Origin of the sequence: Streptomyces sp. NPDC002602, assembly GCF_042889445.1 — a bacterium.
GTDB lineage: Bacteria > Actinomycetota > Actinomycetes > Streptomycetales > Streptomycetaceae > Streptomyces.
In genome coordinates this window covers 580086-637756 of the sequence record NZ_JBIAQX010000002.1, presented here as the reverse complement: position 1 = coordinate 637756, position 57671 = coordinate 580086, and the positions used below count along the sequence as shown (strand labels likewise).

The 57671-nt window shown below is 72.6% G+C and carries 43 protein-coding genes (1 of these 43 only partly in view); 18 read left to right on the top strand and 25 right to left on the bottom strand.

Features of this window, described 5'->3' with window-relative positions; all coding sequences use genetic code 11:
- The 11 genes from ACFYW3_RS08235 to ACFYW3_RS08185 all read right to left on the bottom strand — a co-directional run.
- A protein-coding gene (locus ACFYW3_RS08235; RefSeq protein ID WP_389385868.1) for a tetratricopeptide repeat protein crosses the window boundary here: on the bottom strand, positions 1–2215 show its 5' portion. The gene continues 584 nt to the left of window position 1, outside the view; 2215 of the gene's 2799 nt are visible here — the first part of the coding sequence; its start codon is at positions 2213–2215; its stop codon lies beyond the left edge, outside the window.
- Complete coding sequence (locus ACFYW3_RS08230) at positions 2212–3573, bottom strand: hypothetical protein (protein WP_389385978.1); 1362 nt, start codon at positions 3571–3573, stop codon at positions 2212–2214. Before ACFYW3_RS08230 ends, ACFYW3_RS08235 begins: the two co-directional genes overlap by 4 nt.
- A gap of 26 nt (positions 3574–3599) precedes the next feature.
- Positions 3600–4535: a glutamate ABC transporter substrate-binding protein gene (locus ACFYW3_RS08225; RefSeq protein ID WP_351757862.1), complete on the bottom strand. Its 936-nt coding sequence runs from the start codon at positions 4533–4535 to the stop codon at positions 3600–3602.
- A gap of 155 nt (positions 4536–4690) precedes the next feature.
- Entirely contained in the window at positions 4691–6097 is a 1407-nt protein-coding gene (locus tag ACFYW3_RS08220; protein WP_389385867.1) for a hypothetical protein, read from the bottom strand.
- Between the two features lie 240 nt (positions 6098–6337).
- On the bottom strand, positions 6338–7348 hold the full coding sequence (locus ACFYW3_RS08215) for a BadF/BadG/BcrA/BcrD ATPase family protein (RefSeq protein WP_351763390.1): 1011 nt from the start codon (positions 7346–7348) through the stop codon (positions 6338–6340).
- Entirely contained in the window at positions 7339–8604 is a 1266-nt protein-coding gene (locus ACFYW3_RS08210; RefSeq protein ID WP_389385866.1) for a 6-phospho-beta-glucosidase, read from the bottom strand. Before ACFYW3_RS08210 ends, ACFYW3_RS08215 begins: the two co-directional genes overlap by 10 nt.
- 5 nt (positions 8605–8609) lie before the next feature.
- The gene (locus ACFYW3_RS08205) at positions 8610–9464 is read right to left on the bottom strand and encodes a carbohydrate ABC transporter permease (RefSeq protein WP_389385865.1); all 855 of its coding nucleotides are present in this window, start codon (positions 9462–9464) and stop codon (positions 8610–8612) included.
- Between the two features lies 1 nt (position 9465).
- The gene (locus tag ACFYW3_RS08200; RefSeq protein WP_351763386.1) at positions 9466–10407 is read right to left on the bottom strand and encodes a sugar ABC transporter permease; all 942 of its coding nucleotides are present in this window, start codon (positions 10405–10407) and stop codon (positions 9466–9468) included.
- Positions 10404–11747: an ABC transporter substrate-binding protein gene (locus ACFYW3_RS08195; RefSeq protein WP_389385864.1), complete on the bottom strand. Its 1344-nt coding sequence runs from the start codon at positions 11745–11747 to the stop codon at positions 10404–10406. The genes ACFYW3_RS08200 and ACFYW3_RS08195 overlap by 4 nt, the downstream gene beginning before the upstream one ends.
- 70 nt (positions 11748–11817) lie before the next feature.
- The gene (locus tag ACFYW3_RS08190) at positions 11818–13035 is read right to left on the bottom strand and encodes an ROK family protein (protein WP_389385862.1); all 1218 of its coding nucleotides are present in this window, start codon (positions 13033–13035) and stop codon (positions 11818–11820) included.
- A 123-nt stretch (positions 13036–13158) separates the two neighbouring features.
- A complete protein-coding gene (locus tag ACFYW3_RS08185) occupies positions 13159–14226 on the bottom strand; it encodes a mechanosensitive ion channel family protein (RefSeq protein ID WP_351763382.1) in 1068 nt (355 codons plus the stop codon).
- A gap of 260 nt (positions 14227–14486) precedes the next feature.
- On the opposite strand from ACFYW3_RS08185, the gene ACFYW3_RS08180 reads away from it, so the two are divergent.
- A complete protein-coding gene (locus ACFYW3_RS08180; RefSeq protein WP_267799393.1) occupies positions 14487–15041 on the top strand; it encodes an HNH endonuclease in 555 nt (184 codons plus the stop codon).
- Positions 15042–15497: 456 nt separating this feature from the next.
- Here the strand turns inward: ACFYW3_RS08180 and ACFYW3_RS08175 are convergent, their stop codons facing one another.
- Complete coding sequence (locus ACFYW3_RS08175; protein WP_389385861.1) at positions 15498–18524, bottom strand: beta-N-acetylglucosaminidase domain-containing protein; 3027 nt, start codon at positions 18522–18524, stop codon at positions 15498–15500.
- 224 nt (positions 18525–18748) lie between these two features.
- Here ACFYW3_RS08175 and ACFYW3_RS08170 point away from each other — a divergent pair, with 224 nt between their 5' ends.
- Genes ACFYW3_RS08170 through ACFYW3_RS08160 form a run of 3 tightly spaced genes read left to right on the top strand, consistent with a single transcriptional unit; the run spans position 18749 to position 21236 of the window.
- On the top strand, positions 18749–18985 hold the full coding sequence (locus tag ACFYW3_RS08170; protein WP_351375729.1) for a hypothetical protein: 237 nt from the start codon (positions 18749–18751) through the stop codon (positions 18983–18985).
- A 14-nt stretch (positions 18986–18999) separates the two neighbouring features.
- Positions 19000–20976, top strand: a complete 1977-nt coding sequence (locus tag ACFYW3_RS08165) for a 4-alpha-glucanotransferase (RefSeq protein ID WP_351754927.1) — start codon at positions 19000–19002, stop codon at positions 20974–20976.
- A 20-nt stretch (positions 20977–20996) separates the two neighbouring features.
- Positions 20997–21236 carry a hypothetical protein gene (locus ACFYW3_RS08160; protein WP_053674868.1) on the top strand — a complete coding sequence of 80 codons (240 nt, stop codon included), beginning with the start codon at positions 20997–20999 and terminating at the stop codon, positions 21234–21236.
- A gap of 191 nt (positions 21237–21427) precedes the next feature.
- Here the strand turns inward: ACFYW3_RS08160 and ACFYW3_RS08155 are convergent, their stop codons facing one another.
- Positions 21428–21925, bottom strand: a complete 498-nt coding sequence (locus tag ACFYW3_RS08155; RefSeq protein ID WP_351754930.1) for a MarR family transcriptional regulator — start codon at positions 21923–21925, stop codon at positions 21428–21430.
- A 106-nt stretch (positions 21926–22031) separates the two neighbouring features.
- Between ACFYW3_RS08155 and ACFYW3_RS08150 the strand changes: the two genes are divergently transcribed.
- From ACFYW3_RS08150 to ACFYW3_RS08135, 4 genes are all read left to right on the top strand, one after another.
- Positions 22032–23366 (top strand): MFS transporter, encoded by a 1335-nt coding sequence (locus ACFYW3_RS08150; RefSeq protein WP_389385859.1) that lies wholly within the window; start codon positions 22032–22034, stop codon positions 23364–23366.
- Positions 23367–23429: 63 nt separating this feature from the next.
- Positions 23430–24401: an EamA family transporter gene (locus ACFYW3_RS08145; RefSeq protein WP_389385858.1), complete on the top strand. Its 972-nt coding sequence runs from the start codon at positions 23430–23432 to the stop codon at positions 24399–24401.
- A 170-nt stretch (positions 24402–24571) separates the two neighbouring features.
- Positions 24572–25405: a DMT family transporter gene (locus ACFYW3_RS08140; protein ID WP_389385977.1), complete on the top strand. Its 834-nt coding sequence runs from the start codon at positions 24572–24574 to the stop codon at positions 25403–25405.
- A 10-nt stretch (positions 25406–25415) separates the two neighbouring features.
- The gene (locus ACFYW3_RS08135) at positions 25416–26312 is read left to right on the top strand and encodes a LysR family transcriptional regulator (RefSeq protein WP_389385857.1); all 897 of its coding nucleotides are present in this window, start codon (positions 25416–25418) and stop codon (positions 26310–26312) included.
- Between the two features lie 94 nt (positions 26313–26406).
- On the opposite strand, the gene pepN (ACFYW3_RS08130) is transcribed toward ACFYW3_RS08135, so the two are convergent.
- The 6 genes from pepN (ACFYW3_RS08130) to pepN (ACFYW3_RS08105) all read right to left on the bottom strand — a co-directional run bounded on the left by pepN (ACFYW3_RS08130) (position 26407) and on the right by pepN (ACFYW3_RS08105) (position 39036).
- The gene (gene pepN / locus ACFYW3_RS08130; protein WP_389385856.1) at positions 26407–29004 is read right to left on the bottom strand and encodes an aminopeptidase N; all 2598 of its coding nucleotides are present in this window, start codon (positions 29002–29004) and stop codon (positions 26407–26409) included.
- A gap of 370 nt (positions 29005–29374) precedes the next feature.
- Entirely contained in the window at positions 29375–30403 is a 1029-nt protein-coding gene (locus ACFYW3_RS08125; protein ID WP_389385855.1) for an aspartate-semialdehyde dehydrogenase, read from the bottom strand.
- A 517-nt stretch (positions 30404–30920) separates the two neighbouring features.
- On the bottom strand, positions 30921–34256 hold the full coding sequence (locus ACFYW3_RS08120) for a S8 family serine peptidase (RefSeq protein ID WP_389385854.1): 3336 nt from the start codon (positions 34254–34256) through the stop codon (positions 30921–30923).
- Positions 34257–34530: 274 nt separating this feature from the next.
- Positions 34531–35097 (bottom strand): CGNR zinc finger domain-containing protein, encoded by a 567-nt coding sequence (locus ACFYW3_RS08115; RefSeq protein ID WP_389385853.1) that lies wholly within the window; start codon positions 35095–35097, stop codon positions 34531–34533.
- A 175-nt stretch (positions 35098–35272) separates the two neighbouring features.
- On the bottom strand, positions 35273–36235 hold the full coding sequence (locus tag ACFYW3_RS08110; protein ID WP_389385852.1) for a hypothetical protein: 963 nt from the start codon (positions 36233–36235) through the stop codon (positions 35273–35275).
- A gap of 245 nt (positions 36236–36480) precedes the next feature.
- Positions 36481–39036: an aminopeptidase N gene (pepN, locus tag ACFYW3_RS08105; RefSeq protein ID WP_389385851.1), complete on the bottom strand. Its 2556-nt coding sequence runs from the start codon at positions 39034–39036 to the stop codon at positions 36481–36483.
- Positions 39037–39163: 127 nt separating this feature from the next.
- Here pepN (ACFYW3_RS08105) and ACFYW3_RS08100 point away from each other — a divergent pair, with 127 nt between their 5' ends.
- The gene (locus ACFYW3_RS08100; protein ID WP_351754959.1) at positions 39164–39811 is read left to right on the top strand and encodes a DsbA family protein; all 648 of its coding nucleotides are present in this window, start codon (positions 39164–39166) and stop codon (positions 39809–39811) included.
- A gap of 147 nt (positions 39812–39958) precedes the next feature.
- On the opposite strand, the gene ACFYW3_RS08095 is transcribed toward ACFYW3_RS08100, so the two are convergent.
- From ACFYW3_RS08095 to ACFYW3_RS08085, 3 genes are all read right to left on the bottom strand, one after another.
- Entirely contained in the window at positions 39959–40615 is a 657-nt protein-coding gene (locus ACFYW3_RS08095) for a superoxide dismutase (protein WP_053674894.1), read from the bottom strand.
- 241 nt (positions 40616–40856) lie between these two features.
- Positions 40857–42272 carry an amino acid permease gene (locus ACFYW3_RS08090; protein ID WP_351754962.1) on the bottom strand — a complete coding sequence of 472 codons (1416 nt, stop codon included), beginning with the start codon at positions 42270–42272 and terminating at the stop codon, positions 40857–40859.
- Between the two features lie 231 nt (positions 42273–42503).
- Positions 42504–43901, bottom strand: a complete 1398-nt coding sequence (locus tag ACFYW3_RS08085) for an amino acid permease (protein ID WP_389385849.1) — start codon at positions 43899–43901, stop codon at positions 42504–42506.
- 283 nt (positions 43902–44184) lie between these two features.
- On the opposite strand from ACFYW3_RS08085, the gene ACFYW3_RS08080 reads away from it, so the two are divergent.
- Entirely contained in the window at positions 44185–44769 is a 585-nt protein-coding gene (locus tag ACFYW3_RS08080) for a biotin transporter BioY (protein ID WP_389385848.1), read from the top strand.
- Between the two features lie 80 nt (positions 44770–44849).
- Here the strand turns inward: ACFYW3_RS08080 and ACFYW3_RS08075 are convergent, their stop codons facing one another.
- Positions 44850–46283, bottom strand: a complete 1434-nt coding sequence (locus tag ACFYW3_RS08075) for an amino acid permease (protein WP_351754969.1) — start codon at positions 46281–46283, stop codon at positions 44850–44852.
- A gap of 218 nt (positions 46284–46501) precedes the next feature.
- Here ACFYW3_RS08075 and ACFYW3_RS08070 point away from each other — a divergent pair, with 218 nt between their 5' ends.
- A complete protein-coding gene (locus ACFYW3_RS08070; protein WP_351754971.1) occupies positions 46502–46987 on the top strand; it encodes a ribose-5-phosphate isomerase in 486 nt (161 codons plus the stop codon).
- A 172-nt stretch (positions 46988–47159) separates the two neighbouring features.
- Entirely contained in the window at positions 47160–47966 is an 807-nt protein-coding gene (locus ACFYW3_RS08065) for an Fpg/Nei family DNA glycosylase (protein WP_053674906.1), read from the top strand.
- Positions 47967–48085: 119 nt separating this feature from the next.
- On the opposite strand, the gene ACFYW3_RS08060 is transcribed toward ACFYW3_RS08065, so the two are convergent.
- The gene (locus ACFYW3_RS08060; RefSeq protein ID WP_351754975.1) at positions 48086–49321 is read right to left on the bottom strand and encodes a GNAT family N-acetyltransferase; all 1236 of its coding nucleotides are present in this window, start codon (positions 49319–49321) and stop codon (positions 48086–48088) included.
- 144 nt (positions 49322–49465) lie between these two features.
- On the opposite strand from ACFYW3_RS08060, the gene ACFYW3_RS08055 reads away from it, so the two are divergent.
- The 6 genes from ACFYW3_RS08055 to ACFYW3_RS08030 all read left to right on the top strand — a co-directional run bounded on the left by ACFYW3_RS08055 (position 49466) and on the right by ACFYW3_RS08030 (position 56288).
- A complete protein-coding gene (locus ACFYW3_RS08055; RefSeq protein WP_385642367.1) occupies positions 49466–50581 on the top strand; it encodes a PP2C family protein-serine/threonine phosphatase in 1116 nt (371 codons plus the stop codon).
- Between the two features lie 126 nt (positions 50582–50707).
- Positions 50708–51631: an ABC transporter ATP-binding protein gene (locus ACFYW3_RS08050; RefSeq protein ID WP_389385847.1), complete on the top strand. Its 924-nt coding sequence runs from the start codon at positions 50708–50710 to the stop codon at positions 51629–51631.
- On the top strand, positions 51631–53997 hold the full coding sequence (locus ACFYW3_RS08045; protein ID WP_389385846.1) for an FtsX-like permease family protein: 2367 nt from the start codon (positions 51631–51633) through the stop codon (positions 53995–53997). Before ACFYW3_RS08050 ends, ACFYW3_RS08045 begins: the two co-directional genes overlap by 1 nt.
- Positions 53998–54083: 86 nt before the next feature.
- Complete coding sequence (locus tag ACFYW3_RS08040) at positions 54084–55475, top strand: pyridoxal phosphate-dependent decarboxylase family protein (RefSeq protein ID WP_389385845.1); 1392 nt, start codon at positions 54084–54086, stop codon at positions 55473–55475.
- The gene (locus tag ACFYW3_RS08035; RefSeq protein WP_389385844.1) at positions 55472–55927 is read left to right on the top strand and encodes an HD domain-containing protein; all 456 of its coding nucleotides are present in this window, start codon (positions 55472–55474) and stop codon (positions 55925–55927) included. Before ACFYW3_RS08040 ends, ACFYW3_RS08035 begins: the two co-directional genes overlap by 4 nt.
- 166 nt (positions 55928–56093) lie before the next feature.
- Entirely contained in the window at positions 56094–56288 is a 195-nt protein-coding gene (locus tag ACFYW3_RS08030) for a hypothetical protein (protein ID WP_053674919.1), read from the top strand.
- A gap of 88 nt (positions 56289–56376) precedes the next feature.
- Here the strand turns inward: ACFYW3_RS08030 and ACFYW3_RS08025 are convergent, their stop codons facing one another.
- Positions 56377–57348, bottom strand: coding sequence for an HNH endonuclease (locus ACFYW3_RS08025; protein ID WP_389385843.1), 972 nt, complete (start codon positions 57346–57348; stop codon positions 56377–56379).
- Positions 57349–57671: the final 323 nt, after the last annotated feature.

The window sequence follows — 57671 nt, the reverse complement described above, 5'->3', positions numbered from 1 at the left end:
CGTCGTAGATCGCGTCGAAGGACAGGGCGGCCGTCTCGTCGTCCCCGATCGCCAGCGAGGCGATGCCGCGCGTCCACACCACCCGCCAGTCGTCCGGATGTCGCACTTCCAGTTCGAGCAGGGCCTGTCCGGCCACGGCCAACTCGCCCAGTTCGAGCCGGGCCCGCAGCTCCCGCAGCCGCAACTCGGCCGAGTCGGCGGGCGCCGCGCCCAGCGCGCCCAGCAGGTCGGCGGGAGCGGAGGCGAGCAGACCGGTCAGGAACCCGGCGTTGGGGTCGGCCGGGTCCACCAACGGCACCGGCAGGGCCAACGCCGCGCTCCGGGCGTCCAGGGTCGCGAGGCCGATGCCGGCGTGCAGCGGCCCGTGGGCCTGCCGGGGCACCGGCGCGGTCAGGAGGGTCGGGCCCGGGGCGGGTGCGGCCGGGGCGGCCGCCTGCCGGGGCAGGGGCGGAGCGGCGGCCGACACGTGCGTGGCGGTGGTCCCCAGGACGGCAGCCGGGGCCGACGCGGGGGCACCCCCCGCGTATACGGAGGCCATCGGCCCGGACGCCATCGGTCCGGGCGTCATCGGTACCGACGCCATCGGTACGGGCCCCGCCGGCGCGGGCAACGGCGCGAGCGGCGCGGCGGCGACCGGCGCCGGGGATCGGCCGGATCGGCCTGGTCGGCCCTTCGGCGCGGTGGAGCGCGCCCCCAGCCGGGACACCTCCGCCCCCGCCTCGTCGGCGAACAGCCGGTTGTCCGGGACGTGCAGTTCCGGCCCGAACAGCGTGGACAACTGCGGCCGGGGCTTGCCCGTCTGCAGCGCCACGACCTCGCGCAGCACCCCGGTCAGCTGGTCGGCCATCTCCTGCGCGGAGGCGAACCGCCGCCCGGGGTCGGGGTCGGTGGCCCGTACCAGCAGCCGGTAGAAGGACTCGTACCGCCCGAAGACCTCGATGTGCTCGGGATCGGGCAGGGAATCCACGAACACGTTCGTGTAGCCCTGGAAGTCGAAGGTCAGCACGGCCAGCGTGCGCGCCACCGTGTACAGGTCGGAGGCCACCGACGGGCCCGTCTCCGCGACCTCCGGGGCCTGATAGCCCACCGTGCCGTAGATGGCCGACTCGTCGTCGTCCATCCGCCGGACCGCGCCCATGTCGATGAGCTTCAACTGGTCCTGCTGCTGGATCGCGTTGTCGACCTTGAAGTCGCAGTACAGGAGGTTCCTGCTGTGCAGGTGGCCGAGCGCCTCCAGCGCCTCGATCCCGTACGCGCAGGCCTGCTCCACCGGCAGCGGATCGCGTCTGCCGTCCGGCCGGCGGCGCTCGTTGGCGATCTCCTTCAGCGACTTGCCGCCGACGTACTCCATGACGATGTACCCGTCCAGCGAACCGGTCCGCTGGTCCAGGTGCTCCACGAAGTTGTAGATCCGCACGATGTTGGAGTGCTCGATCTCCGCGAGGAAGCGCCGTTCGGAGATCGCCGCCTCCATCGCGTCCTGGTCCCCGGTGTCCAGCAGGCCCTTGAGGACGACCCAGCGGTCCGACACCGCCCGGTCCACCGCCAGGTACACCCAGCCGAGTCCGCCGTGCGCGAGGCAGCCCGCGACCTCGTACTGGCCGCGCACCACGTCGCCGGCGCGCAGCTTGGGCACGAAGGAGTACGGGTGCCCGCACTTGGTGCAGAACCCTTCCGTCCGGCCGGGCCGCTCGCCGCGCGCCCGGCCCACCGGGGCCCCGCAGTCCGAGCGGGAGCAGAACCGCTTGCGCTCCGGGACCTCCGGGTTCTCCAGCACCGCCGCCGAGGGGTCCGGACGGGGCACCTCCGGTACGTTCACCAGCCCGGCCCCGAGCCGGCCGCGCCCCGAGACCGAGGGCGCCGAACCCGAACTGCGCACCGACACCGAGCGGGTGGAGGCGGCTCCCGACAGGGACCGCGACAGCCGCCCGGACACCGAGCGCCGCGAGGACGAGGACCGGGAGGACCGGGAGGACCGCGCGGAGGTCGAGGAGCCCGAACGCTCCGAGCCCCGGGAGCCCGCGGAGCCCCGGGAGTCACCGTGGCGCGCCGCGCTCGTCATCCCCGTCGGCGGCGAGACCAGCTCCTCCGCACCCGCCGCGACGGAGCCGATCGGCGCCAGCCCGCAGGTGTCGCAGTACAGCTCGCCGCCACCCATGTCCTCGTACGTCCCCGGGCAGCCGGGGCGACCGCACGCGGTTCCGCTCGGGCTCATGCGTCATCCTTCCCCGGCCGGTGGGGCCGGTGTTCATCGGAGCGGTCGGCGGGCGCCGCTCCCGGTGGGAGCGGCGCGTGTCGCGGCGGTGGTGGGGCCGACGATTCGGCCGCCGCCCACTGGTAGCGCAGCACGGCCTCCTCGGCGGCCCGCAGATCGCAGGGAGCGCTCCACAACATCCGTCGGGCCGTGTCGTACCGCTCGATGAGCAGCGGATCCTCGGCCATGCCGAGCCGGGCCACCTTCGCCTTGTACGCGTCCAGCCGGCCGCGCAGCTCCGCCCGCACCGCGAGCGGGGCCGTCACGGCGGTCAACGACTCGCGGGCCCTGCGCAGTTCCTCGTCGGCCCGTTCCTCCAGCGACTCCAACAGGGGCGACAACCGGTGCCACTGGGACTGCCGCCGGTACTCGGCCGCCGCGGCCAACTGTTCCTGCAGGGCGGTCGGCGGCCCGCTGACCGCGGGCACCTCCGACGCCGCGATCTTCGCCAGCACCTCGCCGCGCGCCGTCCGCGCCTCGGCCAGCGTCCGGTCGGCCCGCGAGAGCACGTCCCGCAGGCTGATCAGGCGCTGCTCGGAGTCCTGCCGTACGTCGAGGACCGCCTCGATCTCCCGGCGCACGTCGTCCAGGGCGCGGGCCGCCCGGTCGTAGCGCCCGGTGTCCGGACGGCCGCCGCCCGGGGCGGAGCTACCCGCGGCCGCCGACCAGAACGCCAGCGGATCCGCGATCACCCCCGCGCGCAGCTCCGTCAGCTCCGCGGTGATCTCCTCCAGGTCGTCCCCCGAAGGGTGCTCGCCCGGCCGGATGCCCACCGAGCGCGCCAGGGAGCGCGTCCGGTGCAGCTCGGCGGCGAGCAGGTCGATCCGCGCGGGCAACGCCGACCAGACCGAGTCGGCGGCGACCACCATGTCCAGGGAGGACGCGTACAACTCGTTCATCCGGGCCACCAGCTCCGCCAGCGACAGTCGCTCGGCGAGCGCGGCGCCCTCCACCCCGGCGCCGGCGATCAGCACACCCGGCCCGCGCAGCCGCTCCGTCAACTCGACCAGGTCCTCGCGGCTCGGCCGGCGGCGGCGTTCGCGGATCTCCCGGGCGGCGCGCAGCGCCCCGCTGTAGGCGTCGAAGAGCGTCCACAGCCGGGTGATCGCCGCGTCGGCGGCGGTCCAGCGCTCCTTCGTGATCCCGGTGAGCGCGGCGCCCTCCAGCAGCCGCCGCCCGGAGTGGTCCTGGAGGGCCAGCAGGGAGGTCTCGACCGCCTCGTGCTCCGCGGCGAGACGGCTCAGCGCGCGGTCCACGCCGTCCCCGTCCATGACCGCCGGACCCTCCTGCGGACGACCCGGTCCGACCACACCGCTCATGTAGGGCTCTGCCTCCGTCACGGGCCTCAGCCGTCCCGGTACTTGGGCGCGGGCGGGGCGGTCACCTTGGGCAGCACGGCCTCCAGGTGCTTGCGATAGGACTGCATCCAGGGGCTGCCGTCGCCGCCCGCGCGGTAGTCCTCCAGCACCTTGTTGACCCGGCGCACCAGATCGGAGGCGTCCTTGTTCATCGCGACGCCGTAGAACTCCCGGGTGAACGGGGAGCCGACCAGTCGCACCGACGGGTCCTGCGCGGCCTGGCCGGCGGCGAGCGCGTTGTCGGTGATGATGCCGTCCACCTCGCCGAGCTGGAGGCGCACCAGGCAGTCCAACTGGTTCGACACCGAGACGGACCGCGACCCGTACGACTGGGACTTGAGCGCGCTCTCGGCGGTGGAACCGGTCGCCGTGCAGATCCGGCGGCCGTTCAGGGAGGTGTCGTACCCGGTGATCGGCGAACCCTTGGGAGCCAGGACCTGCTGCCCCGCCTCGAAGTACGCCGTCGAGAAGGCGACGTCCTCCAGCCGCTTGCAGTTGATCGTCATGGTGCGCACGACGACGTCGACGCGGTTCTCCTGGAGGGCCGGCACGCGCTGGCTGGTGGGGATGGCCCGGTAGATCACCGCGTTCTCGTCGCCCAGGATGTCCTTGGCGATGGCCTTCACCAGCGCGATGTCGAAGCCGTCGAGGTGACCGTCGGGATTGCGGTAGCCCCATTTGAAGCTGTTCTGGTCCACGCCCGCGACGAGCTTGCCCGCCTGCCGGATCCGTTCGATGGTCGGGCCGTCGACGCCGGACGGGCGCAGGCTGGCCTCCGGGTCCTGGCAGGTGTCGGCCGGGACCGCCGGCGCGATGGCCATCGTCGCGGGCGGGCGGACCGGGCCGGAACCGCCGGTGTCCGGCGTGGCGTGGGCCAGCGGCAGCAGCACGGCGACGGCCGTCACCGCGCAGGCGGCGGCCATCGCGCTCACCCCGCCCCAGCCGCGCAGGCGGCGCGTCACCCGACGCGGCCCGCTCGCCCCGCCGGCGCCGGCGGTCGCCCCGGTCCGGCCGTCCGCGCCGGCGTCGCCGTCCGCTCCGTGCCCCTGCTCGCGCCCCGCTCGTATCCGCATCGATCTCACCTGTACTCCGAAAGCCTGCGACCGATGCCGAGCAGTGCCGCCGCCGCGCCGACGACCGCCAGGGCCGCCGCTCCCGTCGTCAGCCCGCCCAGCGCCCCGAGACCGCCCCGGGCCGCCTGAGTGAATTCCCGCTGCTCGTGGACCACGGCCTGCTCCAGGGAGGCGTCCACGGTGTCGAAGGAGGCCCCGCTGCTGTCCTTGTGGTCCTTGTCGCCGACCACCTGGACGAGCGCGAGGTCGTAGTCGCCCCGCATGTCGCTCTCCCGGGCCGACGCGTGCCGCTGCTTCCACTGCGTCACACCGGCGACGGCCTTGGAGACCGGCTCCTCGCCGCTGTCGTCGTCGGCCAGCCGCAGCGCCGCCGACAGCCCGGCGTCCAGTTCCCTCATGTTCTTCGTGTAGTCCACGTCGTACTTGTCGGACTTCTTGTCCTCGGCCAGCACCGCGCCCCGAGCCACCAGCGTGAGGTTCTCGTTGGCCCGCGCCTGGAGGGAGGCGATCCGCGCGTCGTTGAGCACCTTGAGGGACTCCTGCCCGTCCGACCGGGCCTCGCTCAGCCCCGATCGGGCGACCGTGTGCCCGACGACGAGCCACATGAGCACCACGATCGAGGCGGCCGTCGCCGCGACGAGGCCGTGGTTGAAGACCCGGTTGGTGCGCCGGTAGTTGCGTCGCTGCGCCCACGCCAGGGCGCCGATGCCGAGCAGACCCGCGCCGATCGAGGCGAACGGCCAGGAGCGGGCGTCGTCGTAGTCGGTGTAGAGGCGACCCGTCTCCGCCTCGTAGAGCCGCTGGGCCGCCGGCAACAACACGGTGCTCATGCGCTCGTTGGCGTACCGCAGGTAGGCGCCGCCGAGCGGCAGCCCCTGCCGGTTCGTGGCCCGGGCCTGCTCGATCAGCCCGGTGTAGCGGGGCAGCTCCTCGCCGAGGAGCGCTATCTCCTTGCGGGACTCTCCGCCGGCGCCGGTGTTGGCCGCCGCGCTCACCAGGAGTCGGGAGGCGTTGGCGATGTCCTTCTCGTACCTCTGGCGGACCTCGCGGGGTTCCTGGGCGCCGGCGAGGAACCCACTGGAGGAGGCCGTGTCCGCGTCCGCCAGCGAGCGGTAGATGTTCGCCGCGTCCGCGCTGAGCGGCTGACTGTGGCCCACCACGTCGTCTGCCGCGGTGGCCCGGTCGGAGATCTCCCACACGGTGACCGCGCCGAACAGCACGACCAGGGCGGCCAGCACGGCCCCGATGATCCGCAGCCGGCCCGGTTCGGTGGTCGCCGCCTCACGCAGCCGCTCCACGCCCTCGGCCCAGGCCGTTCCCCGACCGGGCGGTTCGGGCGCTCCCGCGGGCGGCCCGGCGGGCGGCGCCAAGACACCGCCGCCGGGCGCGGGCGCGCGTGATGTGATGGCCACCGTGACCTCCCCCTCGGTCCTGAAATCCCCCAGCCACCGCTGGAAGGTACCCCCGTCGCAGCAGTATGGACGTAGTGGAGGTCAACCACAGCACCCGGTGTCGGCTCTCGGGTGATACGTCCCGAGCCCGCCCCCGGTGTCGTCGCCGGGCCCCCCGCCCCGCCGCTCCCGCCACCCCTTCACCGTGTATACGTCCACACGACCGCCACGGTTCCAGACGGGACGCCCCCCGGGGCCGGTTCACCCGAAATGGGCACGGAGTTTTTCACGGGCCCCGGCAGGCGCGTCCAGCGCGTCCAGCCCCAGCAGCCCCGCCCCCAGCACCGGCGGTGCCACGATCACCGACATCCGGGCCAGCGGAGCCCGTTCGGCGAGCCCCGCCTCGATCCGCCCGTTCAGCCGCGGATGCCCGGCCGCGAGCACACCGCCGCCCAGCACGACGGGAACCGCCTCGCCCAGCAGGTCGAGGCGGCCCAACGCCACCGAGGCCATCGTGACCACCTCGTCCGCCTGCCGGTCCACGATCGCCGCCGCCACCGGATCGCCCGCGGCGGCCACCGCGAACAGCACCGGCACCAGTTCGTGCGTCCGCCACCGGGGCGCCCCGCCCAGGTGCAGGGCCTCGATCAACTCGTACATGGAGCCCAGCCCGAAGTGCCCGGGCAGCGCCCGCGCCAGCTCCGTCGGGCCGCCCCGGCCGTCCTCGGCGCGGGCCGCCCACCACACGGCCTCCTCGACGAGGCCGACCCCGCCGCCCCAGTCGCCGGAGATCCGGCCGACCGCCGGGAACCGCGCGGTCCGCCCGTCGGGAAGCATCCCCACGCAGTTGATGCCGGCCCCGCACACCACCGCGACCCCGCGCGGCGGCCCGGTGTCCGGGAGCCCCGCCCGCAGGACGGCGAAGGTGTCGTTGCGCACCTCGGTCGCCGCGCCCCAGCCGCGCGCGCCGATCGCGTCCGCCAGCCGGCGTTCCTCGACCGGCAGGTCGGCGTTGGCCAGGCAGGCCGAGACCCGCGCGGCGTACGGGGCGCCCGGCCGCGGCCGGGGCAGGCCGGCGGCCTCGGCGGCCTCCGCGACGGCCCGACCGAGCACGTCCACGGCCGGTTCGACCCCGACCCGGGGCGGTTGGAAGCCCCCCGACCGCCCGGTGCCGAGCACCGTGCCGTCCGCCGCGATCAGCGCCACGTCGGTCTTGCTGTTGCCCGCGTCGACGGCCAGGACCGCCGCCGGGCCGGGCCGGCTCACGCCCATGCCAGGTGCTCCTTGTTGTGCGCGAGCAGCCGGTCGGTCAGCCCCTCGGCGAGATCGAACTGTCCCACCAGCGGGTGCGCGAGCAGCGCCCGGAAGACCCGCTCGCGCCCCCCGCGCAGGGCCGCGTCCAGCGCGAGGTCCTCGTACGCGGTGACGTGCGAGATCAGCCCGGCGTACAGCGGGTCCGGGCGCGACACGGCCAGCGGCACCGGCCCCGAGCCGTCGACCAGGGCCTGTACCTCGATGACCGCGTCGTCCGCGAGGAACGGCAGGGTCCCGTTGTTGAGGGTGTTGACCACCTGCGTGGACGGGCCGCCGCCGCCCAGCAGCGCCGCGGCCAGGTCCACGGCCGCCTCCGAGTAGAAGGCCCCGCCCCGCTTGGCCAGCAGCGCCGGCTTCTCGTCCAGCGCCGGGTCCCCGTACAGCGCCAGCAGTTCCTTCTCCATCGCGGCGACCTCGGCGGCCCGCGAGGGCTTCTCGCCGAGCTCCCGCACCACCGCGTCGTGGGCGTAGAAGTAGCGCAGGTAGTACGAGGGGACCACGCCGAGCCGGTCCAGCACCGCGCGCGGCAGGCGCAGGTCGGCGGCGACCGCGTCCCCGTGTTCGGCGAGCAGCCCCGGCAGCACGTCCGTGCCCCCGGGACCGCCGAGGCGTACGGCGGTCTCCCAGGTCAGGTGGTTGAGCCCGACGTGGTCGAGGTGGATCTCGGAGGGGGCCACGTCCAGCAGCGCCGCGAACTTCCGCTGGAAGCCGATGGCGACGTTGCACAGCCCGACCGCCTTGTGGCCGGCCTTCAGCAGGGCGCGGGTGACGATGCCGACCGGGTTGGTGAAGTCGATGATCCAGGCGTCCGGGTTGGCGCGCCGCACCCGCTCGGCGATGTCCAGGACCACCGGGACCGTGCGCAGCGCCTTGGCGAGGCCGCCCGCGCCGGTCGTCTCCTGGCCGACGCAGCCGCACTCCAGCGGCCAGGTCTCGTCCTGGAGACGGGCGGCCTGGCCGCCGATCCGCAGTTGGATCAGCACCGCGTCGGCGTCGGCCACGCCCGCGTCCAGGTCGGAGGTGGTGGTGATCAGCCCCGGGTGACCCTGGCGGGCGAGGATCCGCCGGGCGAGGCCGCCGATCAGCTCCAGCCGTTCGGCGGCCGGGTCGATCAGGACCAGTTCGTGGACGGGGAGGGTGTCGCGCAGCCGCGCGAAGCCGTCGATCAGCTCGGGGGTGTAGGTGGAACCGCCGCCCACCACTGCGAGTTTCATCGTGTCTAGCCCTTCACTCCGGTCAGGGTGACTCCCTCGACGAACGCCTTCTGGGCGAGGAAGAAGAGGACGATCACCGGGGCCATGACCAGTACGGTCGCGGCCATGGTCAGGTTCCAGTTGGTGTGGTGCGCGCCCTTGAAGGACTCCAGGCCGTAACTGAGCGTCCAGGCGGCCGGGTTGTCGGAGGCGTAGATCTGGGGGCCGAAGTAGTCGTTCCAGGCGGCGAAGAACTGGAACAGGGCGACGGCCGCGATGCCCGGTCTGGCCATCGGCAGGACCACGCGGAGCAGCGTCTGCACCTCGCCGCAGCCGTCGACGCGGGCCGCGTCCAGGTACTCGTCGGGGATGGTCAGCAGGAACTGGCGGAGCAGGAAGATCGAGAAGGCGTCGCCGAACGCCATCGGGACGATCAGCGGCCACAGGGTGCCGGACAGGTCCAACTGCTTCGCCCAGAAGAGGTACATGGGGATGACCACCACCTGCGGCGGCAGCATCATCATGGCGATCACCAGCAGCAGCGACAGCCGCCGGCCGCGGAAGCGGAACGTGGCGAGCGCGTAGGCGACGGGTACCGAGGACACCACGGTCAGCAGTGTGCCGAGTCCGGCGTACAGCAGCGTGTTGCGCCACCAGGTCAGGAATCCGGGGGTGTTCCAGACCTGGACGTAGTTGTCCCACTCCCAGGTGCGCGGCCACAGGTCGCGGGTCAGCGCCTGCTGATCGCTCATCAGCGAGGTGAGGAAGAGGAAGACGAAGGGGAGGACGAAGAACAGGGCGGCGGCCACCCCCAGGGAGTGCACCGCGACCCAGTGCAGCAGCGGCTTGCGGCCCCGGGGGAGCACGGTCGAGTCGGCCATGTCAGTCACCGGATCCGATCAGTCCGCCACGGCGGCGCATGAGGAGCGCGGTGAAGGCCATGGAGAGGGCGAAGAGGACCAGCGCGACCACGGACGCGCTCCCGTAGTCGAAGCGCTGGAAGCCGGCGTTGTAGACGACCTGCGGCAGCGTCAGCGTGGACCGGTCGGGGTAGCCGGGCTCGAACTGCTGCCCCGAGCCGCCGATGACGCCCGCCGCGACCTTCCCCGCCACCAGCGGCTGGGTGTAGTACTGCATGGCCTGGATGACCCCGGTGACCACCGCGAACAGGATGATCGGCGAGATGTTCGGCAGGGTGATGTGCCGGAACCGGGCCCGGGCACCGGCCCCGTCCAGCTCGGCGGCCTCGTACTGCTCCCTCGGTACGTCGAGCAGCGCGGCCATGAAGATGACCATCAGGTCGCCCACGCCCCACACGGCGAGCACGGTCAGCGCCGGCTTGGACCAGTCGGCGTCGGTGAACCAGCCGGGCGTGGGCAGCCCCACCGAGTCCAGCAGCACGTCGGCCGGCCCGGTCCCCGGGTTGAGCAGGAAGACGAAGGCCAGGGTCGCGGCCACCGGCGGCGCCAGGCAGGGCAGGTAGAACAGGGTCCGGAAGATCCCGGCGCCCGTCTTGATCCGCGTGATGAGCAGGCCGACGCCGAGGCCGAAGACGACCCGGCAGCTCACCATGACCACGACCAGCCAGAGCGTGTTGCGCATCGCGGGCCAGAACAGCGGATAGTCCGAGAACACGTACGTCCAGTTGTCCGGGCCGTTGAAGACGGGCGGACGGAAGCCGTCGTACCGGGTGAAGGAGAAGTACACGGTGGACAGCAGCGGATAGGCGAAGAACACCGCGAACCCGATCAGCCAGGGCGACATGAAGGCCGCGGTGCGCAGCCTCGCCCCGCGGCGCTTCGCCCGCAGGGTGTGCGTGGTCATCGGGGCTGCCCGGCCTTCGCGATGTCGGTGTCGATCTGCCGGTCGGTCGCGGCGAGACCGGCCGCGATGTCGGGTACCTCGCCCTTCTCGACCCGGTACGCGAAGTCCTGGAAGGTCAGTTGGTAGGTGCCGCCGTCGGCCCGGGCCGGCGTGGTGCTCGATGCGGGGTGCCGGGCGATGTCGATGAAGGTCCGGAACTCGGGGGTCACCTGGAGCCGCGGGGACTCCAGCGCGGCCAGTGTGGAGGGCACGTTGTGGATGGCGTTGGCGAAGTCCACCACCGCGTCGGTGTCGGTGGTCATGTACTTCACCAGCTCCCAGGCGGCGTTCTGCTTCCTGCTCGCCGCGGAGATGCCCATGACCGTGCCGGAGAGGTAGCCCTTGCCGTACTCCGCGAGCCGGTCGTCCGGGACGGGCAGCGGCGCCGTCCCGATCTCGAACCTCACCCCCGCCTCCTTGGCCATCGCGGGCCGCCACTCGCCGTCGATCTGCATGGCGACCCGGCCCCGGTGGAAGGGGTGTTCGGCGCTCCACTCGTCGCCGAAGGTGCTGCGGAAGCGCTCCAGCTTCTCGTAACCGCCCAACTTGGCGACCAGGTCCTTCTGCGCGGCCAGCATCCGCGCGAAGCCCGGGTCGGCGGCCAGGTTCGACCTGCCCCGGGCGTCGAACCAGCTCGGGCTCCACTGCGCGGCCAGCCGCATGGGGGTGGTCTCGTAGCCGTGGAAGGTCGGCATGACGCCGAGCCGGTCGTAGGTGTCCCCGCGGGCCACCGTCAGCTTCTGCGCGACCTCGACGAACTCGCTCCAGGTCTTGGGGGGTGCGGTGATCCCGGCGGCGGCGAAGGCGGTCTTGTCGTAGACGAGGCCGTACGCGTCGTTCAGCAGCGGCAGCGTGCACTGGTTGTCGTCGAACCGGGTGTACTCCAGCAGGGTCTTGGGGAAGACCTTCGTCTTGTCGACGCCCGATTCGGCGAGGAAGGGGTTCAGGTCCGCGAACGCGCCGGAGTCGCAGAACTTGCCGACGCTGTCGGTGGTGAAGGAGGAGACCACGTCGGGGGCCTTGTCCCCGCCCGCGCGCAACGCCTGGTTGATCTTGTCGTCGGTCATGTTGCCGGTGATCCGGACCTTGATGTTGGGGTGCGCCCGCCGGAAGCGGCCGATGTTGTCCTCGATGGCCTTCACCTCGCCGGGTGCGGACCAGCCGTGCCAGAAGTTGAGCGTGACCTCGGCCTTCGGGTCGTCCGCGGCGGCGGATCCCCCCTGGCCCGTACAGGCCCCGGCGAGTACGGATATCGCCGCGAGGAGCGCGGCCGTGAGGAGCGGTCGTCCGGTTCTGGGCATGGCGGGGCTCGCTCTCTGCGGGAGGGAACTTCCGTGAGGGTGCCGGGGTGGTTCGGGAGGGGGGAAGGTGTCAGCGCGGGGGCTGGTGCAGGGACCGCCGGGAGGTGTCGAAGACCTCGTCGCGGGTCGTGGCCAGGGCGCTCTCCAACGCGCCCCGCAGGACGGGCCGCTCGCGGACCTCGCCGGCGACCAGGCGGGGGCGGGAGGGGGCCAGCTCGGCCAGCTCGGTCTCCAACAGGGCGTGCAGCGGCGCCCCGCCCGCGCTGATCAGGGCCCCCGACAGGACCACGATCTCCGGGTCGAGCACGGAGACCAGCGAGGCCAGACCGGTCGCGAGGGCGGTGGCGTACGAGCGCAGGAAGCCCAGGTGCGCGCCCTCGGGCTCGGCGGCGGCCCGCTCCAGCAGCGCGACGCCGACGGAGACCTCGGGCCCGGTCGGGACCTCGATGCCCAGCTCGGCGGCGAGCCGGGGCAGTACCTGTACGCCCGCCAGTTCCTGGTAGCCGCCGGTGTTGGCGCGGGCGACCTGCCGGACCAGAGGATGCCCGGGCACGGGGAGGAAGCCGACCTCGCCCGCGCCGCCCGTCCAGCCGCGGTGCAGCCGGCCGCCGAGCACCAGGGCGGCGCCCAGGCCCTCCTCGTTCCACAGCAGGACGAAGTCCTCGTGGCCGCGGGCGGCGCCGAGCCGCTGTTCGGCGACGGCGGCCAGGTTCACGTCGTTCTCGTACTCGACCGGCATGGGCAGTGCCGCCGCCAGCTCGTCGAGGAGGGTGGGGGAGTGCCAGCCGGGGAGGTGGCCGGCGTACCGCAGCCGGCCGGTCTGCGGGTCGAAGGCGCCCGGGGTGGCGATGGCGAGGCGGTGCAGGTCGCCGCGCTGGAGCCCGGCGGCCTTGACGGCCTCGCCGAGCGCCTCGGTGACCTGGTCGACGGCGTCGGCGCCCTCGGAGTAGGGGAGTTCGAAGCTGCCGACCACCGTGCCGGTCAGATCGGCCACGGCCGCGACGATCCGTTCGGGGGTGACGTCCAGTCCGCCGACTTGGGCGGCCCGGGCGTTGAGCGTGTACAACTGGGCGCTCGGGCCGGGGCGGCCGCCGTCGGTGCCGGTGGCCACGACCAGTCCGGCCTCCTCCAGCCGGGCCAGCAGTTGGGAGGCGGTCGGCTTGGACAGTCCGGTCAGCCGGCCGATCCGGGTCCGCGACAGGGGGCCGTGCGTCAGCAGCAGCTCCAGCGCGGCACGGTCGTTCATGGCGCGCAACAGGCTGGGCGTACCGGGGGTGGCGGCGGGCATGGAGCGTTTCTCCCTCACCGAGATGAACTGTTAGGTAAGTTTCCTATCGTCGTTCGAGCCCTGTCAATGGCGCTGCCCCACAGGATGTGACCTGCGGGGCAGCGGAAGTGATCGGTGCGGTGGTTACTTGGTGATCCGGGGGTTGCCGGGCGCGCTCGGTCCGGGGATCGGCGTGGTGGCCAACGCCTGCGGGGACGTCGGGTTCGACATCGCCGACGGCGCCGCCACGGAAGCCGACGGGTCGGCGGCCTCCTCGGCCTCCTCCGCGTCCGGCAGCCCGCCGATGATCCGGATGCCCGCCGCGTCGAAGGCCTCCTTGATCCGCCAGCGAAGCTCGCGCTCCACGGCGAACTGCTGGCCCGGCATCGTCTTCGCCGCCACCTTCACCGTCATCGAGGCCAGCAGCACCTCGTCCAGGCCCAGCACCTCCACCGGACCCCACAGGCGCTCGTCCCACGGGGACTCCTTCGCCATGGCGTCCGCGACCTCCTGGACCACCTCGCGCAGGTGGGAGAGCCGCTCGGTCGGCTTGACCTGCACGTCCACGCCCGCCGTGGCCCAGCCCTGGCTGAGGTTGCCGATCCGCTTGATCTCGCCGTTGCGGACGTACCAGATCTCGCCGTTGTCGCCGCGCAGCTTCGTCACGCGCAGCCCGACCTCGATGACCTCACCGGAGGCCACCCCCGCGTCGATCTTGTCGCCGACGCCGTACTGGTCCTCGAGGATCATGAACACGCCGGACAGGAAGTCCGTCACCAGGTTCCGCGCACCGAAACCGATCGCCACACCGGCCACACCGGCACTCGCCAGCAGCGGCGCGAGATCGATCTTCAGCTCGGCGAGCACCATCAGCACCGCCGTGCCGAGGATCAGGAACGAGGCCACCGACCGCAGCACCGAACCGATCGCCTCGGACCGCTGACGCCGGCGTTCCGCGTTGACCAGCAACCCGCCCAGCGTCGTCCCCTCGACGGCCGCCGCACCCCGGTTCATCCGGGATATGAGCTTGGTCAGCGACTTGCGGATCACCGAGCGCATCGCGAACGCGATCACCAGGATGAAGACGATCCGCAGCCCCATGGCCAGCCAATCGGCCCAGTTCTGCTCTATGAAGTCCGCGGCGTTCGTGACGCTCTCCGCGGCGTCGTCGGTGGTCGCTGCCAGCGGTAGCAGGGTGGCGGGCGAGGGCACGGCGGGAACCTCCAGGCATAGCGGTCTGCCCGCGAGAGGTTTGTGCGGGGCAGACCAACCACACTAACGGGGCACTCGCCCGACCCTGTTGTCGTCGTGGAGGGAGAGACCAGACTCACCCGGCGAGAAGCGGGTGTGGTTGAAAACACCCCGGACCCGTTACGGGCGCGTGGTGGCGCTTCGACCTGCCATAAGGGGAGACTGGAGAGCAGATCGTCCCGGCGCGAGCCACGCGCCGCCGGCGTACAAGGAGGCAGTCCGTGCCGCACGTCCTGGTCCTCAATGCGTCGTACGAGCCGCTCGGCGTCGTACCGCTCCGCCGCGCGCTCGTCCTCGTCCTGGAGAACAAAGCGGTCTCCCTGGAAGAATCCGGCGCCTTTCTGCACAGCGCGACGAGAGCCGTCCCCGCTCCCAGCGTGGTCCGGCTCAAGCGCTTCGTGCGGGTCCCCTACCGGGGGCCCGTTCCACTCACCCGCCGCGCGCTCTTCGCCCGAGACGGCGGACGCTGCATGTACTGCGGGGCCGTCGCCACCAGCGTCGACCACGTCATCCCGCGCAGCCGGGGCGGGCAGCACGCGTGGGACAACGTCGTCGCCGCGTGCCGACGCTGCAATCACGTCAAGGCGGACCGCCACCTGCTGGAGCTCGGCTGGCGGCTGCGGCACCAGCCCGCACCGCCGTCGGGCCTCGCCTGGCGGATCATCGGCACCGGCCACCGGGACCCGCGGTGGATGCCGTACCTCCAGCCGTACGGGGCCGATGACGCGCTCGATCGGATCGGGGTCGGGGTGACGGCGACGGCCGCCGCCTCCTAGCCTCCCGGCGGGGGTACGGGGACGACCGTGCCGGACGTTCTCGGCCTCGCGGCGTGGTGCCGGGGTGGACCGTTTCGGCCTCGCCGGCGTTCGAGGCGCGGGGTCTGGGGCGGAGCCCCAGGCAACCCCGGCTCCGCCGGGCATCGGGCTTCGCCCGGACCCGCGCCTCGAACGCCGGCGGGGCTGGGTTGGCCGGCCGGGCATCGGGCTCTGCCCGGACTCGCGCCTCGAACGCCGGCGGGGCTGGGTTGACCGGCGGGGCATCGGGCTCTGCCCGGACTCGCGCCTCGAACGCCGGCGGGGCTGGGTTGGCCGGCGGGGCATCGGGCTCTGCCCGGGCCCGCGCCTCAAACGCCGGCGGGGCTGAGAATGCCGGACCGGGCCTGGTGCCGGTGGGGCTGATGGTGCCGGGCCCGCGCCTCGAACGCCGGCGAGGCCGTGGATCCGGGCGGTCCGTCAGGGGGTGACCGCTCGGGCCGTGGCCGACCAGAGGCTGCAGCCGAAGCGCGTCGCGCGCCTGTCGCACGTGACGCGGACGAACCGGGCCCCCGGCGCGTCCAGGTGGACGGTGTCCGTGCCGCCCCGGGAGGCGACCGTCGCCGCCGCGTGCCAGGTGACCCCGTCCGCGGAGGTCTGGACCCGGAAGGCGGACGGGTACGCGTCCTGCCAGCGCAGGGTCAACAGGCCGATCCGGGCGGGGGCCGCCAGTTCGGCCTGCCACCACGCCCCGTCCACCGCCGGGGACGACCACCGGGTGGTGTCGGCGCCGTCCAGCACCGCCGAGGCGGGGAAGGCCGCCGTCTCGTTGCCGGACGAGGAGGCCTTCGCGCCCCGCAGTAGGTCCGGGCCGCCCGTGCGGGGCACCGCCCGGACCGTCAGGGTGCGCGACTGACCGGCGAAGGTCACCGGGACGGAGTAGACCCCCGCCGGCGTGCCGGCCGCGACGGTGACCTCCAGCGGGACGCTGACCTGAGTGCCCCGGGGGGCCTTCACCTCGCCGGGGACGCGGACCGCGATCCCCGGCGGCGGGGCCGCCGACAGCGGGCCGCGGACCTCGCCGGGCCGCAGGGCGGACAGGTCCGCGGCCACCCGCAGCGGGGCGCCGCCTATCTCCACGTCCGCCCGGCCGCCGCCGGCCAGATCGAAGCGGGCCGCGGGCCCGTCCCCGAGCCAGGGCACCACGTGGCGCACGGTCGGGGCGGCCCCGGGCCAGACCAGCCGTACCGCGTCGGCCCGCAGACCTCGCAGGTCGGCCTGGGTCCACCCGGAGGCGCCCGCGTCGGCGACCTTGCGCCAGCCCTCGCCCGGTACGTGTGCCTCCACCGAGGCGCGCGTCCCGGGTGCGAGCGGGTCCGTCATGACGGTGACCGCCGACACGGGGCGTACGCCGTCCAGTCGGACGGTCCACGCGTCGTCGCCCCGCGACAGCGTGCCGACGGTCCGCGACGCGCCCGTCCAACTGTCCGCCTCGGCCGTCGCCTTCGTGAGGAAGGCGTCCAGCACGGCCGTGTCCACCCGGGTGTCGCCGGCCTCCGCGAGCCCGGCGCGAGCCTGCGCCAGGGCGCGCGAGGCCTTCCAGGCGGCCGCGCCGTCCCCCCGGGCCTGGGCCCGGAGCACGTCCACGGCCAGTTCGCCGGCGGTTCCGTAGTCCGACAGCCGGTCCAGCCACGGGCCGGCCTCGCCGGTGAGGCCGGGCAGCCGGGAGGGGGCCTCGCGCAGCACGGTGAAGGCGGCGCGCAGCCGTTCGCCGGCCGCCGGGTCGCCCGCGGCGCGGGCCCGCCAGAACTCCACGACGAGCGGCCTCAGGTAGGCGGACTCCTCCTGCTTGAGTCCCGACGAGGCGGTGTTCCCGGCGAGGGCGGCCAGCGCCTTGCGGGCCCGGGGGTCCGGGCCCGCGAGATCGCGTACCGCCGCCGCCCACGACTCGCCCGCCCGGTAGCCGCGGGGGTTCCACGCGTAGTCGGCCGCCGTGAACACGGGGATGCGCGACAGGGTGCCCTGCGGCATCGCGTTGAGCATCAGCCCCGCCGAGCCGCCGGCCACCACCGGGTCCCGTCCCGTGTACGGGCCGAGGAAGATCCGGCCCGGATCCCAGTCGTTGACCGGGTAGTTGTCCATGGTGACCAGCGGATGCTGTCCGAAGGCCGCCCGGGCCCCGGCCAGTTCCCTGCCGGTGATGGTGCGGGGCACCACCCCGACGCCCGTCCACGCGACCTCCACGCGCGCGTCCAACGCGCGGCCGAGCGCGCTCCGGTAGCCGGTGGAGCCGTCCTGGAAGTATTCGGTCGGCAGCAGCGACAGCGCGGGCGCCCCCGGATAGCGGGCGGCGAGGTGCGCGGCCAGCTCGTTCGCGACCTCGGCGTGCGCCTTCGCGGCGGCGGTGGGGCCCCTTCCGTACCGCTCGCGGTCCTCCAGGCAGCCCCACTCCGTGTAGCTGACGTCCTGGAACTGGAGCTGGAACGCCCGGAAGCCCAGGTCCCACATGGCGTCCACCTTGCGGGTGAGCGCCGCCCGCTCGGCCGCGGAGGACAGGCACATCGACTGGCCCGGGGACACCGCCCAGCCGAGCACCACCCGGTTGGCGCGGGCCCGCTCGGCGAGGGCCCGGAACTCGGTCTGCCGCTCGCGCGGGTAGTCCTCGCGCCACCGCGTGGTGCGGTACGTGTCGTCTCCGGGCGCCAGCAACAGCCGGTTCTGCTTGGTGCGTCCCATGAAGTCGAGTTGGGCGAGCCGTTGCTCCCGGGTCCAGGGGTTCCCGTAGAAGCCCTCGGTGACGCCGCGCACGGGGGCCGTCGGCCAGTCCCGTACGCGCACCCCGGGGGCCTTCGCGGTACCCGTCGGGAGGAGTTGACGCAGCGTCTGCGCCGCGTTGAAGAGACCGTCGTCGCCCACGCCGGCCAGCGCGACGGTGTTCCGGTCGCCGACTCTGCCCACCGCGATGCGGTAGCCGCCGGCGGGCAGGTCCCCCGCCTCGGCCGCCCCCAGCGCCCGCAGTGCGGCGATGGCGTCGGGGCCCTGGAGGTGTACGACGAGGCCGTGTTCGGGCAGCGCGTCCCCGGGGGCCCGTTCGTGCAGGGTCCGTATGCCGGCTCCGCGCAGGGTGGTCCGGACGATCTCGGCGGCGTAGGGGTCGGCGTCCGGCGCCGCCACCAGCACGGCCTCGGTGCCCATCGGCACCGCGTGCGCCGGATCGGCCCTCATCGACTGCGGGCGCGGCCACACGGCCGGCCCGTCGGCGGCGGTCCGCGGCGCGTCGGTGCCCGGATCGAGGACCGGGCCGGGCGAGACGCCGGACGAGGCGGGCGCGGCGCCGTTCGCCGAGGCGGTCCCCGCCCCCGGCTTCGACGCGGGCGGGTCGGGCGTGTCGGGCGCGGAGGGTGAGGCGGACATCACCAAAGGCCCGGACGCGGTCGCTCCGCCCAAGAGCGTCCCCATGACCGCGATCGCCGCCGCCGTGGCCCGCTTCTTGCCCCTGAGCTGCACGGAGCCTCCCCGTCCCGAGTCGTCCCCCGCTCGTACGAACGAGCCAGAGCCCACCATTCGCACGGTGCGAGTGTCAATGCGGATGGGGGATCTGGAGCGGATTCGCCAGGAATGCGCGGCCGTCGACTGGGTAGGGCTGCGTTGGTCCGCTCTGTTCCGACACGCGTGCCACGAGGGTGTCCCCCCGGGCACGTTCCACCGAACCCGTACGAAGGAGTGCTCAGATGAACGTCCGGACCAACCGCACGATCCACACCGCCCGCAAAACCTCCGCCCGTCCCATCGCCCCGCTCGCCCACCTGCCGACCCAGGCCGGACTGCCGGACGCGCCCCTGACCAGCGAGCCCCCGCTCGCCGACTCCGCGCACGCGCCGCTGACCAGCGAGCCGCCCCTCACCGCCGAGGCCCCGCTGACCAGCGAGCCGACCACACCCGCCGCGGCCGCGGCCGCGGGCAACTAGACAGGGACTTGACCATGGACGATCTCGCCCGGCTCGCGGAACTGCACGGCATCGCCACCAGCTACCAGCCCGCCGCCGACGTGAGCGTCCAGGTCCCCCACGCCACCATCACGACGGTGCTGGCGTGCCTCGGGGTGCCCGCCGACACGCCCGAGGAGATCCGGGCGGCCGTCGCGGAAGCCGCCCTGGAGGCCGCCGTGCGGCCCCTGCCCCGCACGGTGGTGCACTGGCGGGGGGAGCCCCTGCCGGCCGTGCCCCCCGGGAGCCGGGTGCTGCTGGAAGACGGCGGGGAGGCCCCGTGGGGCCCCGACCTGCCGCTCGGCGTGCACCGGCTCACCGCCGAGGCGCCCGAGGGCCGCACCGCCGAGGCCACGCTGATCGTGGCCCCCGACCGGGCCCCGGCCGCGCCCGGGCGGACGACCCACGGGCTGCTCGTGCAGCTCTACTCGCTGCTGTCCGAGCGCTCCTGGGGCATGGGCGACCTCGGCGACCTGGCCGAACTCGCCCGCTGGGCGGGCCGCGCCCACGGCGCCGGTTTCATCCAGGTCAACCCGCTGCACGCGGCCGTTCCCGGGACCCCGACCGACCCCTCCCCGTACCGGCCCTCCACCCGCCGCTTCCCGGACCCGGTCCACCTGCGGATCGAGGACGTCCCCGAGTACGCCCACTGCCCCGACCGGACGGCCCTGGACGACCTCGCCGCACGCGGCGCCGAGCTGCGCCGCGCGGTCCTGGAGAAGGGCGAGCTCATCGACCGGGACGCCGTGTGGGAGCTGAAGCGGAGGGCCCTGGAGCTGCTGTACGCCGTCCCGCGCACGGCCGGGCGTGCGGCGGCCTACGCCGCGTTCCGCGCCGAGCAGGGGGACCCGCTGGACCGGCACGCGGCCTGGTGCGCCGGGCGCGCCGGGGAGGATCCACGGGAGCGGGCCGACTTCCACCGCTGGTTGGTCTGGCTGACCGTCGAGCAGCTCGCCGCCGCCCAGAGCGCCGCCCGCGAGGCGGGCATGGCGGTCGGCGTCGTGCACGACCTGGCGGTCGGCGTGCACCCGCAGGGTTCGGACGTCGCCGGACCGCGCCACTACGCCGAGGACATCTCCGTGGGCGCCCCGCCGGACGCCTTCAACGCGCGCGGCCAGGACTGGGGGCTGCCGCCCTGGCGGCCGGACGCGCTGGCCGCCGCCGGCTACGCGCCCTTCCGGGACCTGCTGCGCGGGGTGTTCCGGTACGCGGGCGCGCTGCGCATCGACCACGTCATGGGGCTGTTCCGGCTCTGGTGGATCCCCCGGGGCACCCCGCCGGCGGAGGGCACGTACGTCTCGTACGACGGGGAGGCGATGCTGGCGATCCTGGTCCTGGAGGCCCACCGGGCCGGGGCCCTGGTCGTCGGCGAGGACCTCGGGACGGTGGAGCCGAGGGTCCGCGACGCCCTGGCCCGGCGCGGGGTGCTCGGCACCTCGGTGCTGTGGTTCGAGCGCGACTGGACGGGCGGCGGAGCCCCGCTGGAGCCCGAGCGGTGGCGGGCGGACTGCCTGGCGACGGCCACGACGCACGATCTGCCGCCCACCGCCGCGAAGCTGGCCGGCGCCCATGTCGAACTGCGCGACCGGCTCGGTCTGCTCGCCCGCCCGCTGGACGTGGAACGGGCCGAGGACGAGGCCGACACCGCCGAGTGGCTGGCCCTGCTGGACCGGCTGGGGCTGGAGACGAAGGACGAGGAGTCCGCCGTGCGGGCCCTGTACGGCTTCCTGCTGCGCACGCCCGCCAGGCTCGTCGGCGTGTGGCTGCCGGACGCGGTGGGGGACCGGCGCCCGCAGAACCTGCCGGGGACCTGGGACCAGTACCCCAACTGGCGGCTGCCGATCGCCGACGGGTCGGGGCGGCCGTTGACGCTGGAGGCGCTGACGGCCTCGCCGCGCGCGAACGCCCTGTTGAGCGCGGTGCGCGAGGGCGTACGGACCCGTACGGCACCCCCGGGCGCGCGCTCCGTTTAGGTGTTCGCTACTTTTGCACCGTGGACAAGAAGAACGCACTGCGCGCCGGCGCCGTCACGGCCGGAACGACGCTGATGATGCTGCTGATGACGTCTCCCGCCCTCGCGCTGACCCGCGACGACGGTGACGACCCGGCTCCGCCCCTGAGCATTGGCGAGACGCTCGGCCTGTTCGTGGCCACGCCGATCGTGCTGTTCCTGGTCATCGCGGGCCTCGTCATGGTGGGCGACAAGTCGCGCAAGCAGCAGCCCACGGACTGACGTCCGTTCACGTGACCGCCCCCGCGCGGGGTGGTCACACCTCATGACTTCCGGGGCGCCGGGGGTCCGTACGCCGACGCGTGTCGGCCGTGTAGCGGACCCCCGGCGCCCCGTCGTGTTCCCGGGAGCCCGGTCGGCGACGTGCGCGATGCCCCGGCGGCCGGCCCTCACGGGGTCCCGGCGGCAAGCCCTCACGGGGTCCCGGCGAGCAACTTCCTGAGCAGGCCCGTGAGGACCTCCACCTCCTGCGGGTCGAGCCCAGTGAGCGCGGCGCGCTGTACCTCCAGGCCCGCGGTGACGGCCTCGTCGATGAGCGTCAGACCCCGGTCGGTGATGGTCACGTGGAGCCCGCGCCGGTCGTGCGGGTCGGGGCTGCGGGTCAGCAGTCCGGCCTTCTCCAGCTTGTCCAGACGCCCGGTCATGCCGCCCGTGGTGAGCATCAGTGTCGCGGACAGTTGCCGGGGCGAGAGGGTGTACGGGATGCCTGATCGCCTCAGGGTGGCGACGACGTCGAACTCCCCGCGGGAGATCCCGTAGCGGTTGTAGGTCCGCTCCATCTCGTCGCCCATGGCCTTGGTGATCCGGTAGATCCGTCCGAAGACGGCCATGGGCGCGGTGTCGAGATCCGGTCGTACGGCGTACCACTGGGCGGTGATCGCGTCGACGGCGTCCTTGTTGTCCTCGGTCATGGGCGCAGTATCCGGGTTCCGTTTGATTGAACGCAAGAAAGTTGCTTGACGAAAAGTAGCTTAGCGCTAAGCTACTTCCAAGCGATCTAACGGGGGAGTGGTTCAGGTGGGCGAGGGCAATGCGAGGCGGCGGGCGGGGGAACGGGTGGAGGGGGAGCGGTCCCTGCTCCTCGGGGTGGGGATCAGCGCGATCGGGATCGGCATGTACGTCCCCTTCTCGCTCGTCTTCTTCCACCACGTCACGGGACTTTCCTTCGCCGCCGTCGGCGTCGTGCTCACCGTGACCGGCCTGGCCGGACTCGCCGTCGTGCCGCCGGCCGGCGCCGCCGTCGACCGGTTCGGGGCCCGGAAGGTCAACCTGCTCCTCTACGCGATCCGGGCCCTCGGCTTCGCGCTCTACCCGCTCGCCGACACGCTCCCCGCCTTCGCCGCCGTCGCCCTGGTCACCGCCCTCGCGGACCGGTCGTTCCCCGTCGTCCAGCAGTCCCTGATCGGCGAGGTGGCCCGCGGCTCCTCCCGCGACCGGCTCCAGGCCTCCATCCGGGCCCTGCAGAACGCCGGCATGGGAGCCGGCGCGCTGATCGTCTCGGGCGTCCTGGCGGTATGGGGCACCGCCGGATTCACCCACACCGCCTGGGGCAACGCGGTCGCCTTCGCGCTCGCCGGAATGCTCGTGGCCCGTGTGAAGCCGGTGCGGGACACCGCGACCGGTGTTCCGGTCGCCGCCTCGGCCGCCTCGGCCGGGCGGGCGTCCGCCGGCTACCGCATGGTGCTGGCCGACCGCCCCTTCCTCGGCCTGACCGCCGCCAACTTCCTGACCGCGCTCGGCTACTCGGCCCTGTCCGTGCTCTTCCCGCTCTACATCGTCACCTGGCTGCACGGCCCCGACTCCCTCACCGGGGCCGCCTTCACCGTCAACACCGCCCTGTGCGCCGGCGCCGGAGTCCTGATCGCGAGCAGGGTCCGCCGCTCCGGGGCTCGCCGGACCCGCTCCGCCGCCCTCGGCGCCCTGCTCTTCGCCGCCGCGTTCGTGGGTCAGATCGTGCTCGGCACCGTACGGCCGGGACCCACCGCGACCCTGATCGCCCTGCTGGTCATCGTGGTCGTCTACACGGTCGGGGAGCTGGTCCACAGCCCTTCGGGCGGCGCCCTGTCGGTGTCGGCCGCCCCCGAGGCCGTACGGGGCCGCTACCTGGCCACCTACCAACTGTCGTACTCCCTGGCCTCGGCCCTGGCCCCGTCCCTGTTCACCGGCCTGCTCGCGGTCGACGGCCGGCTCCCCTGGGCCGTCCTGACCGTGGCCGCCCTCGGCGCCGCACTGGCCCTGACCCGGCTGGAGCGCCGACTCCCGGCGGAAGCCGTGTACGCGGTGCCCCCGGCCGCGACGGCGATCCCGACGGGCGCGCCGATCCCGCGCGAGAGCGTCGCCGGCGCCGCCTGAGCCGCGCCCGAGTCCCGCTCCCTTGTCTTCTCCCATCCGCTCCCATCCGCCCGAGGAGCTCTCGTGAACCGCTTCGCCACCGTCGCCCTGACCGCCCTGGCCCCCGTCTCCTGGGGTTCCACCTACGCCGTCGCCACCGAACTGCTGCCGCCGGACCGGCCCCTGTTCACCGGGGTCATGCGGGCCCTGCCCGCCGGACTGCTGCTCGTCGCCCTGTCCCGGACCCTCCCCAAGGGGGAGTGGTGGTGGAAGTCGGCGGTCCTGGGCACCCTCAACATCGGCGCCTTCTTCCCACTGCTCTTCCTCTCCGCCTACCGGCTGCCGGGTGGCGTCGCCGCCGTACTCGGCGCCGCCGGACCGCTGTTCGTCGTCGGGCTCGCCGCGCTGGTCCTGGGGGAGCGGGCGCGGCTGAGGACCGTGCTCGCCGCGATCGTCGCCGCGTTCGGGGTGGGCATGGTCGTCCTGACCGCGCAGGCCCGGTTGGACCTCGTCGGGATCGTCGCCGGAGTGGTCTCCTCCGCCTCCATGGCCGCCGGCACCGTGATGACCAAGCGCTGGGGCCGCCCCGAGGGCGTCGGCCCGCTGGCCGTGACCGGCTGGCAGCTCACCGCGGGCGGCCTGTTCATCATCCCGATCGCGGCTCTCGTGGAGGGGGCGCCGCCCGCCCTCGACGGCAAGGCGCTCCTCGGCTACGGCTACATGATGCTGATCAACACCGGGATCGCGTACTGGCTCTGGTTCCGCGGCATCGGCAAGCTGACCGCCACCTCCGTCACCCTGCTCGGCCCGCTGTCCCCGCTCACCGCCGCCGTCATCGGCTGGGCCGCCCTCGGACAGGCGCTGACCCCGGTACAGGTGCTGGGCATGGCCATCGCCTTCGGTGCGACTGTGGCGGGACAGCTCGCGCAGCGGACGCCCAAGGCGCCCGGACCGACGGACGAGACCGAGTTGGTCCCCGTCGAACCGTTCAGTCCTGCTGAAGAGACCGATCGAAATGTTTCGATGGACCTGGGTAATGGTGGGATGCGACGGTAGACCACGCACCGCATCCCACCCTCAGGAGGAGACCCCCAGTGCCCGTCACGGACCGCGCCCACACCGCTTCGCGGACCCCACAGGCCGGCCGGCCCGGCCGGTCGGGGCAGCGCGAGCGGCCCGGAGCCACCGGTGCGAAGGGGGCCGCCGGGCTCGGCGTCGCGCTCGCCCTGGTCGCCACGGTCGTCTGGTCCGGCAGCTTCGTCGCCACCCGCGGCATGGCCGACACCGTGCCGCCGGTGCAGGCCGTCTTCTGGCGCTGGGTCATCGCCGCGGTCGCCGTCGCCCCCTTCGCCGCCCGCCAGGCCTGGGCCCAGCGGGCCCTGCTCCGCGCACACCTCGGCTACGTGTGCCTGGCCACGCTCTTCGGCGTCACCCTGTACAACACCCTCGTCCACCAGGCCGGACTGACCACCTCCGCCTCCAACATGGGCATGATCATGGCCGCTTCGCCGGTGATCATGGCCCTGTACGCCCGCCTCGGCGGCGAACGGCTCGGAGCCCGCCGCGTCTTCGGGATGCTGCTCGCCGCCTTCGGGGTGCTGCTCCTCGTCGGGGACGGCTCGCTCGGCTTCGACTTCACCGCCGGAGACCTGTGGATGTTCGGCGCCGCGCTGTCCTTCGCCACCTACAGCGCCCTGCTCAAGCGCAAGCCCGCCGAACTGGGCGGACTCGCCTTCCTGCTCGCCACCTTCGTGCTCGGCGCGCTGATGCTGGCGCCCGCGTACGCCGTGTCCCTGTCCGTCCAGGGCGGCTTCGCCCTCACCCCCGCCGCCGGGGGCATGCTGCTCTACGTCGGCGTGATGTCCTCCGCCGTCGCCTTCTTCGCCTGGAACAAGGCCGTCGCGGTCATCGGCGCCGCCCGCGCCGGCGTCGTGTACTACCTCCAGCCCGTCTGCGTCGCCGGCCTCGGACTGCTGCTGCTGGGCGAACGGACCGGCCCCGCCCAACTCCTCTGCATGGCACTGATCCTGGGCGGCGTGGCCCTCGGTGCCCGGCGGTAGGTTCGGTCCCATGATCGAGTGGGACATCAAGAAGCTGCGGATCCTGCGGGCCCTGGCCGACCGGGGCACCGTGACCGCGACGGCCGCGGCGCTGCATATGACGCCCTCGGCCGTTTCGCAGCAACTGACCAACCTCGCCAGGCAGTTGGGTGTGCCGCTGCTGGAGGTCCAGGGGCGCGGGGTGCGGCTCACCGACGCCGCGCACCTGGTCCTGCGGCACGCCGAGGCCGTGTTCGCCGAGCTCGAACGGGCCGACGCCGAACTCGCCGGCTACCTGTCGGGGGACGCGGGCGAGGTGCGGATCGGCGCCTTCTCCACCGCCGTGCCCGTCCTCGTCGTCCCGGCCGTCGCCGCCCTGCGCCGGACCCACCCCGGAGTGGAGGTACGCGTCCGCGAGACCGAGGCCGCCGAATCGTACGAGCTGCTGTCCGCCGGCGCCGTCGACCTGGCCCTTTCCCTCGCGGCCCACGCCCCGACCGCCCGAGACCCCCGCTTCACCCGGATCACGCTGCTGGAGGACCCGCTGGACGTGGCCCTGCCCCCCGACCACCCGCTGGTGGCCGCGCCGGCCGTGCGACTGGCCGACCTGTCCGGGGACCGGTGGATCTACGGGGGCAGCGGGCCCTGGTCGGAGATCACCCGCAACGCGTGCGAGGCCGCCGGGTTCGTCCCCGAACAGGCCCACTCCGCGTCGGGCTGGACGGCCATCCTCGCCATGGTCGAGGCCGGCATGGGCGTGGCGCTCGTCCCGCGCATGGTGACGGGCCGCGCGTCCGGTGTCGCCGTCCGGGTCCTGGCCCACGACCGGCCCACCCGGCACGTGGTCGCCGCCCTGAGGCGCGGCTCCGCCTCGGCGCCGGCGCTGGCCCACGTACTGGCCGCGCTCGGAGCCGTCCCGGCGGGCTGAAACCCGGCGCCGCGACCCGGCGCCCACGCGCGAGGGGCGCCCCCGGTACGCGTGTCGCGCACCGGGGACGCCCCTCGTCGGTCGGGCCGCGGCGTCAGGACGCGGCGGCCGCGTCCGCCGCCTGGGCCTTCAGCGCCCGCTCGACACCCGAACGGGACTCCGAGACCAGCCGGCGCAGACCCGCGCCCGGGTCGGCCGAGGCCAGCCAGGCGTCCGTCGACGTCAGGGTCTCCTCGGAGACCTGGAGCGCCGGGTACAGGCCCACCGCGATCTGCTGGGCGATCTCGTGGCTCCGGGTGTCCCAGACCTCCTTGACCACCGCGAAGTACTTCTCGGTGTAGGGGGCGAGGAGCTCACGCTGATCGGTCTGCACGAAGCCTCCGATCACCGCCTCCTGCACCGCGTTCGGCAGCGAGTCGCCCTCGACGACCGAGGCCCACGCCTGCGCCTTGGCCTCCGCCGTCGGACGCGCCGCCCGGGCGGTGGCCGCGTGGCGCTCGCCCGCCGCGGTGGCGTCCCGCTCCAGCTCCGCCGCGATGGCCGGCTCGTCGAGCACGCCCGTGACGACCAGGCGCTCCAGGAACGCCCACCGCAGCTCGGTGTCGACGGCCAGGCCCTCGATCTCCGCGGAGCCGTCGAGCAGCGCCGACAGGTACGTCAGCTGTCCCTCGGTCCGGGCCGTCGCCGCGAAGGCACGGGCCCAGGCGAGCTGGTGGTCGCTGCCCGGCGCGGCCGCCCGCAGGTGCTCCAGCGCGGCCTCGGTCCAGTCGGCGAGGCCCTGCTCGCGCCAGGCCGGGTCGGCGTACAGGTCGATGGCCAGCTTCACCTGGCGGTGCAGCGACTGCACCACACCGATGTCCGACTCCTTGCCGATGCCCGACAGCACCAGCGCCAGGTAGTCGCGGGTGGCCAGTTCGCCGTCCCGCGTCATGTCCCACGCCGAGGCCCAGCACAGCGCGCGCGGCAGCGACTCGGTGAAGTCGCCCAGGTGCGCGGTGACGTTGGCCAGCGAGATCTCGTCCAGGCGGACCTTCGCGTAGGACAGGTCGTCGTCGTTGAGCAGCACCACCGTCGGGCGGGCGCGGCCCACCAGCTCCGGCACCGCCGTCAGCTCGCCGTCGATGTCCAGCTCGATCCGGTCCGAGCGGACCAGCAGGCCGTCGCGCAGGTCGTACAGGCCGACCGCGATCCGGTGCGGGCGCAGCACCGGCTCGCCCTTGGCGCCGGCGGGCAGCGCGGGCGCCTCCTGGCGGACGGCGAAGGCCGTGATGACGCCCTGCGCGTCGGTCTCGACCTCCGGACGCAGGATGTTGATGCCGGCCGTCTCCAGCCACGCCTTCGACCAGGCGGTCAGGTCGCGGCCGGAGGTCTCCTCCAGCGCGCCCAGCAGGTCGGACAGGCGCGTGTTCCCGAAGGCGTGCGCCTTGAAGTACGCCTGCACGCCCTTGAAGAAGGCGTCCATGCCGACGTAGGCGACGAGCTGCTTGAGCACCGAGGCGCCCTTGGCGTACGTGATCCCGTCGAAGTTGACGAGCACGTCGTCCAGGTCACGGATGTCCGCCATGATCGGGTGGGTGGACGGCAGCTGGTCCTGCCGGTACGCCCAGGTCTTCATGGAGTTCGCGAACGTGGTCCACGCGTGCGGCCACTTCGAACCCTCGGCGTACGCCTGGCAGGCGATCGAGGTGTACGTCGCGAACGACTCGTTCAGCCACAGGTCGTTCCACCACTCCATGGTGACCAGGTCGCCGAACCACATGTGCGCGAGCTCGTGCAGGATGGTCTCGGCGCGCACCTCGTACGCCGCGTCCGTCACCTTCGAGCGGAAGACGTACTGGTCGCGGATGGTGACCGCGCCCGCGTTCTCCATGGCGCCCGCGTTGAACTCCGGCACGAAGAGCTGGTCGTACTTCGCGAAGGGGTAGTCGTACGCGAACTTCTCCTGGAACCAGTCGAAGCCCTGCCGTGTGACGTCGAAGATCGCGTCCGCGTCGAGGAACTCGGCGAGCGAGGGCCGGCAGTAGATGCCGAGCGGCACCGACTGCCCGTTCGGACCCTCGTACGAGCTGTGGACGGCGTGGTACGGCCCGACGATCAGCGCGGTGATGTACGAGGAGATCCGCGGGGTCGGCTCGAAGCGCCAGACGTCGTCCTTGACGTCCGCGGACTCCGTCCCCTCGGGGATCTCCCGCGGGGAGTTCGAGACGACCGTCCAGCCCTCGGGGGCCGTCACGGTGAACCGGAACGTCGCCTTCAGGTCGGGCTGCTCGAAGCTGGCGAAGACCCGCCGAGCGTCCGGCACCTCGAACTGGGTGTACAGGTAGGCCTGCTGGTCGACCGGGTCGACGAAGCGGTGGAGGCCCTCACCGGTGTTGGTGTAGGCGCAGTCCGCGACGACCCGGAGCTCGTTCGCCCCGGCGACGAGGTGGTCCAGCGCGATCCGGGAGTCCCGGAAGACCGCGGCCACGTCCAGTGCCTTGCCGTTCAGCACGACCTCGTGCACGGCCGGCGCGACCAGGTCGATGAAGGTCTCGGCGCCCGCCTCGGCGGAGTCGAACCGCACGGTGGTCACGGAGGGGTAGGTGCCGCCCTCCTGCGCCCCGCTGAGATCGAGTTCGATCTCGTACGAGTCGACGGTCAGCAGCTTCGCCCGCCGCTGGGCCTCTTCACGGGTCAGGTTCGTGCCAGGCACGCGTTCATCTCCTTCGATGGTCGTTGCCCCGCCATCCTTCCACGCGGGCGGCGCAACCGCCCCGGACTAATCCACGGGCGAACGCGGCAGCCCCTTTCGAGGGTTTCGTCCCGACACGGCACCGCGCCCCACCGGAGGAATCCGGTGGGGCGCGGTGCGAGGGAGTACCGGGGCGTCGCCCGCGGTGGGGGACCCGACCGATCAGACCAGGTCGTCGTACACGTTCCAGCCCGAGCCCAGGGTGGTCCGGGGCTCGAAGGCGGCGTCGGGGACGGTCGGGGTGAGGCCGCTCGCCTCGTACAGCCGGCGCTTGCCCCGGGAGTCGCGGGCGACCGGGTCGGGGATGCCGTCGTACGACGGGGCGGGCGGCTCAGCCGCGCAGCTCCTCGGCGACCAGCTCCGCGATCTGGACGGCGTTCAGCGCCGCGCCCTTGCGAAGGTTGTCGTTCGAGAGGAACAGCGCCAGGCCGTTCTCGGCCGTCTCGTCGGTGCGGATGCGACCCACGTACGAGGCGTCCTTGCCCGCGGCCTGGAGCGGGGTCGGGATCTCGGAGAGCTCGACGCCCGGGGCCTGCGCCAGCAGCTCGTAGGCGCGCTCGACGCTCAGCGGTCGCGCGAAGCGGACGTTGACCTGGAGCGAGTGGCCGGAGAAGACCGGCACGCGCACGCAGGTGCCCGAGACCTTGAGCTCCGGGAGTTCGAGGATCTTGCGGGACTCGTTGCGGAGCTTCTGCTCCTCGTCGGTCTCGAAGGAACCGTCGTCGACGATCGAGCCCGCGAGCGGCAGCACGTTGAAGGCGATCGGACGCTTGTAGACGCCCGGCTCGGGGAAGGTCACGGCCTCGCCGTCGTGCACCAGCGCGGTGGCCCCGCCCGCGACGGCCTTGACCTGGCCGTCGAGCTCCGCGACGCCCGCGACGCCCGAGCCGGAGACGGCCTGGTAGGTGGTGGCGATCAGCGCGGTCAGGCCGGCCTCGTCGTGCAGGGGGCGCAGCACGGGCATGGCGGCCATGGTGGTGCAGTTCGGGTTCGCGATGATGCCCTTGGGGCGGTTCCTGATCGCGTGCGGGTTGACCTCGGAGACGACGAGGGGGACCTCGGGGTCCTTGCGCCAGGCGGAGGAGTTGTCGATCACGACGGCGCCCTGGGAGGCGACCTTCTCGGCGAGGGCCTTGGAGGTGGCGCCGCCGGCGGAGAAGAGCACGATGTCCAGGCCCGAGTAGTCGGCCGTGGAGGCGTCCTCGATGGTGATCTCGCGGCCCTCCCACTCCAGCGTCGAGCCCGCCGAACGGGCCGAGGCGAACAGCCGCAGCTCGTCCACCGGGAACTTGCGCTCGGCGAGGATGCCGCGCATGACTCCGCCGACCTGTCCGGTGGCTCCGACGATTCCGACCCTCACGGTGACTCCTTTGGTACGTACGACGCGGGCGCGCGTGAAGCCATCATGCGTTCGACCCCACGAGCCTTGTCCAATCCATTGTCCGAGGTGCGGACGGTGTCCTGAAAGTGAACCCCCGCGACGACTCCACGGCGGGTGGGTCGCACCACCCCGAAAAGGCCGTTTACCCAGTTCAGAGCCGATTAGCGTCCGATTCGGCGGTGACCGTTGTCCGGACACGGCGTATCGGACATCGAGACGACCGACTGGGGGAGCACCATCGTGCGAGCCATCCGCCACCGCCGCCGGTCCATACCGGCGCCGGCCGCCCTCGCGGCCGTCGCCGTCGCCGCATCCGTCCTGCCCACCCCCGGTGCGCGGCACCTCCTCCTCGCCCGCCGAGGGACGCGTGCCGAGGGACGCGTGCCGAGCGCGGGCATCGGCCTGGCCGACGGTGAGGCGCTCGCCGCGGGAACGCCGAAGGGGCGGGCGCTCGGTTCGAGCGCCCGCCCCTCGTCACGCGATCAGCCGGTCGCCGTTACGGCAGGACCTTCTCGATCTGCACGCTGCCGGTGCCGGCGGCGGTGCCGCGGGCGTTGAGCAGCTTGACCTGGCCGAAGAACTGACGGCCCTCGGGGGCCGCGCTGTTGACCAGGACGTTCGCCGAGACCTGCGCGGAGGCGCCGGTGGCGAGGTTCACCGCGGCGGCCTCGTCGACCTGGACGGAGCCCAGGGCGGCCGAGAAGAACACGTCGCGGTAGTCGTACGTGGTGGTACCGGCCGGGATCGCGTAGCCGATGACCTTCACGGAGTAGGTGCCGGCGGCCGGGTTGACCAGGCTCACGGCCTCCTCGGAGTCGCCGTCGGCGGAGGTGCCGACCTTGACGCCGTCCTTGTAGACCTCGAGGTCGAGGTCCGCACCGGTGTCGGAGACCTTGCCGATCGCGACGTCGAGGCGGGAGACGCCCTCGCCGATCGTGACCTCGCTGGTCTGGGTCTCACCGTTGGCGATGGTCGGCTTGGCGACCTTCGCGGAACCGAGCGGGCCGCCCTGGAGCTTGCCGGCGGAGATGGCCGCGGCCTCGTTCTTGACGGTCAGCTGGACCGGCGCCGGGGTGCCCTGCTTGACCTCGGGCAGCACCTTGACGGCCGGGTCGAAGACCGCGCCGAGGACGGAGACGTCCAGCTTGTACGGGTTGTCGAGCAGCGGCGACGTACGGCGCGACTCGACCTCGATCTCCCAGACACCGGGCTGCGGTTCGGCGTACGACCGCAGGTCGGGGCGGCAGGTGTTCGCCGGGTTGTTGTAGTTCGGGTAGCACTGGGTCGTCGCGCTGTCCTCGACGCCCGTGCCGTACGGGTGGATCGAGATGAAGCGCGTCTGGCTGCCGTCCTTCAGACCGCCCAGGGCGACCTCGAGGGTCTTGGCGCCCTGCGGGACCGTCACGAAGTACGACTTGTGGCTGTTGCGCTGCACCGAGGAGGTGTCCGACAGCGTGAAGGACGGCTTCGCCAGCGGGCTGGCGGCGACGACCGTGGCGAGGATCTGCTTGTCGATGCCCTCGGTGGTCGGGTCGTCGAGCTGCAGGATGCCGCTGTGGACGCCGGCCGACTTGGCGTTGGCCTCGACCTTGATGGTGACGGGCTTGTTCAGCGGCAGCGTGACGTAGTCGTAGCCGCCGATGACCTTGAAGGTCCCGTCGTTGTTGCGCCAGGTCAGGTCGTGCCGGGTGCCGTACTTGACGCCCGTGGTGCGGGTGACGACGACGTCGTAGACCTTCTTCTGGCCGACCTTCAGGCCGCCCTCGCGGTCGTAGAGGCCGGTGCCGAAGCCCGGGGTCTTCAGGAACTGGTCGATCGCGGTGTCGACCGGGGCCTTGACCGTGAACTCCTCGGCCTTGGCGTTGCGCTGGATGGACTCCCACGCGCCGACGATGTCGATCAGACCGGAGCCCTGGGCGTGCGCCGGGACGTCGGCGATCTTCTTCGCGGTGCTGGTGAGCGCCACCCGCAGGCTCGCCGGGGTCAGCGCGATGTGCTGCTGCTTGGCGGCCGAGATCAGCAGGGCGCCGGCGCCCGCCGCCTGCGGCGAGGACATCGAGGTGCCCTGGAGCATGGAGTAGCCGGCCGGCAGGGTGTAGCCCGCCTCGGCCACCGGGGAGCCCGGCAGCCAGGTCTGGGTGGTGTTGATGGCCGCGCCGGGGGCGGTGATGGTCGGCGTGAAGCCGCCGTCCTCACGCGGACCGCGCGAGGAGAACGGGAACATGTTGTACTTCTTGCTCACGCCGGAGCCGTAGTTGGCCGCCCAGGTGTCCTTGGAGACGGCGGCACCCACGGAGATGACCTTGTCCGCGAGACCGGGGTCGCCGATGGTGTTGACACCGGGGCCCTCGTTGCCCGCCGAGATGACGAGCTGGACACCGTAGGTGTCGATGAGGTTCTTGTAGAGCTCGGAGCGCGCGTTGTTGCCGTCGTTCAGCGCCGGCAGGCCGCCGATCGACATGTTGACGATGTCCACGCCGCGGTTGACGACGAGGTCGATCATGCCCTCGGTCAGCGCGATGTTGGTGCAGCCGCCCGACCAGGAGCAGGCGCGCGAGGAGACGAGCTTGGCGCCGGGCGCCTCGCCGTTCATCTTGCCGCCGAACAGGCTGTTGGCGGCGGTGATGCCGGCGACGTGCGTGCCGTGCTCGGACTCGATGATCCCGACGTTGACGAAGTCGGCCTTCTTGCCGACCCAGTCACCGCCCAGCGGGTCCATCGGGACGTCCTTGCGGATCTCGATCACGAACGGGATGCGCTCGACGACATCGGTCGCCGGGTTGTCCGTGCCGAAGTAGCCGATCTGGTAGCCGTCCTTGTACGGCTTCATCGGCTCGTTGTTCGTGAAGTCGCCGTCCTGGTCGGTGTCGACGCGGACGGTCCCGGCGACCGGGTCGTAGAGCAGGCCGAACCGGTCGGTGGTGTCGCCGTCGCGGTTGACGTCGCCCTTGGCGTCGCCGGTCGCGGTGATCGACTCGCTGAAGCGGCTCCACTGGAAGGTGCCCTCGGGGGCCTTCCAGCTCTGGCCGCCCGCGGTGAAGCTGCCGCCGGAGGGGGTGACCGGGGTGATCTGGGCGCGCCAGGTGGCGTCGTTGTCCGTGATCGGGTCGGTCGCGGTGACCCAGTCGACGATCTTGCGCTCGCCGGTGGTGGTCTTCTGAAGGGCCGGGTGGCCGAGGTCGACGCCCGAGTCCATGATGCCGATGGTCACGCCGCGACCGTCGGCCTTCGGGTTCTTCTTGACGAAGTCCACCGCGCCGGTCTCGAAGGACGGGTTGTACGGGTTCTTCGCGGGGGTGTCCTTGCCCGGCCCCGGGTAGGTCTCGGCCGCGGTCTTCTTGGCCTTGCCGGTCTCCTTGCCCGCGTCGGGACGCGGGTCCGGGAGCTGGATCTCGTGCCGCAGGTCGATGCCGTGCACCGAGGACAGCTTGCCGGCCGCCTTCAGCGCGGCCTCGGCCTTGTCGGTCGGCAGGGTGGCGCGGACGTAGCCGAGCTTGTCGTACGTCCGGCCCACCGAGGCGCCCTGGACGGCGTCGAGCTGCTGCGCGACCTGCTTGGTCTCGCCCGGGGTGGTCGCGACCATGACGGTGACGTTCTTGTCACCCTTGGCCTTGGCCTCCTGAAGCAGTTCGGCGTCGGCCGAACCGAGCTTCTGGTCCGCGGACTTGACCGGCGCGGAGGAGCCGGGGTCAGTGGCTCCCGTCGCGGCGAAGACGGGAACGGCTCCGGTCGCGCAGAGCGCGGCCACCAGGCCTGCGGCGGCCGCGACGCGGGCGACGCGTCTGGCGCCGGGTATGGCCCCGGGCGTGGAGCTGGGGGATTCGAGGGTCATCAGCATCCCTGGCTAAGTGAAAGATACGGTCCGGATTTCGGTGCCGGATGACCGGTCAGCTTTGCGCAAGTGACAGCTGTTTGGGGAGTGTTGTCATTGACCGAGACCTGACATGGCGGACTCCCGCCGGCGCGGGGAACCCGCCATGGGCCCCGGACCGGGGCATAGCAGGACGCATCGCAGGGGTCGGAGAGTGGATTTATCGACTTACCGGTCGCATGTCGGCATCGCGGTGGACTTCAGCCGTGGGGCAGGTGTGACAACTTTCGAGCGTTCAGCGCTCGCGCGTGCGCGCGTTGTGTCGCGGGCCCTCGCCGAGGTCGCCGCACGCCGTCGAACACCACCGTCGGGTGCCGTCGCGGGAGTCGTCGAGGAAACGCAGCCCGCACGTCGGCGAGGCGCACACGCGGATCCGATCCGCGGCGGTGCCCGACAGCTCCACGTGGCCGCGAACCGCGGTCCAGGCCGGGCCCCAGGTCGGATCGGTGAACTCGGCGCGCTCGCCCGCGCCTTCGGCGGTGAAGGTGATCCGGATCCGGCCGTGCTCCAACACGGCGTCGATCAGGGCCCGCGCGCCCGCGTCGGCCGGATCCGCGACGAACCGCGCCAGGGCCTCGCGGGCGGTCAGCACATGGACGAGGGTCGCGGCGTCGGCCCGGAAGCGTTCGGCGAGACCGGCGCTCTCCAACCAGACCGCGAGCCCTCGCACCCGGGTCAGCCCGGCGGCGCTCGCGAAGAGGTCGACGGGTTCCCCGTCCTCGATCCAGCGAGTGTTCAGCAGGTCGAGGGAGACCGGCTCGCCGGTCAGCGGGCGCGGGTCCGCGCCGGTCCGTGTCGTCATGCCCTCGCCTCCCGCCGCCCCTCGCCAACCCTGCGAGGGTACGTGACCGGTACGCCCGGCCGGTGGTTCCGCGTCCGGGGATCGGCCGCCGTCCCGCACGCGGACGCCGTGTGGGGCTCGGACGCCGTGTGGGGCTCGGACGGCGTCCGGGGCTCGGGCGCTCGGGCGTTCCGCTTCACCGGGGGAGGACGACCAGGTAGGCCGCCGGCTCGCGGTCTCCCGACGCCGTCAGGGCCGTCCGTACCACCGAGGCCTGCTGTTCGGGCCAGTCGCGGAGCTTGCGGGGGGTGAGGTGCAGGACGGTCACCCCGAGCCGCTCCAGCGTCTCGCGCTTGCGGACGCACTCCGCCCATTCCTCGTCCTCGTCCTGGCGCGGGGCGCGGGTGTCGATCTCGATGGCGACGGCCTGCTCGGGCCAGTACGCGTCGACCCCGCCGAGGTGCGGGCCGCCGGGCAGCCGCAGGTCCACGTTCCAGACGGGTTCGGGGAGGCCGTGGCCCCGGACGAGCTGGTACAGCCGGTCCTCGGCGATGGCCCGGCCCTCGGCGAGCAGGGACTCGACGGCGTCGACCACGTGGGGCCGGTTCAGCAGCCGGGCCACGGTCAGTTCGCGGACGACGGCGGCCGGTTCGCAGTGCCCGCCGCGCACCGCCTCGCTCAGCAGGCGGCGTACGACCCCGGCGTCGGAGATCCGGGCGACGGCGTCGGTGATGGCCCGGGCGACGGGGGCCACGGGGATGCCGGACACCTCCTGCGACCGGGGTGGGGTGTGGGTCCGCAGGATCCGCACGTCGCCGGTGGAGCGCGGCCGGCGGTTGCCGGGTACGAGCACGTCGATGTGCGGGAGTCCGGCCAGCGGGGGAGCGGAGGTGAACCGGTACAGGGCCAGGGCCGCCATTCCGGTGATCATGGCCTCGCCGGCGCCGCGTCGGCCCGCGTAGAGCAGCGCCGCGTGCAGCCGCTCCTCGCTGGTCGCGGCGCCCGAGTGGAGCAGGAACACCCCGGGCAGGATCTGCCGCCAGGGCCGCCCGGCGGCGTCGGAGGCGCTGACGCCGTGCTCGCGGAGCTGCGCGAGGGTGAGCACGCGGGGGCGGCTGCCGGTGAGGTGGGCGAGGGGGAGGGGCGTGTTGTGGTTCATGTGCCGGAGGTTCCCGCACGACGGGGGCCCGCTAACCCTTGTTACAGTCCCGTCGGCAAATCGGGACAACCCCGCACTAAAGTACGGGCGTTCGACTGCCGATAGCGCCTTTCGCCCGAGGCCGTTCACCTGCGCGGACCCGGCGCGCCGGCCCGAGGCCGCCACCCGGACCCCGATCTGCCCCCGATCTGCCCGCGCCCGCCTCGCGTACGAGGCGGGCGCGGGCTCCGGGACGCCGCGGGGGCCTAAGCCGTCGCCGCCGCCGCGTCACAGGCCTGGGCGCGCAGGGCCCGGGCCAGGTCGTCGCGGGACTCCAGGACCAGTCGGCGCAGCGCCGGCGGGGCCGACTCGTGCGCGGCCAGCCACGCGTCGGTGGCGTCGACCGTGCTCTGCGAGTCCTGGAGGGACGGGTACATGCCCTTCACCACGTGCATGCCGATCTGGATCGAACGGTCGGCCCACACCCGCTCGATGGCCTCGAAGTAGCGGCCCACGTACGGGGCCAACAGCCCCCGCTGCGAGGACTGCTGGGAACCGGAGATGGTCGCCTCGACCAGCGCGTTGGACAGCGCGTCCGACTCCACGACCGCGGCCCACGCCTGGTCCTTGACCGCGGCCGACGGGCGCGCCGCCAGGCACCGGACCTGGTGCCGCTTGCCCGACGCGGTGTCGTCGCGGGTGAGTTCCGCGGCCAGGGCCGCCTCGTCCACCGCCCCGTGTGTCGCCAGCGGCAGCAGGAAGTCCCAGCGCAGCTCCTGGTCCACGTCCAGCCCGTCGATCCGCGCCGAACCGTCCATCAGCCCCAGCAGCAACTGGAAGTCGCCCTCCGTCGCCGCGCTCGCCGCGAAGAACCGGGCCCACGTCAACTGGGACTCGGAGCCCGGCTCGGCCATCCGCAGCTCCTGGAGCGCGACCGCCGACAGCACCCGGCCGCCCTGCTCGCGCCACTCCGCCGCCGCGTAGTGGGAGACCGCCGACAGCGCCTGTGCGTGCAGTTGCTGGAGCACGCCGACGTCCGTCTCGCGCCCCGCGTGCGCCAGCACCAGGGACACGAAGTCCCGGGCCGGCATCAGCCCGTCGCGGGTCAGGTTCCACAGCGCCGACCAGCACAGGGCCCGCGCCAGCGGGTCGGTCAGGCCGCCCAGGTGCGAGCGCAGGGTGGACAGCGAGCGCTCGTCAAAGCGGATCTTGCAGTAGGTGAGGTCCTCGTCGTTGACCAGCACCAGGTCGGGCCGCTCCTGCCCGGCGAGTTCGGCCACGACCGTCCGGGCGCCCGCCACGTCCGTCTCGGCGCGCGCGAAGCGCACCAGGGAGCCGTCCTCGATCCGGTACAGGCCCACCGCGACCCGGTGCGGCCGGAGTTCGTCGCCCTCCTGAACCACCGCGAGTTCGGTGATCCGGCCGCCCGCGTCGTGGGTGACCACCGGCGTCAGCGCGTTCACGCCGGCCGTCTGGAGCCAGGCCCGCGACCATTTCGCCATGTCCCGCCCGGAGACCTCGCCGAGCACCGACAGCAGGTCGTCCAGGGTGGTGTTCCCGTACGCGTGCGCCTTGAAGTAGCGCCGCGCGCCCTCCAGGAACGCCTCCCGGCCCACGTACGCCACGAGCTGCTTGAGGACCGCCGCGCCCTTGGCGTAGGTGATCCCGTCGAAGTTCAGCTTCGCGTCCTCCAGGTCGCGGATGTCGGCCGTGATCGGGTGCGTGGACGGCAGCTGGTCGGCCCGGTAGGCCCACGCCTTGCGGTTGTTGGCGAAGGTGACCCACGCCTGGTCGAAGCGGGTGGCCTCCACCTGCGAGAAGGAGCCCATGAAGTCCGCGAAGGACTCCTTCAGCCACAGGTCGTCCCACCACTTCATGGTGACCAGGTCGCCGAACCACATGTGCGCCATCTCGTGCAGGATCGTGTTGCACCGGCGCTCGTAGGAGGCCCGGGTCACCTTGCCTCGGAAGATGTACTCCTCGCGGAACGTCACCATCCCCGGGTTCTCCATCGCGCCCAGGTTGTACTCCGGCACGAACGCCTGGTCGTACTTCCCGAAGGGGTACGGGTAGTCGAAGTGCTCGTGGAAGAAGTCGAAGCCCTGCTTGGTGACGAGGAAGACATCATCCGCGTCGAAGTGCTTCGCGAGCCCCTTGCGGCACATCGCGCCGAGCGGGATCGTCAGGTCCCCGCGCGTGTAGGTGTCCGTCACGTAGTGGTACGGACCCGCCACCACGCAGGTGATGTAGGTGGAGATCGGCGCGGTCTCGGCGAACCGGCGGGTCAGCCCCTCGCGGGACTCCTCGACGCCGTTGCTCCACACCTGCCAGCCCTCGGGCGCGGTCACCTCGAAGCGGTACGGGGCCTTCAGGTCGGGCTGTTCGAAGTTCGCGTACACCCGCCGGGCGTCCGCCGGCTCGTACTGGGTGTACAGGTAGACCTCGCCGTCCTCGGGGTCGACGAAGCGGTGCATGCCCTCGCCGGTCCGGCTGTAGGCGCAGTTCGCGTCCACGACCAGGACGTTCTCGGCGGCCAGTGCCTCCAGGGCGATCCGGGAGCCGTCGAAGACGGCGGCGGTGTCCAGCTCGGTCCCGTTCAGGGTCACGGCGTTCACCGAGGGGGCGATCAGGTCCGCGAACGTGGTGGCGCCGGCGGCGGCCCGGAAGCGGATCGTCGTCACCGAGCGGAAGGTCCGGGGGCCCTCGGCCGGCTCGGCCCCGTCCACCGCCGACCGCAGGTCCAGGACCACCTCGTACCCGTCGACGGACAACAGCGCGGCCCGTTCGCGGGCCTCGTCACGGGACAGATTCTCTCCGGGCACGTGCACTCCTTCGTGCGTGATCGTCGTCTTCCGTCGAATCCTCGCACGGGGGGAATGCGGGGGGTCCCGGGCTGGTTGGGGAGGGGGAACCATGACCAGAGACGCCTTATGTGACTTGAGGAGAGACATGCCCGACACGCAGGTGCGCGAGAAGACCCCGGTCGATTTCTGGTTCGACCCGCTCTGCCCCTGGGCCTGGATGACGTCGCGCTGGATGGTCGAAGTCGAGAAGGTGCGCGACGTCGAGGTCCGCTGGCACGTGATGAGCCTCGGCGTGCTCAACGAGAACAAGCTGGACGAGCTGCCCGAGTCCTACCGCAAGCTCCTCGGCCCCGAGGCCTGGATCCCGGTCCGCGTGGTCATAGCGGCGCAGCAGAAGCACGGCTCCGAGCTGACGGGCAAGCTCTACACGGCGCTCGGCACCCGCATCCACAACGAGGGTCGCGGCAACACCCCCGAGGTGATCGCCGAGGCGCTGGCCGAGGTCGGTCTCCCGGTGGAGCTGGCCGCGTACGGAACCTCCGACGAGTACGACGAGGCCCTGCGCGAGTCGCACAACGAGGGCATCAACCGGGTCGGCCAGGAGGTCGGCACCCCGGTGATCTCCGTGCCCGGCGACAACGGCAAGGACGTCGCCTTCTTCGGTCCCGTCGTCACGCCCGCCCCGCGCGGCGAGGACGCCGCCCGCCTGTGGGACGGCACCCTGCTCGTCGCCTCCACGCCGGGCTTCTTCGAGATCAAGCGGACCCGCGACAAGGGCCCGTCCTTCGAGTAGTCCCCGCGAGCGGTACCCGGCCGGTCCGCCGGCCCGACACCACGAAAAGCCCCCGCGAGTCACGTCCTCGCGGGGGCTTTCCGTTGGACACGCCCGCACGCGAAGGTTGAGAAGACGATCACGAGGCGGACGGGAGGGTGGCGCCGATCAGCCCTTGGCGGGGATCAGCAGCGGGGTGTTGGCCTTGGCGTCGGCGTAGCGCTTGGAGACGTCCTGCCAGTTGACGACGTTCCACATGGCCTCGATGAAGTCCACCTTCTGGTTCTTGTACTGAAGGTAGAAGGCGTGCTCCCAGGCGTCGAACACGAGGACCGGCACGGAGGCCTGGCCGACGTTGCCCTGGTGGTCGTAGACCTGCTCGACGATCAGACGGCCGCTGATGGGCTCGTACGCCAGCACGCCCCAGCCGGAGCCCTGCGTGGCGGACGCGGCGAAGGTCAACTGCTTCTTGAACTTCGCGAAGGAGCCGAACGACTCGGTGATCGCGTCGGTCAGGTCGCCCAGGCCGTCGGCCGCGGTCGGCTCGCCGCCGCCCTCGCCGGTCTTCGGGCTGGCCATGTTGTGCCAGTAGATGCTGTGCAGGATGTGGCCGGAGAGGTGGAACGCGAGGTTCTTCTCCAGCCCGTTCAGCGCGCCCCAGTTCTCCTTGTCGCGCGCCTCCGCCAACTGCTCCAGCGTGTTGTTGGCCCCGGTGACGTAGGCCGCGTGGTGCTTGTCGTGGTGCAGCTCGATGATCTGCGGATTGATCACCGGCTCCAGCGCCGCGTAGTCGTACGGAAGCTCAGGAAGCGTGTAGATGGCCATGCGTGTATCCGGTCCCCTCAGCGTGCCAACCGCTCATGGTGCGACAGTTATTGCAATCAATGCGCAACTGCACGCTAGCAGTATCTATTCCTGACGACGAGTAAGGGTCACCTCTCTTGTCAAGACCGCCGGAAAGCCGAAAGCCGGGCCCATGCGATCGCATGAACCCGGCCTTCGACCAGGGGTGGAGCGGGGGTGGAACGGCGGTGGAGGGGTGGTGGAGCGGGAAAGTGGCGGGGGGTCAGACCGTTTCGCGCGACCCGGCCCGACGCTGCATCACATAACCGGTGACGGCGAGGGCGACGGTCAGTCCGCCGGTGAAGAGGACCTGGACCCGCGTGTCGTCACCGCGGACCATCAGCGCCAGCACGCCGACGACCCCGGCCAGCGCCACCCAGGTCAGGTACGGGAAGCCCCACATCCGTACGACCAGCCTCTCGGGGGCCTCCCGCTCCAGCCGGCGGCGCAGCACGAACTGGGAGACGGCGATGAAGCCCCAGACGACCAGGATCACGCCGCCGACCATGTTGAGCAGCCAGGCGAACAGGGTGTCCGGGTACCAGTAGGACAGCAGCACGGTGACGAAGCCGAAGCCCGAGGAGGCGAGCACCGCGCGCCGCGGCACGCCGCCGGAGACCTTGCCGAGCGCCTTGGGGCCCTGTCCGCGGGCGACCAGGGAGTAGGCCATGCGCGAGGAGCCGTAGATGTTGGCGTTCATCGCGGAGAGCAGCGCGATCAGGATGACCACGTTCATGATCTCGCCGGCCGCGGGGATGCCCAGGTGGTCCAGGGTCGCGGCGTACGGTCCGTCCTCGGGCACCGCCGGGTCGTTCCACGGCAGCAGGGTGACGATGACCAGCATCGATCCGACGTAGACGATCGCGATCCGCCACATGGTGGTCTTCACGGCCCGGGCGACGCCCTTGACGGGGTTCTCCGACTCGGCCGCCGCGATGGTCACCGTCTCCAGGCCGCCGTACGCGACGACCGAGGCGAGCAGACCGACCAGCAGGCCGTCCATGCCGTTGGGCAGGAAGCCGCCGTCGTGGAGCAGGTTCGCGGAGCCGGGGGAGGAGGTCCCGGGCAGCAGGCCCAGGACGGCGAGCACGCCCAGGCCCAGGAACAGCGCGATGGCGCCGATCTTGAGGGCGGCGAACCAGAACTCGAACTCGCCGAAGTTGGAGACCGCCGCCAGGTTGGCCCCGCAGAAGAGCGCCATGAACGCCAACACCCACATCCACGAGGGGGTGCCCGGGAACCAGCCCGTCATGATGTGCGCCGCGCCGATCGCCTCGATGGCCACGCCCACGCACAACAGGGTCCAGAACATCCAGCCGGCCGTGAAGCCGGCCCACGGGCCGATGGCGCGGTCGGCGTGCACGGAGAACGATCCGGAGGCGGGGTTGGCGGCGGACATCTCGCCGAGCATCCGCATCACGAACATCACGAGGATCCCGGACGCGGCGTACGCGATCACGATCGACGGGCCCGCGGCCGCGATGCCTGCGCCGGAGCCCACGAAGAGCCCGGCGCCGATGACCCCGCCGAGGGCGATCATCGAGAGGTGGCGCTGCTTGAGGCCGTTGCCGAGGGGGGAGGACCCCGGTTCGGTCGGCGGTGACTGCCGGTCGGACGGATTCAGGGTGCTCTGACTCATGGGGGTGGTGCCTTGTCCGGTGCGGGGACGGGAGGGGGCCCAGTCTGCCGATCGTCCGATAACCGGACGTTCGCCGTCCAGCATGCGGACTCTCGCCTCACGGGACGTGTTCACCCCCGCGCGGAGGCGGAACAGGCCCGGGACACCGGTCCCGGGCCTGTTCCGCGTACGGCGAGGGGGCTCAGGCCCGGGACACCGGTCCCGGGCCTGTTCCGCGTACGGCGAGGGGGCTCAGGCCCGCCGGGCCCGCAGCTCCCGCACTCCCGCCACGACCAGCACCGCGGCGGCCGCGCCCGTGGACCACAGCAACTGCGGCCGCGCAGAGTCGTCGAACAGCATCAGGACCAGCACCACGGCCATCCCGACCAGCGCCGCCCACGTCAGGTACGGGAACAGCCACATCCGCAGCGTCAGCCGCTCCGGCATCTCCCGCTCCAGCACGCGACGCAGTCGCAGTTGCGAGACCGCGATCAGCGCCCACACGAACAGCAGCACCGCGCCGACCGCGTTGAGCATGTAGAGGAAGACCGTGTCCGGCCACAGCAGGTTCAGCACCACCGAGACGAACCCGAACGCCACCGAGGCGAACACCGCCCGGCGCGGCACCCCGCCGCCCGAGACCCGCAGCAGCCCCTTGGGCGCCTCGCCCCGCTCGGCCAGCGAGAACACCATCCGCGAGGACCCGTACAGGTTCGCGTTGAGGGCCGAGAGCAGCGCCACGAAGACCACGATGTTCATGATCTGACCGGCCGCCGGGATGCCGATCGAGTCCAGCACGGCCACGTACGGGCTCTGCCCCGGCTCCAGGGAGTCCCACGGCAGCAGGGTCACGATGACCACCATCGAGCCGACGTAGAAGAAGAGGATGCGCCACACCGCGCTGCGCACCGCGCGGGCGACCGAGCGGGCCGGGTCGTCGGACTCGGCCGCCGCGATGGTGACGACCTCCAGGCCGCCGAAGGCGAAGACGACGGCGAGCATGCCGGCGACCACGCCGCCCATGCCCGCGGGGAAGAAGCCGCCGTGGCCGGTCAGGTTGGCCGAGCCGATCGGGTCGGTGTCGGGCAGCAGGCCGAAGATGGCGAGGGTGCCCAGGATCAGGAAGAGGACGATCGCGCCGACCTTCAGCGCGGCGAACCAGAACTCGAACTCGCCGAAGTTCTTCACGGCGGCCAGGTTGCTCACGGTGAAGACCACCATGAAGATCAACACCCAGATCCACTGGTCGACCGACGGCACCCAGCCGTTCGCGATCTTCGCGGCGCCGGTCGCCTCCACGGCGAGCACCACGACCAGCAGGAACCAGTACAGCCAGCCGGCGGAGAAGCCGGCCCACCGCCCCAGGGCCTTCTCCGCGTACACGGAGAACGATCCGGAGGCGGGCATCGCGGCCGACATCTCGCCGAGCATCCGCATCACGAGCATCGCGAGGACGCCCGCGAGCAGGTACGAGCAGATGATCGCGGGGCCGGCGATGCCGATGCCGGCGCCGGAGCCGACGAAGAGCCCGGCGCCGATGACGCCGCCGAGGCCCAGCATGGTCAGGTGGCGCTGCTTCAGGCTGTGGCTGAGGGGTTCGGAGGGGAGCTCACCCGTGGTGGCGGGCGGGTCGGGCAGGAGGTCGCGCATGAGGAGTGCTCGTACTCTCGTTCGGCCTGGCGGCGGTGGGGGCTCCGCGACTGGTTGGAGGGAACCTACAGTCTCGCTGGAGGCCGTCCATCCGCGCAAAACGGACGTGCGGGCGGTAGTTGCTCGTGATGCGGATCACTTCAACTGGGGTGTGACCCGGGCTCTTTGTGTATTCCCCACCAAACCGGGGAGTACGGCTTTGTCCCGGCCGGCGGTGGGGCGGAGCCCTGCACCGGACTAACGTCGGTGATCGTCCCGTCACCACCACCCCCGGAGCCTTTCGATGAGCACCGCTTCCGTCTCCTTCCGGCCCGGCGCCGTCCTCGCCGACCTGCTGCCCGCGAGCCGCGTCCGCGACATCGCGCTCGTCGTCGGCGGCGCCGCGCTCACCGGCATCGCCGCGCAGATCTCCGTGCCCGTCCCCGGCTCCCCGGTTCCGGTCACCGGCCAGACCTTCGCGGCCCTGCTGGTCGGCACCGCGTTCGGCGCGCGGCGCGGCTTCCTCTCGCTGGCCCTGTACGCGCTCCTGGGCATGGCGGGCGTGCCGTGGTTCGCGGACGGCACCTCGGGCGCCGGCGGCGCCTCCTTCGGCTACGTGCTCGGCATGCTGCTCGCCGCCACCGTCGTCGGCGCCCTCGCGCGGCGCGGCGCCGACCGCTCGGTCGCGCGCACGGCGGGCACGATGGTGCTCGGCTCCGCGCTCGTCTACGCCGTCGGCGTGCCCTACCTGGCGCTGTCCACCGGGATGTCCTTCGGCGCGGCCGTCGCGGCGGGCCTGACCCCGTTCCTGCTCGGCGACGCGCTCAAGGCCGCGCTGGCCATGGGCGCCCTGCCGGCGGCCTGGAAGCTGGCCGGCCGCCGCGGCTGATCCCGTACGCGTCGACGACGCAGCCCCCGGACCGCGAGCGGCGGTCCGGGGGCTGCTGTCGTTCACGGGCAATCGATCGCTCAGACGCGCGCGGCGGCCTTGCGGCGCATGTCGCGCACCACGCCGATGGCCAGCACGACGGCCGCCACCAGCAGGGAGAGCAGGACGACCTCGCGGTTGTCCTTGTCGTAGACCATGTAGGCCAGGACGAAGGTGATCATTCCCGCGGTGGCCCAGGTGAGGTACGGGAAGAGCCACATCTTGACGGCGAGCTTCTCCGGGGCCTCGCGCTCCAGGATCTTGCGCATGCGCAACTGGGTCAGGCAGATGACCAGCCACACGAAGAGGGCGATGGCACCCGAGGAGTTCAGCAGGAAGCTGAAGACCGTGTCCTTGAAGGCGTAGTTGAAGTAGACGGCGACGAAGCCGAACACCACGGAGCCCAGGATGGCGGCCGTCGGGACGCCCCTCTTGTTGACCTTGGCGAAGGCCTTCGGGGCGTCACCGCGCTCGCCCAGCGAGAACGCCATGCGGGAGGCGGTGTACAGGCCCGAGTTCAGGCAGGACAGCACGGCGGTCAGGACGATCACGTTCATGATCTGGCCGGCGTGGGCGATGCCGATGGAGTCCAGGGCGGCCACGTAGGAGCCCTTCTCGACGATCGACTTGTCGTTCCACGGCAGCAGGGTCAGGACGATGAAGATCGAGCCCAGGTAGAAGATGCCGATGCGCCAGATCACCGAGTTGGTGGCCTTGGTGACCGCGCGGCGCGGGTCCTCGGACTCGCCGGCGGCCAGGGTGACGATCTCGCTGCCCATGAAGGAGAAGACGACCATCAGCACACCGGTCAGGATCGAGCCCCAACCGTTGGGCATGAATCCGCCCGCGTCGGTGAGGTGCGCGAATCCGGCGCCGGGGTTGTCCGAGCCCGGCAGCACGCCGAAGACGGCCAGCATGCCGATGATCACGAACGCGCCGATGGCGACGACCTTGATGCCCGCGAACCAGAACTCGAACTCGCCGTACGAGGCGACCGAGCCGAGGTTGGTGACGGTCAGGACCGCCATCACGATCAGAGCCCAGGCCCACTGCGGGACGGCCGGGACCCAGCCTTCGAGGATCACCGCGCCGGCGGTGGCCTCCACGGCCAGCACGACGACCCAGAAGAACCAGTACAGCCAGCCGATGGAGAAGCCGGCCCAGCGGCCGAGCGCACGGTCGGCGTAAGCGGAGAACGAGCCCGAGTTCGGGCTGGCGGCGGCCATCTCGCCGAGCATCCGCATCACGAAGACGACCATGGCGCCGACGAGTGCGTACGAGACGAGGATGGCGGGACCGGCCTTGGCGATGCCGCCGCCGGAGCCGACGAAAAGACCGGCGCCGATGACGCCGCCAATGGCGATCATGGACAGGTGGCGGTTCTTGAGACCGGCCTTCAGACCGTCGGAGGGCTTGGCGTCGCCGGGGGTGCCGGAGGGGTCGCCTGCCTTCTGAAGGGTCGTCGTGGAGCTCATGGACGATTCCTTAGGTTCTCGGGTTGCGAGCCCCGGCATTCAAACCTGAGTTACCTCCAATACGGAAGAGTTTCTTCCGATGGTTGCCTTGGGCACAAGCTCCGGGTCGAAGGTCCCGACCCGTCCTGTCTGGGTTCTTTGGGTTTATTTGAGGTTGAGAAGTGATTTACGCGACACCCGTTGCGAGCCGGCGGTCCGGCTCGTGCCACACTCGACCCATGCGCGTGTACCTCGGATCCGACCATGCCGGCTTTGAGCTCAAGAACCACCTGGTGGACTGGCTCAAGAACAACGGCCACGAGCCCGTCGACTGCGGGCCCCACATCTACGACGCGGTGGACGACTACCCGCCCTTCTGCCTGCGGGCCGCGGAGCGGACCGCCGCGGACGGCGAGGGCCTCGGCATCGTGATCGGCGGCTCCGGCAACGGCGAGCAGATCGCCGCGAACAAGGTCAAGGGCGTCCGCGCGATCCTCGCCTGGAGCGTGGAGACCGCCAAGCTCGGCCGTGAGCACAACAACGCCAACGTGATCTCCGTCGGCGGTCGGATGCACACGCAGGACGAGGCCGTCAGCTTCATCGAGGCCTTCCTGGCGACCCCGTACTCCGGCGAGGAGCGCCACACCCGCCGCATCGACATGCTCTCCGCCTACGAGCTGACCGGCGAGCTGCCCCCGATCCCGGCCCACCACCCGCAGGCCTGACACCCCTCCGCCGTGCCGCCGGAAAGCCCCGGTGGCGCGGCGGTTTCATGCCCGCCGTCCGGCGGTGCCGTGGCGCGGCCGCCCGGCGGTGCCGTCGCGGCCGCCCGGCCCTCCCGTCGTCGTGGCGTCCCGTCGTCCGTCGTCCCGTCGTCGTGTCCCAAGGAGCAGCACCGTGCCCGAGGGGCATACGATCCACCGCCTCGCCCAGGACCACACCGAGCGGTTCGCCGCCCGCCCGGTCCGGGTCAGCAGCCCGCAGGGCCGGTTCGCCGAGAGCGCCGCGCTGCTCGACGGCCGTGAGCTGGAGAGCGCCGAGGCGCACGGCAAGCACCTCTTCCTGGAACTCGGGGACGCCTGGATCCACATCCACCTCGGTCTCTTCGGCAAGCTCGGCTTCGGTCCCGCCCCGGCCCCACCCGCCACGGACACCGTGCGGCTGCGCCTGCTGAACGCGGACCACTGGGCCGACCTGCGCGGCCCCACCGCCTGCGCGCTGATCGGCGACGGCGAGAAGAAGGCGATACACGACCGGCTCGGCCCCGACCCGCTGCGCCCGGACGACGACCCGGACCGGGCCTGGGCGCGGATCTCCCGCTCCCGCACCACCGTGGCGGCCCTCCTCATGGACCAGAAGGTGATCGCGGGCGTCGGCAACGTCTACCGCGCGGAGGTCCTCTTCCGGCACGGCATCGACCCGTACCGCCTCGGCAGGGACCTCACCCGCCGCGAATGGGACGCGATCTGGGCCGACCTGGTCCTGCTGATGCGCGAGGGCGTACGGAACAACCGGATCGACACCGTCCGCGACGAACACCTGCCCGAGGCCATGGGACGCCCGCCCAGGGTGGACGACCACGGCGGCGAGGTGTACGTCTACCGGAGGGCGAACATGCCCTGCCACATCTGCGGGGGCGAGATCCGCACCGCCGATCTCGCCGCCCGCAACCTCTTCTGGTGCCCCGACTGCCAAACGCGCTAGTGCCCGACCGGGCGCCGCCGCCGTGCGACAGTCGCGCAACCCGTGCCGTGCCGCGACTCGGGCGCCCGCCGGAACCCGTGCAGCGCTAGAACCCGTGCGGCGCCGGAACCCGTGCAGCGCTAGAACCCGTGCGGCAGCCAGGGGGCCACATCGCCCCGGAAGGCGCGCGAGGCCTCCGCCAGGGCGCCCGGGCGCAGCTCGCGGACCCGCCCGGCGGCGGCCAGCGAGCCCAGGGTGATCCCGCCCAGATAGGCGGACCCGAGCTCCCGTACGGACAGCTCCAGCTCGGCCGGCTCGGCCGTCCGCACGCAGGACGCGCCGCCCTTCTCGTCGACGGTCAGCCGCCACCGCCCCTCGTTCCACGGACAGAACGCGTCCTCCACCTCCAGGACCACGTCCAGCGGAGCCTCGTACGCCCGCGCCTCCAGGGCCGCGCTGACGTCCACGAGCCGCACGTGCAGCGCGTCGCGCGGGAACGGCCGGGACCGCCGGACGTCGCTGACCAGGTGCAGCACCGGATCGTCCACCGGCCGCCGGGTCGCCCGTACGGATGAGGTCAGGTCGATCTCGAAGAGGTAGCGCCACAGCGCGGCCGTGGCCGCCGGATCCAGCGCGTCCAGGTCGGCCAGATCGACCCGGCCCTCGGCGCCGGTCAGCTCCCAGCCGGGCTTCACCCGATAGCGCGCGTACCCGACCACCTCCCCGTCCGGGCGCCGCGCCACCACGCACTTCAGCGGGGACGCCCCGTCCCGCATGCTCTCCGGGTCCAGCAGCGCCTGCCGCTCCCAGCCCGGCTGCCGGGCCGGCATCCCGGGCCGCCGGGAGACCAGCTCGGCGTACACCCGCTCGCAGTCGGGCAGCGCCTGCTCCGGGTCCACGAGCCGCAGCACGACCTCGTCCGTGCCCGGCGGCACGGCGAGCCGCACCCGGACCGTGTCGATGTCGACGGCCAGCCCGTACGCGCCGGTGCCGTAGCCGAAGCGCCCGTAGATCGCCGGTTCCGAGGCCGTCAGCACGGCGAGCGCCTCACCACCCGCCCGGATGTCGTCCAACTGGCGGCGCATCATCGACGTCAACACCCCGCGCCGACGGTGCGTCGGCGCCACACCCACCATGGTCACCCCCGCCGCCGGCACCACCGAGCCGCCGGGTACGGAGAGTCGGAAGCTGAACGCGCCGGCCGAACCCACGCAGGTCTCGCCGTCCCAGACGCCGAGCGAACGCTCGGTCTCCGTCAGAGACTTGTACAGTTCCCGCTCCGCCGGGGACTCGGGCACACCACCGAACGCCAGTTCCAGGTGGTCGTACCAGGCATCCCACTCATCAGCCTTCAATACGCGCGTCTCAAGAGCCATATGGCCATCCTTACCAGGGCATTCCGTCCCAGTCGAAATGATTTCGACCGGCGATGTGCCTCAGGTCCGGGGGTACCCCTGCGCACGCACAGCCAGGATGGATAGGGTCCCGATGCAATGGCCGGAGCACGTGTGGAGACGCTCATGGCCCGGACACGCATGCTGTGGCACCGGGCTCGCACCACCCTGCGCAAATCGGCGGTCGACTACTTCCGCGGCGACGGCTCGGACTGGCTCGCCTTCGGCGGCCTGCTCCTGACCATTCCCGCGATCGCCTGCGGCACGCTGATGATGCCCGTCTGGTTCTCGCCGGCCGCGCTGGTCCTGCCCATCGTCGCCGGCGGCCTGCTGCTGAGACCCGCCAGCCTGCTCGCGCTCTACGCCGCCTCCGCCGCCGCCCTGATCGTCGAGGCCCTGGTCCTCGGCCCGTACACCCAGGGCCCCGCCCGGGTCACCCCGGGCACCGTGCTCGTCGTCGCCGCCTGCGGGTTCTTCGGGCTGGTCATCGCCCAGTTCCGCAGCCGCGTCGGAGTGCCCTGGCGGCGCGGCGGCACCATGCTCTTCGACCTGCGCGAACGGATCCGGGTCCAGAGCAAACTGCCCTCCCTGCCACCCGGCTGGCACCGCGAGATGGCCCTGCGCCCCGCCGGCGGCCAGTCCTTCTCCGGCGACTTCGTCGTCGCCGCCCGCACCAACGGCGGCCGCACCCTGGAGATCGTCCTGACCGACGTCTCCGGCAAGGGCATGGAAGCAGGCTCCCGCGCACTGCTGCTGTCCGGCGCGTTCGGCGGCCTCCTCGGCGCCCTCCCGCCCCACGGCTTCCTGCCCGCCGCCAACGGCTACCTCCTGCGCCAGGACTGGGAGGAGGGCTTCGCCACCTCCATCCACCTCGTCCTGGACCTGGAGAGCGGCGACTACGAACTGCTGTCCGCCGGCCACCTCCCCGCCCTCCAACTCTCCGCCGGCACCGGCCGCTGGCGGGAGGTCTCCGGCGAGGGCCCGCTCCTCGGCGTCTACGACGGGGCCGAGTTCGAGCCCGCCCGCGGCAACCTCCGGCGCGGCGACGTCCTGATGCTCTTCACCGACGGCCTCGTCGAGACCGCCGACCGCGACATCAGCGAGGGCATCGACCGCCTCACCGGCGAAGCCGACCGGTACGTCGCCGCCGGCTGGGAGGGCGCCGCCTGGCACCTCATCGAGAAGGTCGCCAAGGACGTCAACGACGACCGCGCCCTGCTGCTCATCCGCCGCTCCATGTGACCCGGTGGTGGGGTTTACCCCACCACCGACCCGCCTGGTTCCGCCATGGTCCGCACCCCGACGTGCTCCGTAGCGTCGGAACCACGATCAGGACCTGATCGGCGGACACGGACGAACGGGCACACCATGGGGATCCTGCGGAACAGGCGGCGGCGCGAGGAGCGGGAGTCGGCGGCGGACGCCCGGTACGGATCCCCGTCCCGGACGGATGCCGCGTACGGGACGCCGTCCCCGGCCGACGCCCCGTACGGGACCCCGTCACCGGCCGACGCCCGGTACGGGACCCCGTCCCCGGCCGCCGTCGAACTGCGCGGCGTACGGCGCCGCTACGGGCGCGGCGCGGGCGCCGTGCACGCCCTGCGCGGCATCGACCTCAGCCTCCCGCGCGGCAGTTTCACCGCCGTCATGGGCCCCTCCGGCTCCGGCAAGTCCACCTTCCTCCAGTGCGCCGCCGGCCTCGACCTGCCCACCGAGGGCTCCGTCCGCCTCGGCGGCACCGAGATCACCGGCATGAACGAGAACCAGCTGACCGAACTGCGCCGCAGCCGCCTCGGTTTCGTCTTCCAGGCCTTCAACCTGCTGCCCTCCCTCACCGTCGAACAGAACGTCCTGCTCCCGATGCGCCTCGCCGGCGGCGGATCCGCCCGCCAGGGCCGGGCCCACGCCACCGAACTGCTCGCCCGCGTCGGCCTGGAGGGCAAGGGACACCGACGCCCCGCCGAACTCTCCGGCGGCCAGCAGCAGCGCGTGGCCATCGCCCGCGCCCTCGTCACCCGCCCCGACGTGATCTTCGCCGACGAACCCACCGGCGCCCTCGACGCCACCACCGCCGCCGAGGTCCTCGACCTGCTGCGCACCGCCGTCGACTCCCTCGGCGCCACCGTCGTCATGGTCACCCACGACCCCGTCGCCGCCACCCACGCCGACCAGGTGCTCTTCCTCGCCGACGGCCTCATCGCGGACCGGCTGCCGCGCACCGACGCCACCACCATCGCCGCCCGGATGCGCACCCTCGCCACCCGCCCCGCCCTCGCGGGAGCGGCGGCCTGATGCCCATCCCGAACGGACTGGCCCGCGCCGCGCTGCGGTTTCGCCCCGCGGCGTTCGCCGGCACCTTCATCGCCCTTCTCCTGACCGTCGCCATCGTGTCCGCCTGCGGAATCCTGCTGGAGAGCGGACTGCGGGCGAGCGTCCCTCCCACCCGCTACGCCCAGGCCCCCGTCGTGGTCGCCGCCGACCAGCGGGTCCATCTGCGGGCCGGCGCCGGCGAGGGCACCTACGAGGTCACCGCCGCCGTCCCCGAACGGGCCCGCGTCGACGCCGCCCTGTTGGAGCGGCTCACCCCGCTCGGCCGGGCCGTCCCCGACGTGAGCTTCCCCGTACGGGACGACGCCGGAGCCACCCTCGACGCCTCCGGCTGGGGCTCCACCGCCTTCACCGGCGAGCACCTCGCCGCCGGCCGGGCCCCGACCCGCCCCGGAGAGGTCGCCCTCGGCACGGCCGGCCCCGACCGGATACGCCTGGACACCCCCGCCGGCCCCCGCGAGTTCCGCGTCGTCGGACGTGCCGACCGGCCCGGAGCCTGGTTCTCCGACACCGAGGCCCGCGCCCTGTCCGGCCACCCCGACGCGCTCGACGCCATCGTGCTCCTCGACGCGGACCCGCGCGCCGACACCCCGGCGGTCCGCGCCGCCGTCGGCGACCGCGCCCGGATCCTCACCGGCGCCGCCCGCGTCATGGACCCGCGGCTGGAGGGCGCCAAGGCCCTGCTGTCCGGCCTCGGCGGCTCCTTCGGCGGCGTCGCCACCCTCGTCGCCGTCTTCACCGCCGCCGGCACCGTCGCGCTCTCCGTCGGCCAACGCTCCCGCGAGTTCGCCCTGCTGCGGGCCATCGGCGCCACCCCCCGCCAGATCCGACGCACCGTCGCCACCGAGGCCCTGCTCATCGCACCCGTCGCCGGCGCGCTCGGCTGCGTACCCGGCATCGCCCTGGCCTCCTGGTGGTTCGGGCAACTCCAGGAGAAGGGCGCCATCCCCGACGCCGTCGAACTGTCCGTCTCCTGGATCCCCCTGCTGTCCGCCATCGGCATCGGCCTCGCCACCGCCCTGCTCGCCGGCTGGGCCGCCGCCCGCCGACCCGCCCGGATCCGGCCCGGACAAGCCCTCGCCGCAGCCGCCGTCGAACGCCTGCGCCCCGGCTGGATCCGCACCCCGCTCGGCCTCGCCGCCCTCGCCGGCGGGATCGTCTGCGCGGGCCTGGCCGCCGGGAACACCGGTGAGGACGCCGCCAACGCCTCCCTCGGCGTGGTCATGCTCTTCATGCTCGCCGTCGCCCTGCTCGGCCCGCTCGTCGCCCGCGCCTGCGCGGCCGTGTTCGGCCTCCCGCTGCGCGCCACCGGGCCCGCCGGCCGCCTGGCCGCCGCCAACTCCCGTACCAACGCCCGCCGACTCGCCTCCGCGATCACCCCCATCGTGCTCGCCATGGCCTTCTCCTCGACCCTCGTCTTCCTGCACACCAGCCAGGACCGGGCCACCCGCCAACAACAAGAGGCCGGGCTGCTCGCCGACCACGTCGTCACCGACCCGCGCTCCACCGACGGAGGCATCGCCGTCACCCGGACCTCCGTCCTCGCCGTGATGGGCTCCGGCGCCGACCGGTGGCTCCAGTCCGCCACCGCCCAGGGCGTCTCCGGCGACCCGACCCCCGTCCAGGACCTGGGCGTACGCTCCGGCTCCCTCGCCCGCCTGCGTCCCGGCACCGTCGCCGTCGACCGCACCCTCGCCGACTCCGCGCACGCCTCGGTGGGCGACCGCATCGACCTGCGGCTCCCCGACGGCACCCCGAGCCGCCCCGAGATCACCGCCGTCTACTCCCGAGGCCTCGGATTCGCGGAGGTCACCCTCCCCGCCGCGGACCTCGCCGGGCACACCACCTCCGGCCGCCCCACCGAACTCCTCGTCCGAGGCCCCGTACCGGCCGACGCCGGCCCGGCGATCCCCGCCTCCCGGTGGACCGCCGCCCAGGACCTCGACCGCGCCCTCAACGCCTGGGCCAACAACACCATGGCGGCCGTACTCGGCGGCTTCGCGGCCGTCGCCGCCGCCAACACCCTCGTGATGACCGTCCTCGACCGCCGCCGCGAACTGCGCATGCTGCGCCTCGTCGGCTCCACCCGCCGGCAGGTCCTGCGCATGCTCCGCTGGGAGGCCCTGCTGATCACCGGCGCGGGCATCGCCCTCGGCTCCGCCATCGCCCTGGCCACCCTGATCCCGCTGACCAAGGCCGTCACCGGTGAGGGCCCGTACGTCCCACCCCTGGTCTACGCGTCCTTCGCGGCGTCCGCACTGCTCCTGGGCCTCATCTCCACGGCCCTCCCCGGCCGCCTCCTCACCCGCCGCCCGTCGCCGACGACCTGAACCGCGGTCCGGGGGGCTCAGGGGGGCGGGCCAATCCCACCCGATTGGCCCGCCCCCGCAGCCCCGCGAAGACCTACCGTGCCCCCATGCACCACACGCTCGCCGCCGACCTCGCCCGCCTCCCGGACCTCCTCGACGCCACCCGCCGGGCCGCCGTCGAGGCCCTCGCCGGCCTGGACGCGCGTCCCGTCGTACCCCCGCGCCCCACGACGGGCCCGCGCCCCGAACCCCTCCCCGTCCACGGGGCCGGCGCCGCAGCCGCCCTGGACGCCTTCCAACACCGCTGGGCGCCACTCCTGTCGGCCTCCGCCGGCCCCCGCTACCTCGGCTTCGTCACCGGCGGCGCCACCCCCGCCGCCCTCGCCGGCGACTGGCTGACCGCCGCCCACGACCAGAACTCCAACTCCGCCCTCGACGGCGCCGGCCAAGACCTCGAACGCGAGACCGTCTCCTGGCTCCGCGACCTCTTCGGCCTCTCCGACGCCCACACCGGCACCTTCCTCAGCGGCGCCACGATGTCCAACACCACCGGCCTCGCCCTCGCCCGCGAATGGCTCGGCGAACGGCGCGGGATCTCCGTCTCCGAGGACGGCGCGGCAGCGCTCGGCCCCGTCCGCGTCCTCTCCGGCGCCCCGCACTCCTCCATCGCCAAGGCCCTCTCCGTCCTCGGCCTCGGCCGCAACGCCCTGGTGCCCGTCCCCACCCTCCCCGGCCGGGAAGCCGTCGACCCCGCCGCCCTGGACCGGGCCCTCGCGGACACCCCCGGCCCGGCCGTCGTCGTCGCCAACGCCGGCACCGTCAACACCGTCGACTTCGACGACCTCCGCGCCATCGCCGCCCTGCGCGAACGCCACGACTTCTGGCTCCACACCGACGCGGCCTTCGGCGCCTTCGCCGCGCTCTCCCCGGAACACGCCCACCTCGTCGACGGGCTCGACGCCTCGGACTCGGTCTGCGTCGACCTGCACAAGTGGCTCAACGTCCCCTACGACAGCGCCGTCCAGTTCACCCGCCGCCGCGACCTCCAGGCCCGCGTCTTCCAGAACGCCGCCGCCTACCTCGGACCGCTCGGCGAACACCCCGACCTGGTCCACCTCACCCCGGAGAACTCCCACCGACTGCGCGCCCTCGCCGCCTGGTTCACGCTTCGCGCGTACGGCAGCGAGGGCCACCGGGAGATCGTCGAACGCGACATCGCCTGCGCCCGCTCCCTGGCCGCGGAACTCGCCGAGGACCCCGCCTTCCGCGTCCTGGCCCCGGTCCGCCTCAACGTCGTCTGCCTCACCCTCGCCGAGGCCCCCACCGCGGCCCGCCTGACCGCCCTGCGCGAAGCCGTCCAGACGGAGGTCTTCCTCACCCCCACCGTCTACGCGGGAACCCCCGCCCTGCGCGCCGCGTTCTCCAACTGGCGTACCACGCAGGCGGACGTACGCCGAGCCGCACAGGCTCTCCGCACAGCGGCAAGGGAGCTCACATGACCGATCGCGCACTCACCCTCATCGAGGTCGAGGCCCTCGCCCGCGCGGCACACGAGGGACAGACCGACAAGGCCGGTCGCCCCTACGCCGAACACCTCGCGGCCGTCGCCGAAGGCGTCCGCCTGCGCGGAGGCACCGCCGAACAACAGGCGGCGGCCTGGCTCCACGACGCGATCGAGGACGACGCCCTCACCCCGGACTGGCTCGAATCGGCCGCTCTGCCCACCCCCGTCAAGGACATGGTCCTCGCCCTCACCAAGGTCCCGGGCGAACCGGTCGAGGGGTACACGGCCCGCATCCTCGCCACCCCGGGCGCCCTCCTGATCAAGGAAGCCGACCTGGCGCACAACGCCGACCCGGTACGCCTGTCCGTACTCGACACCCCCACCCGCGACCGCCTGTCAGCCAAGTACGCGCACGTGCGCTCCCTCCTCGGCCTCACCACGCCGTGACCCCCGCGCCACGCCCGAAGCACGCGACCCTCACATCCCATTGACGGCAAAGTCACCATGCCCATTCCCCACGCGACGGATAGTCAGGCCCCGTTGGTGGGAGGATGGTGCGTGTGGGGGCATGGGCCCCAGGCCGACCAGGGGACGACCGAAGGTGTGATCAGAAGTGGCCATTTCGCTGTCAGTGGTGGTTCTGTTGGCGATCATCCTGGTGATCCTGATCCGCGGCAAGCACATCAAGGCCGGCCCCGCGATCATCGCGGTCCTCTTCGGCTTCTTCCTGGCGTCCAGCTCCATCGCCCCGGACGTCAACCGCTTCCTCAACTCCCTGGCGGACACGATCGCCGGCATCAAACTCTGAACCCCGGGCAGCGGGAACCGAACGAGCCGGCCGCACCACGGTGCGCCCCGCTCGTTCGTCACACCCCCCGCCCCGACGCTTCAGCCCGTCACCAGGTGGCGATCGTCGCGGAATAGTGGGAGCCGATCACGTCGCGGTCGAGCCCGACTCCCTCGGGCACCCGCAGGGGCAACCCGTTCAGATCGGGATAGGAGTGATAGCCGGCCAGGCTGGGCGCGACGTGTATCACCAGGTCATCGGGGCGAATGGCCAACAAGCCACTGTCGAAGAGCCGGTGGATGTCCGAACGCAGCAACAGCCCTTCCTCGACACGGTGCCGTGCGGTCTCCGAGAAGGGACGCAAGTGCGCGGCCTCCAGTACCTCCGCGGGCGCGGGACCGGTCATCGCGCAGATCAGGCCGTACCGGCGGATCAGGGCCCGCCGGAAGGCGTCCTGGCCCCGCCGCACGGCCACGTCCGCCCGCGTGTGACCTCCCGGCAGCACGAAGGGACGATGCCGTCGCCCCTCACGATCGGGGAGCCGGACCCCCCGGGACACGACTGCCGCCATGGTCCTCGCGCGGTCCATCGCCCTGATCGACTGCTGAGCGGAATTGCTCAGGCTCAACTCCGACAACTGTGCCTTCCCCAGACATCCCTCAAGCGGCTGCCAGGTTCCCCCGTAGTGAGCCCGGTACTCCGTCACCCGGATCGACTCCACCCGAGGGTGATCGAAGGCGGTCTGGCACGGGCTGCACTTGTAGCGCGGAAGTTCCCTCGTCCGCTCCTTGAAGCTCGTGCTCCTGCAGACCGGACACCGCCTGCGGTCCTTCGGACGATCGGGGAACACTTCCAGTTCCTCGATGTAGCCGATGCCCAGAGCCTCACGGCCGTTGCGCACCACGACCAGATCGCCCTCCGCCACCTGCTGGTGGTTCCCGACCGTCGAGTCGTAGCCGTAGGACTCCTCCACGACGTCCTCGTAGCCGTCGTTTCCCTGGAACTGCCGTTCGTCGCCGGCGACCAGGAACGACCAGGCCCTGCCCCCGATGACCGCCGCCGCGTTCTCCACCCTGTTCATCCGGCGAGGATAGAAGTACGCACCGACACCGGAGTTGACGTGGGGCAGGACGTACACCCCCGTGACACGCAGAGCCGCCCGCAGACGCGGAAGCGGCAGGCCCCCGCGCCCACGCCGCCGGGACCGCTCGACGTCCTCGAACCGGCCGGGCCGGAGACGACGCGTCCCGGAGCACACCGACCCAGGGAACGACGAAGGGCCAGGTCGAGGAAATCTCCTCTGACCTGGCCCTTCGTTCTTCTGAGCGGGTGACGGGAATCGAACCCGCGTAGCTAGTTCGGAAGGAAGCTGACCCGGACGAAATCCGCGTCCTGGCGGCAGAC

Bases quoted from the DNA above. Each gene is read 5' to 3' on its own strand.
- ACFYW3_RS08230 (WP_389385978.1), bottom strand. From the start codon at position 3,573: ATGAGCGGTGTGGTCGGACCGGGTCGTCCGCAGGAGGGTCCGGCGGTC.
- ACFYW3_RS08225 (WP_351757862.1), bottom strand. From the start codon at position 4,535: ATGGCCGCCGCCTGCGCGGTGACGGCCGTCGCCGTGCTGCTGCCGCTG.
- ACFYW3_RS08215 (WP_351763390.1), bottom strand. From the start codon at position 7,348: ATGGGCGTGAGCCGGCCCGGCCCGGCGGCGGTCCTGGCCGTCGACGCG.
- ACFYW3_RS08210 (WP_389385866.1), bottom strand. From the start codon at position 8,604: ATGAAACTCGCAGTGGTGGGCGGCGGTTCCACCTACACCCCCGAGCTG.
- ACFYW3_RS08205 (WP_389385865.1), bottom strand. From the start codon at position 9,464: ATGGCCGACTCGACCGTGCTCCCCCGGGGCCGCAAGCCGCTGCTGCAC.
- ACFYW3_RS08200 (WP_351763386.1), bottom strand. From the start codon at position 10,407: ATGACCACGCACACCCTGCGGGCGAAGCGCCGCGGGGCGAGGCTGCGC.
- ACFYW3_RS08195 (WP_389385864.1), bottom strand. From the start codon at position 11,747: ATGCCCAGAACCGGACGACCGCTCCTCACGGCCGCGCTCCTCGCGGCG.
- ACFYW3_RS08190 (WP_389385862.1), bottom strand. From the start codon at position 13,035: ATGCCCGCCGCCACCCCCGGTACGCCCAGCCTGTTGCGCGCCATGAAC.
- ACFYW3_RS08170 (WP_351375729.1), top strand. From the start codon at position 18,749: ATGAACGTCCGGACCAACCGCACGATCCACACCGCCCGCAAAACCTCC.
- ACFYW3_RS08165 (WP_351754927.1), top strand. From the start codon at position 19,000: ATGGACGATCTCGCCCGGCTCGCGGAACTGCACGGCATCGCCACCAGC.
- ACFYW3_RS08155 (WP_351754930.1), bottom strand. From the start codon at position 21,925: ATGACCGAGGACAACAAGGACGCCGTCGACGCGATCACCGCCCAGTGG.
- ACFYW3_RS08135 (WP_389385857.1), top strand. From the start codon at position 25,416: ATGATCGAGTGGGACATCAAGAAGCTGCGGATCCTGCGGGCCCTGGCC.
- ACFYW3_RS08120 (WP_389385854.1), bottom strand. From the start codon at position 34,256: ATGACCCTCGAATCCCCCAGCTCCACGCCCGGGGCCATACCCGGCGCC.
- ACFYW3_RS08115 (WP_389385853.1), bottom strand. From the start codon at position 35,097: ATGACGACACGGACCGGCGCGGACCCGCGCCCGCTGACCGGCGAGCCG.
- ACFYW3_RS08110 (WP_389385852.1), bottom strand. From the start codon at position 36,235: ATGAACCACAACACGCCCCTCCCCCTCGCCCACCTCACCGGCAGCCGC.
- ACFYW3_RS08100 (WP_351754959.1), top strand. From the start codon at position 39,164: ATGCCCGACACGCAGGTGCGCGAGAAGACCCCGGTCGATTTCTGGTTC.
- ACFYW3_RS08095 (WP_053674894.1), bottom strand. From the start codon at position 40,615: ATGGCCATCTACACGCTTCCTGAGCTTCCGTACGACTACGCGGCGCTG.
- ACFYW3_RS08090 (WP_351754962.1), bottom strand. From the start codon at position 42,272: ATGAGTCAGAGCACCCTGAATCCGTCCGACCGGCAGTCACCGCCGACC.
- ACFYW3_RS08085 (WP_389385849.1), bottom strand. From the start codon at position 43,901: ATGCGCGACCTCCTGCCCGACCCGCCCGCCACCACGGGTGAGCTCCCC.
- ACFYW3_RS08080 (WP_389385848.1), top strand. From the start codon at position 44,185: ATGAGCACCGCTTCCGTCTCCTTCCGGCCCGGCGCCGTCCTCGCCGAC.
- ACFYW3_RS08075 (WP_351754969.1), bottom strand. From the start codon at position 46,283: ATGAGCTCCACGACGACCCTTCAGAAGGCAGGCGACCCCTCCGGCACC.
- ACFYW3_RS08070 (WP_351754971.1), top strand. From the start codon at position 46,502: ATGCGCGTGTACCTCGGATCCGACCATGCCGGCTTTGAGCTCAAGAAC.
- ACFYW3_RS08060 (WP_351754975.1), bottom strand. From the start codon at position 49,321: ATGGCTCTTGAGACGCGCGTATTGAAGGCTGATGAGTGGGATGCCTGG.
- ACFYW3_RS08055 (WP_385642367.1), top strand. From the start codon at position 49,466: ATGGCCCGGACACGCATGCTGTGGCACCGGGCTCGCACCACCCTGCGC.
- ACFYW3_RS08050 (WP_389385847.1), top strand. From the start codon at position 50,708: ATGGGGATCCTGCGGAACAGGCGGCGGCGCGAGGAGCGGGAGTCGGCG.
- ACFYW3_RS08045 (WP_389385846.1), top strand. From the start codon at position 51,631: ATGCCCATCCCGAACGGACTGGCCCGCGCCGCGCTGCGGTTTCGCCCC.
- ACFYW3_RS08040 (WP_389385845.1), top strand. From the start codon at position 54,084: ATGCACCACACGCTCGCCGCCGACCTCGCCCGCCTCCCGGACCTCCTC.
- ACFYW3_RS08035 (WP_389385844.1), top strand. From the start codon at position 55,472: ATGACCGATCGCGCACTCACCCTCATCGAGGTCGAGGCCCTCGCCCGC.
- ACFYW3_RS08025 (WP_389385843.1), bottom strand. From the start codon at position 57,348: ATGAACAGGGTGGAGAACGCGGCGGCGGTCATCGGGGGCAGGGCCTGG.